A 57,671-nucleotide genomic window follows, 5' to 3' on the forward strand; every position below is an offset into this window, starting at 1 on the left:
GCAGCCCCTCGGCCACCGACAACACGGCGTTGGGGTCGTACCTGAGCCGGTCGCCGGGGAACGCCTCGGCCAGGGCCCGGTAGCACTCCAGCTCGTAGTCCGGCGGGAACACGCCGCCCTTGAGCTTGTGCACGGTGAACCCGTGCTCCTCCTTGAGCCGGGCGGCGTGCTCGACGAGCTGGCCGGGGGTGCGGATCTCCGGGTGGCCGTCGGCGGCGTACCGGAAGAACAGGTACGAGGCGAACGGGACGGCGTCCCGCAGCCGCCCGCCCAGCAGGTCGTGGGCGGGCACGCCGAGGTGCTGCCCGACCAGGTCGAGGCAGGCGAACTCGACGGCGGCGAGGAGCTGGGTGCGGTTGTTGTAGAGCGAGGCGGTCGGGTTGGCGATCTTGAAGCGCAACGCCTCCAGCTCGAACGGATTGTGGCCCTTCAGGTACGGGACGAGCGCGCGGAAGGCCGACTCCGCGCTCTCGCCCCCGCCGCCCATCTCCCCCAGGCCGATCAGCCCGTTGTCCGCCTCGACCTCGACGATCGTGCGGACGAACCGCCCCCAGTGGGCGCCGTTGCTGTGCCGCAGCGGCGCCTCCAGCGGGACGGCGACCGTCGTGGCCCGGATGTCGACGATCTTCACGCGCGCTTCCCCCCAACGACGGCGACGCCGCAGGCCGGCAGCCGTACCTCGACCGGTTCCCGCCCCGGGACCGTGACCGTCGCCGTCACCGGCTCGGCGGCCAGCGACTGGAGCCGTACCACCTGCTCCCCGTCCACCCGGCCGATCGAGGTGATCAACACGTCGGGGTGGTCCACCGAGGCGTAGGTCTCGGAGGCCGGCGGGCCGTCGGTGACCAGCGCGGCGACGAACGGCTCGGTCAGTCCCGAGGCCGCCGCAGCGCCCAGCCTGCTGCCCTTGACGCCCGCCGCCGACGTGACGGCGTAGCGGAAGGTCGTCTCGCCCTGCTGCTGAGCCGGGAAGTTGGTGTCCCAGATGTTGTTGAGCGCCCAGGAGTAGACCGTGCCGTCCTCCTGGTCGAGCGTGGGCGGGAACGGCGCGTACGGCATGTGGATGGTGCCGAGCTGCACCAGCGGCGCTTCCAGGGTGGCCCAGGCGACGGTCAGCTCGGGGTCCTCGAAGGCGATCCAGTGCCTGATCGGCAACATGTACTCGGCCGAGCCCGGCAAGCGCGGCACGTCCGGCCCGCCGACGCCGCCGGTCAGCTCCCAGCCCGTGGCCGGGCCCGTGGCGAACGGGAAGGCCAGGAACACCGCCTCCTTGGCCGGGGTGCCCTGCTTGGCGAGCTGGTAGGTCAGGTCGAGCCTGGGGACGCCCCTGTGCAGCTCGATCGTGGTGCGCAGCCAGTCGACGCCCTTGCCCTGGAGCTCGACCACCAGCTTCTCGCCGACCGCCGTGCGCTGGGCCTTGACGATCGTCGCGTTGCGGGCGACGGCCCGGTCGCCGAGCAGCGTCCGGTCGTGCGCGCCGACGTGTCCCGACAGGTGGTTGAAGTGCGGGGCGGTGGCGTAGCGGTCGTAGACGTACTGGCCGAAGCCGGCTGCGGCGTCGCCGTTGACCAGCTCGCGGCCGGCGGACTTGTCGAAGATCGAGCTGATGTAGCCCTCGCGCACGTCGTAGGCGACCCGGTAGAACTCGTTCTCGATCACGCCGCCCGTGTCCGGTTCGACCGGTTCGGGGGCCTGACTCCGCGCGGGGACGACGTCGAGCCGCGCGTAGCCGTAGCCGGGGACGTCGGCCACGACCGCCTGGATGTGCCGGCCGATCGGGCGGGTCGGCCAGTCGTCGGGGTCCACGATCTCCTCGTGGTGCGGCACGGTCTCGCCGGTCCGCGCGTCCACCAGCGCGATGGGCACGTCCATGGCCACCACGTCGCGTGGCAGGAACGCGCGTACCACGTCGGTCCGCGCCCGGGTGCCGGGGTTGAAGACGGCCTGGCCGGCCAGGGCGCCGCCCTCCACACCCGCCTCCGCGCCCGAGCCCGGCTGCGTGCCCGGCTCCGGTTCGGACAGGGCGGCGGCGAAGCGGCGGGTCGCGGCGTGCATCAGGTCGGAGGCGTCGTCCTGGGCCTGGTAGGCGCCCGAGGACTTGCGGGTCCACTGCAGGCCGCCGGAGTCGCCCGCCTCCTCGGCGTCCTCCCACGGGTTGGCCGCGCCCCACGTGTGCTCGTTGAACAGGGCGACCTTGTCGTACGCCTCGTCGATCTGGGCCGTGGCATCGGTGCCGGCGATCGTGTGCAGGGTCTCGGCGACGCGCAGGGCCGACTGCGCGCGGCGTACATAGCCGAGCGGGCGCGCGCCCGAGCCGAGCCCGTCGGCCCACCAGTCGGTCCAGTCGCCCTCGTGCACCGCCAGCCGGTCGTGGTAGCGCTCCTCGACGTGCTCGAAGAAGTCGCTGTTGACCGCCGAGCGCAGGCGCGGCCAGGCCCACGTCTCGTTCCACTTGCGGGCGATCGAGGCCGGCACGATCGACGGCCCGGCGTTGTCGGCGTGCGCGCCCTGCACGCGCAGGTGCAGCACGTCCAGCTCGTACGGCTCGCGCGGCGCGTCCGGCCCCTGCCAGCCGAACGTCCCCGGCCCGTACGGGTAACCGCGCGTGGCCAGCGCCGACAGGTAACGCGGCAGCAGGTCGTCGGCCAGCTCGTAGGAGTCGGTCAGCCCGACCGTGTTGCCCTCCATGTACGCCATCCCGTGCGGCGTGTCGGTGAACCACACCAGCAGCTCGTTCCCGCTCGGCGCCCGCCACCGGAACGGCCTGGTCAGCTTGTCGCCCCCATGCAGGTACGGCACCGACCGCCCGGCCCAGTTGTGCGCGGCGGCGAGGTAGCGCACGCCGGAGGCGTTCAGCGCGTCCACCAGGCCGACGACCGCGCCCGGCACGTCTGTGTGCATGGCCGACCTGGTGGCGAAGCCGTACCGGTCCTTGAGCTGGCCGGTGAAGCGGAGCTGGCGGTAGAGCTCCTCGGTCGAGCACGCCTCGGTGTGCAGCTGGAACGGCAGCGCGGTCACCTCGATCACGCCCGCCCTGGCCAGCGCGGCGAACGACTCGACCTGCTCGGCCGGCCGGGCGTCGAGCCACTTGAGCGCGGGCATCGAGGACTCGACCGTCCACCTGAACTTGGCGTCGTCGGGCCAGGAGGCGGTCTCCTCGGCCAGCCGCAGCGCCGCGTCGAGGTAGTCGAGGTGGTGGCGGAGCACCGTGCCCTGCGGGTCGGTGTAGCCGATGTCGAGGTGCGAGTGGTGCACGACGAACACGCTCCACTTGCGCTGCGGCGTGACCGTGACCTGTGCGCTGCCGACCACGCCCGCGTCGTCGCGGCACTCCAGGGTGAGCGTGCGCGGCGCGTCCACCTCGGGCACCAGCAGCGTCACGTCCGTGCCCGAGGCGCTGTCCACGCCCACCAGCACGTGGGTCAGGGGCTGCGTGCTCGACACCCTGACCGCCTGGCGGCCGTCGTGCGTGAACAGCGGCAACACCGCGACCCGCACCTCCAGCCCGCGCGCGCTGATCACCGGTGTCGAGGTGTCGTTGCGCAGCGCCTGCCTGATCCCGTCGTAGTCGGGGCTACCCAGGCTCCGCTGCAGCAACCGGCTCGTCATTCAAACACTCCCTAGGGACAGGCCCCGTGCGAAGAGGCGCTGGGTTGCCAGGAACAACACGACCGTCGGCAGCGAGACCACCAGGCCCGCCGCCAGGCCGACGGGGACCGGGGTGCCGGCGTAGACGTCGGTCATCAGCCCCGCCAGTGCGGTCATGACCGGCCGCACGCTCTCGGTCTGCGTCAGCGTCAGGCCGAAGATGAGGTCGTTCCAGATGAAGGTGAACTCAAGGATGAACACCGCCGTCAGCGCGCTGAGCGAGATCGGCAGGTAGACGCGCCAGAAGATGCGCCACGTGGACGCGCCGTCCATGCGGGCCGCCTCGAAGATCGAGAACGCGACGCCGGTGTAGAAGTTGCGCAACACGAACGCGGCCAGCGGCACGTTGATCCCGGTGTAGATGAGGATCATGCCGATCCTGGTGTCGTACAGGCCGGCGTCGCTGAAGCCGACGAAGAGCGGCACGAGCAACATCTGCGACGGGAACACGGTCCCGCCGAAGATCAGCAGGAACCACCAGAACCCGTGGCGCAGCCGCAGCACCACGATCGTGTAGCCGGCCAGCGCGCCGATGACCACGCCGAGCAGCGGCGAGACGACCGCGTACAGGGCGGTGCTGGCCAGGCTGTCGGTCAGGTTGGCGCTGTCCAGGGCGCGGGTGAAGTTCTCCAGCAGCGCGAAGTCGCCGGACGGCACCCAGGCGCTGCCCGGGTCGTACGAGGCGGCCGGCCTTGAGGCGTTGACGATGAGCAGGTACGTCGGCCCGAGCCAGATCAGCCCGAGCACGATCAGCACGATCCGCCGGATCATCGCACCTGCCTCCTCAGGTAGAGGTAGGAGGCCAGGCCGGTGACCACGGTCAGCATCACCGCGACCGCCGAGCCGTAACCGTAGTCACTGGCCACGAACGTGTCCCGGTACATGGTCACCGCCAGCGTCTCGGAGTTGCGCCCCGGGCCGCCCGCCGTCAGCACCCACACGATGTCGAACGTCTTCAGGCTCGCCACCAGCGCCAGCCCGACCACGACCGCCGTCAGCGGGCGCATCAGCGGCCAGATCACGTGCCGGAACAGCCGCCAGCCGGACGCGCCGTCCAGCCGGGCGGCCTCGATCGGCTCCTTGGGGATGGACTGCAGGCCCACGACGAACAGCAGCGTGTTCACGCCGAGCTGCTGCCAGGTCCACACCAGCAGCATGGCCAGCGTGTTGTGCGGCGCGACCTGGAGGAACGCGGTGTCCACGCCGAGCAGCCGGTTCGCGATCCCGTCGTGGGAGAGCACCGGGCTCCACACCATCGCGAGGCCCGCGCCGCTCAGCGCGTACGGCAACATGAACGGCACCCGGTACCAGGCGCCGCCCCTGATGTCGTAGGACAACACCGCGACCAGCAGTCCGAGGCCGACCGGCAACACCATCGTGCCGGCCACCCAGATGAGCGTGTTGCGGGTCGAGGTGAGCAGCGCGGGGTCGTCGAACAACTTGACGAAGTTGTGCACGCCGACCCACGCCGGCGACTCCAGGCCGTCGTACCGGGTGAGGCTCAGGTAGGCCGTCCACAGGAACGGCGCGTACAGCAGTCCCGCGACCAGCACGGCCGCGGGCGCCACATAGCCGTGCCTGAACCGCCCGAGCATCGGCGCCCGCGTGCTCATGACCTCACTCCGCGCGCCGGCTCTCCCCCGCTCACTGGTGGGTGCTCCAGTACTCGTCGGCGGCCTTCTGGATGCTGTCCAGCACTTCCTTGTACGTGCCGGGCTCGGTGACGAACTTGCCGAAGCCGTCGAGCGCGGCGGTCAGCACCGGCGGCGGCGTCGCCTCGAAGTACCGGTTGACCAGCCGGTACGTGCCGCTGCCCGCGTCCTTGGTGACGGCGCCGAGCGCTTCGTCGGCGATCTCGACCTTGGGGTTGGCGCTCACGTCACCCCTGGTGGAGGCCCACTTCTTCTGGGCGTCGGCGGTGGTCCACCACTTGAGGTACTTCATGCTGGAGTCGGGGTCGTCCGCCTTGGCGAGCGAGCACAGCGGGCCGCTCTCGAAGATCATCGACGTCTTCGGCAGCGACGGGTTGACGTTGGGGATGACGAAGAATCCGTAGTCGGTGCCGGACTTCAGGTCGCGCTGCGTCATGCTGGTGTTGAACCAGGTGCCGAAGGAGACCATCGCCGCCTTGCCGTTCTTCAGCACGTCGCCGGGGTCGGTCTTGTCACCCGGGTTGATGAAGTATCCGGCGTCGATGAGCGACTTCCACTTCTCCATCACCTGGACCACGCCGGGGTCGGTGTACTTGGCCTTGCCCGTGGACAGGCGGTCGTACAGGTCGGGGTCGGAGCCGGCCATGAGCTGCTCGAACCAGACGAAGGAGAACAGCACGCTGGTGTGGTAGAAGGCTTTGACGCCGTTCTTCTTCAGGGTCTCGGCGGCCTGCACCAGCTCGTCCCACGTCTGCGGGGGCTTGAGGCCGTACTTGTCGAAGATCTTCTTGTTGTAGAACATGCCCCAGTAGGCGACGTTCATCGGCACGCAGTACTGCTTGCCGCCGATCGTGTAATAAGAGGCGAGGTCCTGTGACAGGTCGCCCGCCTTGATCGCCTCCTGCCAGACGGCCGTGGTGTCGGCCACCTGCTTCTGTTTGACGATCTCCTCCAGCATCCCCCCGGTCTGCCAGGTGAACAGGTCGGGCTTCACGTTCGTGCGGAACGACGCCTTGATGAAGGCCTGGTACTGCGCGGAGTCGGTGTATCCCGTCGGCTTCATGCCCAGGCCGACCTGCTGCTTGGACAGGGCGCCCATCTCGTCGAAGTATTTGGTCCAGGCGCCCTTGTCGTTGTAGAGCGTCAGTTCGGTCTTCTTCTTCGGCGCCTCGGCGCTGTTTCCGCCGCAGGCGGTCAGGACCAGCGCCGCCACGCCGAGCGTGGCCACACGTGACCGGAACATGGCCGGCCTCCTTGCTCTTTCGGGGGGACTTGCTTTATCTGGGGGGCAACCTCTGCTCGATGACGGTCTTCACGTCGACCAGATGGGCCCGCATACGTGCCTGTGCCTCGGCGGCGTCGCGCGCTTCGATGGCCTCCAGGATGGCCAGGTGCTCCTCGTAGTCGCGGCGCCGGTCGTCGAAGATCTGCAGGATCTCCCGCTGCTCGGGCCCGTGGACGGTGAGCAGCGAGTCGACGACCTCGTCCAGCACGCTGTTGCCCGCCATCCGCGCGGTGGCCCGGTGGAAGGACATGTTGGCCTCGTGCAGCTCGGCGTCCTCGCCGCGCAGGTGACGGCCGGCCTCGTCGAGCACCCGCTTGAGCGCGGCCAGCTCCGGGCCCTCGGCGCGTTCGGCGGCCATGGCGGCCAGCGGCGGCTCGATCACGATCCGCGCGCCGAGCAGGTCGAGGAGCTGGGCGGCGTGCATCTCGCGCATGTTGGGGTTGGGCAGCACGAGCCGCTCGATGTCGGCGCCGACGTAGATGCCCGAGCCGTGCCGCAGCTCGATGGCCCCGGTGGCCTCCAGCCTGCGCAACGCTTCGCGCAGCGTCGGGGTGGTGACGGCGAAACGCTGGGAGAGCTCCCTGGTCGAGGGCAGCCTGTCGCCCGGCCGGTGCCCCCCGGTACGGATGAGCTCCAGCATGCGCTCGGTCAGAGCGTCGGAAAGCGTCGGCCGCGCAACCTCGGACATATCAAGTGATCTAATCACTTATTCCGACGCGCGTCTACGACGCCCGGCGATTTCTCCGCTCAGCGCTTGAGCAGGTCCTTCATCAGATCGATCTGCGCCTTCCTGGACGCCTGGACCTGCGCCGCCCACTCCTTGACCGCCGGATCGGCCCCGGCGCTGACCTCGGTGTCGGCCATCTTGATCGCGTCGCCCTGGTGCGCGATCAGCAGGGTCATCAGGTCATGTTCGAAGGACTTCGACTTCTTCAGCGCCCGGATCTGCTTGCGGTCGGTCTCGGGCATGCCGCCGTGGTGGTCGTGCGAGCCGGACGCGGCCGTGAGCGGCTGCTCCCAGGAGTACAACCAGCGCAGCATCATCTCGACCTCGTCCTGCTGCGTGCCGGCCACGGCGGCGACGAGGATCTTGAGCTGGTCATTGGTCGCCCGCTCGGCGCCCAGCTTGGCGATCTCGATGCCCTGCCGGTGGTGCTGCACCATCATCTGCACGAACATCACGTCCTGGGCGTTCACGGGAGGGGCCTGGGCCCCGGCCGTCCCGCAGGCGGCGGCCAACAGGAGGCCGAGGGCCACCAGGACGAGCTTCAGGGCGCTGGATCGGGGGGTTGCGGCCACTCTGCGCGCCTTCCATTAAAAAGGAAACCTTCCTAAGAGTTAGACGATTTCGCCATGGCGCGCAAGGGCCCCTGTCAAGCGTCCTGCGTCAGGTCGCCGCGCATGTTCTCGTGGAGGCGGCGGCCGTGGAGCGAGCCGCCGCTCACGCGGGCCTGGTCGTTGATGAAGGCGTGCACCTCCTCGTCCGGGGCGGTCCAGCCGATGTCCCCGTTCGGCGATTCCACGCAACCGTCGGGGGACATCAGCATCGAGTGGATGAGTCATCGTCGTTCGGGTCAGCGGTCCCGGGTGGCGTGGATCACCGGACGCCGGCGCGGTAGGTCAGGATCAGGCCGACGCCGGTGAGCGTCGCCCGGTCGCCCTCCACGGCGAGCGGCCACCCGGCGCCGCCCACCAGCAGGCCCGGTGTGGACAGGAGCTTGCCGTCGTTGAGCGCCAGCCGCCGGTCCCCGTTGAGCAGCAGCCGCGCCGACGTCCCCGGTGCGTACGCCGCGTAGACGCCCGTGATCTGCCGCCCGATCATGCCCGGGAACATCCCGGTCGTGAACGGCAACGTCAGGACGTCCTCGGCGCCCTCCGCGAAGGCCGTCCACTGGTCGGGGAACGCGGTGGCGACATCGAAGAACCGGGCCGCCGGGTACGGCTTGAGCATGCCCTTCACCGCGTTGGCGAACAGCTCGCCACCCTGCTCGGCGGCGTACTTGACGGTGATCACGACGTCCCTGAGGGCGGGCGCGCCGCCGGCGGGCAGCTCCAGCCGCCACCGGGACACCGCGCCCGTGCCCTCGAAGGGCAGGTAGCGGTCGTCGTCGAAGCGCAGCTCGAACAGGCCGTTGTTGTCCTTGTACTCCTCCAGGTCCGACAGCGCGATCTGCTGCCCGGCCCGCCAGTTGGCCCGCAGCGTGGACGGCATCGGCCCCTTCGGGTCGATCAGGTACTTGACCGCCTTGGGATCGGCACTGAGCACGATCTTGCTGTCGAGCTGCGTGAGCGTGGCGTTCAGCCCGATCGGCCCCTCCGGCCCCTCGAACGTGACCGACAACGTCCTGATCCGCCGCCGGTAGTGCCCGGGGAAGTCGCGGTCGAACAGCGGCTCGGTGAGCGCGAACTCGCACCGACCGGTGGTACGCAGGTTCAGCGCGGCCAGCGGGTCGAGGGCCAGCAGCGACACCTTCTTGGTGATCTCCAGGCCGCGCGCGTCGGTCTCGACGTACGCCTGGCCGAGCCGTTCCAGGTCGACCGACAGGCTCTCGCCCGCCAGCAGCCCGTTGCGCCGGCTCTCCCAGTACGTCGGCCGGATGTAGTCGGCCTCGCCCTCCGGGATGCCACGTTCGTACTGGAAGGCCCGTTGCGCGGCCCGTGCCATCTCGTACGCCAGGTTGTACGACTGGAAGTACATCCCGGACAACCGCCCCGACATCCACTGGTAGAGCTGGGCGTTGGCGAACTTGCTCGTCATGAACGCCCCGACCGCCTCCTGGTTGGCGATCTCCTGCCTGAGCACCTCCAGCTCCCGCTGGGCGACCTTGACCTGGAGCTCCGCACCCGCCACCTGGTGGCCGAGCTGCGCCACGTCGCTCCGGGAGATGGCGAGCTGGAAGGCCCAGTCCTGGGCCATGCGCTCCTGCTCGGACCGTACGCCGAACAGCTCGCCGAGCACGCTGAGCCCCTCGGCCGTGGTCGTCGCGATGTCGGCGCCGGTGTTGAGCGCGTCCGAGACCTGGATGCCGCCCTCCTCGGTGCCGATGATGAACGGGCCGATCAGGATCTGCGGCAGGGCGGCGGCGACCGCCGCGCCGACCTTGAGCCCGGCCCCCACGAAGTGGGCGACCGCGGCCCCCGTCATGACCTCGATCTGGGCCTGCTGGAGCGGGGACATCCCGGCGGCGATCAGCCCCTCGTAGTAGCGCACCCGTTCCTCGGCGCTCTTCCTGCTCACCTGGAGCTCCAGAAGGCCCTCGGTGGCGATCTGGACCTGCGCCTCCTTGATCGCGCGGTTGAGCCCGAGGATCGTGCCCTCCTGCCTGTTCTGCAGCAGCGCCAGTTCCTCGGCGTCGTGCCGCTCCAGCACGTTGAGCAGGTCGCCGGCGAACTGCCGCAGCTTGTCCACCAGCTCCTGCGCCTTGCGGAAGGTGAAGGCGAAGCGGTAGTGCGGCACCGGCACGGCGGCGGCCAGGGCGAGCTGGTCCGGCGAAGCGCCCCCGGCCACCCCTCTGACCAGCGCCATCACGTCGGCGGGCGGCTCGAACAGCGGCACCGGACGGCTGATGCCCATGATGTCGAGCGAGGCCCTGATCTTGCGCAGCCGGTCCTCGACCCGGGTCCAGTAGTCGAGGAACACGCTGTTGCCCGGGATGTGGAAGTAGGGGTTGTCGATGCTGCCGTGCACCTCGCCGGGCCCCTTCAGCAGCGCGCCGCCCGCGGTCAGCTCGGCGAGGGCGCCGTTCCTGGACGGCGCGGGCGCCCCGCCCGCGGTCAGCTGCTCGTAGCTGCGCGCCGGGGTCAGCGCCCGCGGCCCGAGGTTCTCCGGCCGCGGGCCGAGCAGGTCGTGGGCGAAGATGTAGAGCATCCTGGCCTCGTCCAGGCTCTCTCCCGTGTACTGGCGGAAGAGCATGTCGCCCCAGTCGAGCAGGTTGTCGACGTAGGCCATCACGACCGCGCGGCGGTGGGCCGACGGGCGCAGGTCCGCGATGGCGTGCGGGTCGAACGGATCGTCCATGTACGTCCGGATCATCGTGTCCCAGTCGCCCACCAGGTCGTACTGGCGGCGCAGCCGGCCGATCATGGCGACCTTCTCCCCCAGGCCGTCCAGCGCGCGGCGGGCCCGTGCCGGGACCACCGTGTCGGCGAGCGCGCCCTGGACCTCCTTCAGCCCGTCGGAGGCGAGCCCGGCCAGGTAGCCCTCCTCGTCCGTGGACAGGTCGTGGACCTGGTACGCCGAGGCCAGCGCCTCCAGCGCGCGCAGGATCGGGTTGAGCAGCCCGGCGACCTTGTCGGCCTCCGTACCGATCTCGCGCAGGTCGTCGCGGCAGCCGGTGACCAGCGCCTTGACGTCCACCGACAGGAACGGCAGGAAACGCCAGTACCTCGGCTGGGTGGGGTCGAAGACGTACTCGTACCAGGTACGGGCCTCGTCGAAACGCTGGGCGTTGTTGAGCGCCTGGGCGATGAGCACGGTGGCGTGGAAGAAGACCTCCCAGTAGTAGATGCCGTTGCCGCTCTGGAAGTCGAGGTGCGAGCTGGTCGGATAACCCTGCTTGACCACCTGCGGGCCCACCTTGATCGTGGTCGGCCCGGAGTCGGTCTCGCTGAAGGCGGGCAGCTCGTCGATCTCCTGCGTACGCGGCGCGAGCAGCTCGGCCACGCCGCCGGTCAGCAGCGCCTTGTTCAGCCGGTACGCCGTGCTCGACGTCAGCCGGATGATCTCGTGCGGCAGCGAGGCGACCTCGTAGGGGCGTTCTGGGGCGTACTTGACGTACTCGGCGCCGAGGAACAGGTAGAGGTTCTTGCTGTCCAGGACGCCGGTCAGCCGGGTCGCCCAGTCGTCGGGCAGCCCGCCCCAGTTGCCGGCGACCGGGGAGAAGACCAGGTGGCCGCCCAGCTCCTGCCCGTCCTCCAGGAGGGCGTAGTCGGTGCCGGAGAAGACGTACCGGCGGCCGGCGCGGGTGAACACGGCCCGGACGGTCTGGTCCATGGGCTTGGGGTAGCCGCGGTCGACCAGGTCGGGGATCGTGTCGCCGGTCAGCGTGTAGCGCACGTACTCCGTGCCCTTGGCGAGGTACAGCCGGCCGTCGGCGACGTAGGCCGCGTCCACGCCCTGCCGGGAGACCAGCGTCCCGGCCCTGCCCAGGTTCCTGGTCGGCGACGGGTCGCTCTGGACGTACTCCTTGCGGTCCTTCGAGGTGATGGAGACGTACGTCCTGGTCGTGTTGTCGAAGAAGTAGGCGCCGTCGCCGTACACGAAGGCGGCGCCGACCCGGCCGGACTGCGGCAGGCCGTCGGTGTTCTTGGCCAGGGGGCGCGGGTAGCCCTTGTCCAGGCCGCCGTCGAGGGAGAAGCGGAAGTACTGGTCGCCGGAGAAGACGAACGCCTTGTCCCGCAGCAGGATCGCGTCCACCTTGGCCCCGCCGGGCAGCGTCCAGGGGAGCTTGCGCGGCGCGTCGAGCGAGTCGGAGTCGACGTAGCCGAGCTCGCGGGAGAAGAAGTACTCCTTGTCGCCGGGCAGCGACCCGGCCGCGTCCACCTTGGGCCACTTGGGCAGGCGTTCCTCGTTGGTCGCGAGCTGCTTCGGGTAGCCCTCGTCGAGCAGCCCGAACGGCGAGCCCGAGTAGCGGTAGTACTCCGGACCGGCGAACAGGTACGTCTGCCCGCCGCGCACCAGCACCGCGTCCACGACGCCCGACTGGTACAGCGGGGTGGGCACGTGCCCCCACTGGCCGGCGATCGGCAGCCGGCTCAGGCGGCTGGCGTCGGGGCGGTCCGCGGCGAGCTCGACGTAGAAGCGGCCCGCGTTGTTGAAGAAGTACCGGGTGCCGCCGGGCAGCTCCACCGCGGCGTCGATCGGGTTCCAGCCGGTGGGCAGCCTGTCGGTGTTCGTACTGAGTGACAGGAGTTTGTCCTTGCCGCCGGGCGGGCTGACCGGACGGCACAGGAAGCTGCCGCCCTTGTGGTCCACGCTCAGCCACGCGCCGATCTCGAGCTCTTCGTGCGCCGGCATCGTGAACCGCACGACCCTGGACTCGTCGATCGGATCGTCGAAGATCTGATTCAGCCTGGTCGCGCGCAGCGGCTCGGGCACGCCCTCGGCGCGGACGGCGTACAGCTCGGGGGTGAGCGCGAAGGAGGAGTGGGCCTCCTCGCCGTCCACCTTGTAGAAGCAGGTGATCACGATCGAGTCGTGCGCGCCGGAGCCCTCGCCGGGCACGGTGGCCGACGCCTGGACGTACAGGCGCACGTCGCTGATCGGCGCGTCCCGCCGCTCCTCCACCGGGAGCACCTGCGCGGCCACCCACTCGTGGTTGAGGTTGCGGAAGGAGTAGGAGATCCGCACCCGGTGCGCCGGCGGCGGCGCGGTGACCTCCTGGGTGTCGCCGGTACGGGTGGCAGTGATCTTCGTCCCGGACGGGTCCTCCGGCGCGACCGTCTCGACGACCGGCCAGAACACGAACACCCGGCCGAACGCGTGCACCGGGTACACCCGCTCGGACTCGATCTGCACGTCCGCCTTGAGCCACGGCTCCCAGGTGGCCGACAACTTCGCGCCGTCCCTGAACTCGGCCTCGCGGCAGTAGTAGCGCCGCGGCTCGGTCCTGGTCCTGCCGAACATGACCAGCCGCCGCACACCCTCGTCCGCGCCGTCCTCGGCGTAGACGTAGCCGCCGGCGATGGCGAGCCTGGAGACCTCGGTGTACTCGTCGAGGTAACGCTTGTACGCCTGCTCGACCTTGTCCCTCGTGATCTCGCCCTGGAGCAGGTCGTCCTCCAGGGCCTCGAAGGCCGGGGTCTTCGCGGTCCGCAGCTCGGGGCGCAGGTAGTTCTCCGGGTAGAGGAAGACCTTCCTGTTGGCCTCCCAGACGCGGTAGTTCCGCATCCAGGCCCACCAGGTCTTCACCCGCTGCCTGAGCCCGTCCGGCTCGTCGCCGTCGTGGAGGGTGACCGGCTCCAGGTCGAGCAGGTAGCGGTGCAGGTAGAGCTGCGCCGCCGCGATGGCCTCGCGCACCCGCGAGGTACGGCCCTCGCCGCCCATCTCCACGTCGATCAGGAAACGGTCGTAGAGCTCCTGCGGGACGCCGGCGCCGACCGCAGCCGCGACCAGCGCGTCGCGCTTGAGCACGTTGATCTCGTCGTGGATCGTCGCCGACAGCGCCGTCCACTCCTCCGGGGCGTGCAGGCGCTCGATGAGGCCGTACAGGGCCGTGCAGGCCGCGTCGAGGTCGCCGCCGAACGCGTTCCGCCAGACGTCGGCGTACAGCGTGGACGGCGCGCCGCCCAGCCGGTCGGTGACGGCGAACAGGTCCACCAGCCGGAGCAGGAACTCGACCTCGAAACGGTCCTCCTCGGAGGTGACGGGCGTGAGCAGCGCCGCGTTGCGCCTGGCCCACCTGACCTCGTCGAGGTCCCAGCCGAACAGGTCGGCCAGGTACCGGTACGGGTCCTCGACCGAGGCCGGGCCGTCCAGCAGGAACGCAGCCAGCCCGTCGGGCCGCGCCCGGACGAGGTCGACGAACCTGGTGATCGTGTGCACGTCGCTCAGCCGGTACTCGGCCGTGTCGGACCAGCGGTGGGCGAAGCGCTGGGGGAAGGTGCGGTCCACGGCGTGGTAGCCGCCGGAGTAGCGCACGTACTCCGGGCCCTGGCACAGGTAGGTGCGGCCCTCGAAGACGAACGCGCCGTCGGGGCCGGTCTCGAAGCGGTCGGGCAGGTCGCCCCAGTCGTCCTTGACCGTACGCGGGTAGCCCTGCTCGACGTACTCCAGCTCGCCCGGACGGTAGCGCACGTACTGGCCGGACCTGAAGGCGTACAGCTCGCCGGTGGGCGCGGCGAAGGCGGCGTCCACGGCCGCGCCCTCGGTGAAGGCGTTGCGCACCTTGCCCCACTGGTCGGTGATCGGCCGGGCCGCCGACGTGCCGTCGGCGCGCAGGTACTGCGTGCCCTTGAACAGGTACGTCGTGCCGCCCGCCGTGCGGAAGGCCGCGTCGAGACCGTCCGCGAACGCCTCGGGCCAGGACTGGACACCCAGCTCGTACGGCGGCATGGCCTCGATCGTGCGCGGATGGCCGTCGTCGGCGAACTCGTACTCGGTGCCGGTGTAGCGCACGTACTGGTCGCCGGAGAACAGGTACGTGTGCGGGCCCTTGACCAGGGTCGCGTCCACCTTCTCCCGTTCTGTGATGGTGTTCCTGACCCGGCCGAGCGCGGCCAGGTCCACGACACCGGTCGCCGCGCGGGAGACGACGTGGCAGGAGCCGCCGGCGAGGACGTAGACCGTGCGGTCGTTGGCGACGACGGCGTCGATCATCCGCGACCCGGCCCGGTCCTGCATGGCGTCGTCGAACGACTCGGGCAGGTTGGCGAACGCCTCCTCGTGCCGCAGGTTGCCGATGATCTTCTTCGGGTAGCCCGGGTCGATGTAGCGGTACTCCGAGCCGGTGTAACGGACATAGTGGTCGCCCGAGAACAGGTACGTCGTCTCGCCCCTGTGCACGAAGGCGGCGTCCACGCGGGCGCCGGCGCCGTCGGCGACGAACGGGTTGGGCGACCTGCCCCACCGCTCACGGATGGCGGCAAGCGACCCGAAGGCCCGGTCGGCGAACCTGGCGTACTGCTCGGCGAAGAAGAAGTACGTGGACCCGTCCGGCGCGGTGAAGGCCGTGCGCAGGGTGTCGCCGGGCTCCAGGCCGCGCCCGAAACCGCGCCAGATCCGCTCCGACGGCCGCGGGTAGGACCATTCGCGGGTCGTCTCGTCGAACCGCACGCAGCGCTCGCCGAACAGCAGGAGCATGGTGTCGCCCTCGAACAGCACCGCGTCCGGCCTGGTGCGGCCGGGCACGCGGTAGGACTCGGGCACGTCCCAGAAGCTCTCGTCGGCCAGCCCGGCGTAGCCGTCGTCGGGCCGGGTATAGTCGGCGCCCGAGTAGACGACGTGACGCAGGTTGCCGTCGCCGTCCGGCCGTTCGAACAGGTAGGTCTTCCCGGCCCGTACGTAGGCGAGCACGACGTTGTCCAGGCCGCCCCAGTGGTCGGCGATCGGGCGCGGCTCGCCGTCGATGGTGGAGTCGACGTCGGTGTAGACGACGAACTGGTCGCCGCTGAACAGGTACGTCTTCCCGTCCCGCCCAACGAACGCCGCATCCACCGCGTTGTCCTGATAAATCGTGTTACGGGGGCGTCCCCACTCCTCCGTGAGCGGATAGTCCCTGTTCAGCCGCGTGTTGAAGCACGACGCCCCCTTGAACAGGTACGTGTTCCCGTCCGCGCCGCTCAGCACCGCGTCGAGCCCCGTCCTGAACTCCTCCGGCACCGCCCGCAACAACCGCGGCCTGACCCGCGCCGGGGCGGCCTGCGGCCCTTCGAGCGCCGGACGCCTGCTCCAGCCGCCGGCGTCCTGCGTGAGCACCGCGCCGTCCTCGACGAAGGCGCAGGTCACGCCGTCGATCGCCAGGTCGTCGTAACGGCGGTGGAGGGTGTCGGAGACGACGTGACAGCTCGTGCCGCGGAACAGGTAGACGTTGCGGCGGTCGGCGAAGGCCGCGTCCACGGCGTCCAGCCTGACGTCCAGGTGCGCCAGCCTCGGCTCCCGGGAGAGCGCGGACAGGGCCTGGGGGTAGCCGTCCTGGACGTGGGTGAGGTCGTCGCCCAGGTAGCGGACGTACTGGTCGCCGGAGAAGACGTACGTGCGGCCGTCCTTGCCGACGAAGGCCGCGTCCACCTGCCTGAACGGCAGGCTGTCCCAGTGCCCGGCGAGCGTACGGGGCTCCGACCACCAGCGGTGCCTGCTGTCGAACACGACGAACCGCTCACCGGAGAACAGGTACGTCTGCCCGTCCGCCCCGGTGAACACGGCGTCGATCACCGTGAAGTCCGGGTCGGCCACCAGCGTGGCCGGCAGGTTCCACCAGTTGTCGGAGACCGGCTTGGGATAGCCGGCGTCGGGCGTGGTGTAGTCCCTGGTGGCGTAGCGGACGTAGAAGTCGCCGCCGTCCGCGTGCACCTCGATCTGGAGCGGGTCGCTCCTGAGGGTGACCCCGACGCCCTGCTCGGTGCTCACGTGCCACTCCGGGGAGGCGCCGCGCACTCTGGCGCCCTCGGCGAAGGACAGGCCGTGCTCCAGGAACCGGCGGCGCAGCGCGGGCGACAACCGGCCCGCGTCCAGCTCGGGCGCCTGCGCCAGAGGCAGGTCGAACAGCCGCCCGCCGACCCCGAACAGGTACGTCTTGCCGTCCAGGACGAAGGAGGCGTTCACCCGGCGCAGCCCGCCCCAGTCGCCGGCGATGCGGCGCGGGTAGCCCAGGTCCACGACCGAGTAGTCGGCGCCGGAGTACCTGATGTACCGCTCGCCGCTGAACAGGTACGTGCGCCCGTCCAGCCCGGCCAGTGCCGCGTCCACCACCCCGCCGGGCAGCACCTCGGCGACCCGCCCCCAGCGGTCGGCGGTCGGCTCGGGCAGGCCCACGCCGGACTCGCCCGCGGCGATCGTCCGGCCGTCCTTGAACAGGTGGACGAGCCCGCCGGAGTCGGTGAAGGCCGCCTCGATCCCGGTCTCGAACTCGCCGGGCAGGCCGGGGAAACGGGACTCGATCCGCAGCGGGTAACCGTCGTCCACCCGTACGCCGTCGTTCTCCAGGCTGTCGGAGTAGGCGACCGTCTGGTTGCCGCGCAGCAGGTAGGCCCGGCCGTCCCGGGCGACGAACGCGCTGTCCAGGCGCTCGGCGCCGTCGAAGGTGTTGCGGATACGTCCCCAGCGGGCGGAGACCGGCGACTCGCCCCGGCCCACGTCCAGGTAACGTCCGCCGGTGAACAGATGCGTACGGCCGTCCACGTCCTGGAAGGCCGCGTCCAGCGAGGCGCCGAACGCCGGGGGCAGCGGCGCGTCGTGGCCCTCCGCCTGCCACCACTCGCCGACGCCGCGCGGGTAGCCCTCGTCCACGGCGGAGTAGTCGGAGCCCGAGTAGCGCACGTACTGGTCACCGCAGAACAGGTAGGTCCTGCCGTCCTCGTCCACGTACGCGCTGTCGATCCGCTTCGGGGCGTCGAAGTTGTTCCTGACCTTGCCCCACACCTGGTCGCGCGGGGCCCAGCGGATGCTGCCGGGCTCCTTGACGTACAGGTGCGAGGCGCCGTCGAGACCGCGGCCGACGATCCACTCGGCGCCGCCGGGGTGCGCGAACGCGGCGTCCACGCCGGTCAGCCCGGCGAACCTGGGCGACAGGTCGATCAGCGACTTCGGCCGCGGGTCGGCCAGCGCGTACGTGGCCCCCGAGTACACCCAGTAGCCGCCGGGGGCGAACAGGTAGATGTTCCCGTCACCGCTCCTGAGCACGGCGTCGACGGTCTCGACGTTCGGCGGCAGCGCCAGCGGCTCGGGGTACTTGCCGGTCAGGTCCTGGTCCTGGAACGCGACCGCGACCTCGGTGGGGTCCATGCCGAGCTTGCCGGCCAGCGCCGCGAAGCGCCGTACGCGCCGGTAGGCGGCCCGCAGGTGCGGGTCCGCGGGCACGGCGGTGATCTCGCCGCTCTCGTCCCCCGCCGCGAGGACGGGCGGGACCAGCACGTCCAGCGCCTCGGGCAGGCTGCCCGCCACCCCGGCGCAGATGGCCGCGACCGTCGCCTGCGGCACGCCGAACCCGTCGGCGAGCACCGAGGTCAGCGCCGTCTCCTGCGCCCGCGCGCCGCTCTCCAGCGCGCCGGTGATCTCGCCGACCGCCTCCGCGATCCGCACCGCCACCGGGTGCAGCAGGAAGAAGACGTCCTTGGCGAAGTCCTCCAGGCCGGGCAGGGCGAACTCCAGCGCGTTCCCGACGTTGCGGAAGTAGTCGAGGGCCTCGCGGCGCACCGCGAGCGCGCCGTCGAGGTGCCCGGCCGCGACGAGCATCGCGGCCACCCGCGTCCGCTCGTCCTCGTCGAACCCGAGCTCCCCGAGCGCCTCCATGTCCAGCCGGTACGGCTGCTCGTCCCGTACGCACTCGGCGATCCGGCCCGCCACCACGGACGTCTCCGCCGCGGTGAACCCGTCGCCCAGCGTCAGGTCGTCCAGATCGGCCACCACCCGGCCGCCGCTCAGGTGGACGCCGTCGAGCGCGTCCATCACCCGCTGCGCGACCGCCTCGTCGGCGACCGTCGTGAAGTCGTCGGCGGTGAAGGTGTGCAGCTCCTCCTCCAGCACGGCGATCTGCTGCTTCATCGCGTCGAGGATGAAGCGCCGGTGCGGGTAGAACTCCATCGCGAGCGCGAAGTCGCCGACCGTGAGCGCGGACAGCGCCACCTTGTCCAGGTAGTTCCCGTTCGCGTCGAGGTAGCCGTTGAAACGCAGGCTCTCGGCCAGCCTGGGGGCGTTCAGCCGGCGCTCGGCGAAGATCTCCGGGTCGAGCGCGAGCGGCTCCCGCCGGAACTGCTCGATCCGGGCGCGCAGCTCGTCCAGGACGGCCGGGGCGACGTCGGTCAGGCCGGCGTTCACCAGGAGGCGGCCCACGTTCTCCTCGTCGGCGAAGAAGCCGGGCGAGGTGACCGCGCCGTCGGTGTCGACGTAGCCGTGGTAGATCAGGTTGTCGTACAGCTCGGCCTGCTGCTCCTCGGTCAGGCCGCCGAGCGTGGCCAGGTCCGACGGGTAGAACGACGACGTGCCGTTCGACACGCTGTTGATCAGCTTGAACAGCGGCTCCCTGAACGACTCGAAGTCCCGCTCCAGCCGCAGCCCGTGGTCGCTCACCGGCATGCCCTCGGTGACGAGCCGGCCGTCGGCCCGCAGCCGCCCGCAGAAGACGAGCTGGGCGTAGATCTTCCCGGCCATGCGCTCGCCGAGCCCGAGCCCGGCGAAGTCGTCGGCGACGATCATCCCGAGCCCGGTCACCGCGTCGTACGCCGCCGCGGCGGCCTGCGCCGGGTCGAGCCGGAGCAGCCGGTCGTCCCGCGCCGAGACGACACCGTGCTCGTGGCTGCCCACGATGTCGTGCACGACCTGGGCGGCCCGCTCCCCGAACCGCTCACCGGCGAACATGCCGGGCGCGCGGGCGACCGTCTCGAAACGCTGGTTGAGGCTCTCCAGCACGGCGACCTGGTCCGCGTCGTCGCGGGTGGCCGACCGGCCGCCCAGGATCTCGACCAGCTCCCGGGTGTCGAACCCGGCGGCCTGCGTCCAGCTCGCCACCGCCCGCAACGTCTGCGCCAGCCACAGGCTGGAGCCCGGGTCCGCCCCCTCCAGGATCCGGTAGCAGTCCCCGGTGCCCGCCTCGACCCCGCCCAGGACGGAGAACGTGGAGTACCGCGACACCGACGGATCGCTCTCCAGGATCTCCATCAGGTCGAACAGCTCACCGACGGAGATCCCGAGCGTCGAGACGAACCGGCCCGCGCGCTGGAGCAGCGCGATCGCGGGCAACCCGATCTCCCCCCGGTCGAACGGGCTCGGCTCAAGAGCGTTGTAACGTTCCCGGTAGCGGCGGACGACCTCGACGATGTCGCTCTCGGCCGTCTCGATGGAGCGTGCCAGCCTGCGCCTGTACTCCTTGTTGTGGGCGGCCAGGAGGTCGCCGGAGACCGGCGGCAGGTCCTCGAAGTCGGCCGGCCTGATGGGCACGACCAGCCCGCACACGCCGTCCACGGTCAGGTCGTAGCCGCGGGTCAGGTGGACGACCACCGCGAGGGTCCGCAGCGCGGCCGCGTTCAGGGTGCCGCCGCAGCAGACGGTCAGCACGCGGTCGAGGTCGGTGGTGCTCAACCCGGTCCGGCGGGCCAGCCGTACGAGCCTGCTGACGCGGTCGAACCAGTACGGCGGGACCGGCCCCGGCTTGCCGCCGGCCATGGTCCCCAGCGTGACGCCGTCCTCGGACATCGTCACCGGGTCGCCGCCGAGGTTGACGAAGAACTTCGCCGGCGGCCGGTCCGGATCCTCCGCCTGCACGAGCAGTTCGCGCAGCTCCAGCGCGGTCACCCCGGCGGCCCGCCGGAACCGCTCGACGTTCTCCAGCACGTTCAGCCGTTCCCGCTCGGCCAGCCCGTACAGGCCCTTGATCTGCGTCTCGCTGGTCGCGGCCGTCGTGGCGTTCGTGACGTCCTCGCGCGACAGGCCGAGGTACAGCCGGGCCACCGTGCCGGCGTCGGCGTCCGGGGCGAAGAGCCGGTAGAGCTCGTCCGGGCCCAGTCTCAGCCGGCCCAGGTGGTTCCTGAACCGCTCCTCGCCCAGCGAGAACGGCATCGAGAACGGGAAGGTCAGCCCGAGCATCAGCTCGTACGGATCCTGCCCGACGAGCTTCTCCAGCACCTCGACGACGACGTCGAGATACGGCGATTCCGTGAACGTGTTCTCGGCGTCGAGCAGGATCTTCTTCAGATCGGGCCGGCGGTCCTGGGCGAGCAGGGACGGTTGCTGGAAGACGCTCTCCATGAGCCCCAGCAGATCCGTGAGATAGGCGCCCGGCGAGTACACCGTCCGGGCCTCGTCCTCTTGCTTGTAGTCCAGCTCGACGTCGAACAGCTTCTCGTAATCCGGTAGGTATTCGCCCCTGGCCACGTGTCCCCCTCAAAGGAGCTCTGGTGCTGCCGCCGCCCGCCGATCCTCCGACTCAGAGGCACTCGACCCTCCAGGAATACGCCTGGTGCCAGAGAGGTCCAGCCCCGTGTCCGCAACCGGACAATCGATCATCGGAGTGCCGGGGCGGCCCGCTGCCGCCTACCGGCCGCGGCCGTCGCCGAACACCGCCTTGACCAGGTCCTGCGTGACCTTCTGGAACGCCTCCGCCTGGGACATCGCGGCGTCGTCCACGTACGTCAGCGAGGCGGTCAGGGTGGTGGTGCCGTCGGGGGTGCCGTACAGCAGCGCCGCGGAGCCCGAGATGCCGCCGTTGTGGGTGATGATCGTGCCGAGCTCGGGGTCGGCGTCCTGCACGAACACGCCCAGGCCGTAGCCGACCTTGGGGTGCGCGTCGAGCATCTCGGCCAGCAGCGGGGCCGGCAGGAGCCGGCCGCCGAGCAGCGCGGAGAGGAACGTGTGGAGGTCCCGGGTCGAGGAGATCATGTCGCCGCCGGTGGAGATCCAGGACGGGTTCTGGCGGGTGACGTCGACCGTCCGCTCCTGGCCGGCCTCCTCGTAGCGGTAGTAGGCGTGGGCGTGCGGCCCGGCGATGTCGGTCGAGGTGCCCGGCACGACGGTGTCCGACAACCCGAGCGGCCCGAGGACGCGGCGCTGCATCTCGTCGGCCAGCGAATGGCCGGTGACCTTCTCGATCAGCAGCTTGACCAGCACGTAGTTGGTGTTGGAGTAGCTCCAGTCCGTACCGGGCTCGAAGCGGGCGGGCTTGGAGAGCGCGAGCCGTACCAGCTCCTCCGGCAGGTAGGTCCTGAACCGGTTGTCCACCCACTCCTTGCCCGACCAGGCGATGCCCGGCACGACCGTACCGTCCTCGAAGTACTCGCCGGTGAAGTTGAACACGCCACTGGTGTGCTGGAGCAGCATGCGCACGGTGATCCGCGGGTCCAGGCCGAACTCGGTCAGGCTGTCGGCCACCACGTCGTCCAGCCCGATCACGCCGTCGGCCACGAGCCGCAGGGCGAGGGCCGCGGTGAAGGTCTTGGTGACGCTGCCCACCCTGAACCGCCCGTCCGTCGGCGGCTCGTCGCTCCCGCCCAGCTCACGCACCCCGGCGCTGCCGACCCACTCGCCGCGCTCGTCGTTCACCCGCAACTGCGCCCCGACGAAACCGGAGTGCACGATCTCCTGGATGATCTTCTGCAGCTCCGGACGGTCCTGCTCGGCGACGGCCTTGTTGTCCACGGAAACGCTGTCGTTCGTCATGATTCAAATGCCTTTCAGGGCCTTGCGGGCTTTCGGTCCGCAAGGAGCGGAACCGGTGATGTGACCAACCATCGCCGACCGCCCTGACGCCGGACCGCCACCGTCCTGACGTGGCCGCTGACACCTATCGGTGGCTGCGGTGCGCGGTCTCCGGCCCGACCACCCGCAGCAACTCCAGCGCCTCGAACGTCTTCGACCCCGGCGGCGGCGTGAAGATCAGCAGCCGCTGGTCCTCGGCCGGCGCGAGCAGCGCCTCGTAGTCGAACTCCATGGCGCCGATGGCCGGGTGCAGCACGCGCATGCGGCTGCTGCGGCGTACCGCGACCTCGTGGCGTTCCCACAGCGCGGCGAACTCGGGGCTGGCCCGCCGCCGCCCCCGGACGAGCGCGCGGGCCGGCTCGTCGTCGCCGCGGCGGGCCACCGCCGCGCGCAGGTCGGCCACGTGCACGCGGGCGTGCTCGGCTTGCTCCTCCTCCGGGTACGCCGCCCGCCTGAACGGGTCGGTGAACCAGCGCCAGACGATGTTGCGGTCGGGCTCCTCGACCGTGCAGTGGCAGCCGAACAGCGCCTCGGCCATCGCGTTCTGCGCCAGTACGTCGCCCAGGTCGCTCAGCAGTTGCGCGGGCGTGCCGTCCAGGCGGTCGAGCAGGTAGAGCAGGCCCGGCTTGACGTACTCGCCCGCACGCGGCCCGGCCGGGGGCCGGTGCCCGGCGAGCAGGTGGAGGTGGTCGCGTTCGTCGCGGGTCAGCCGCAGCGCCCGTGCCAGCGCGCCCAGCAGTTGTGTGGACGGCTGCGGGCTGCGTGCCTGCTCCAGCCGCATCAGGTAGTCGGCCGACATGCCCGCGAGCAGGGCGACCTCCTCCCGCCGCAGTCCAGGAGTACGGCGGCGCGGCCCGGAGGGCAGCCCCACTTCGCCGGGCAGCAGCCGCTCCCGGGAGCGGCGCAGGAAATCGGCGAGCTCCTCACGATTCATGGCCCCCATACTGCAATATCCCGAAATATCGCAGTCTAGGACTGCTTGTCCTAGGGAATCCGGTCCGCTCCTCATCAGCCGCCCGGCCTGGCACGGTGACGCTCATGACACGACACCTCACCGTCTCCGGAACCCGCGTCGCCTACCGAACCGCCGGCGACGGCCCCGGCCTGGTGCTCGTGCACGGCACCGGACCGGGATCCACGACCTGGGACGACACGACCGGGCACTTCACCGGCCGCAACACCGTGATCCTGCCCGACCTCGGCGGCAGCGACCTGGCCGAGGACGACGGCGGCCCGCTGACCATCGAGGACCTGACCCGGCAGCTCGCGGCCGTCATCGAGGACTCCGGGAAGGCGCCGGTGGACCTGGTGGGCTTCTCGCTGGGCGCGGTGGTCGTGTTGTCGCTCGCCGCCACCCGCCCCGAACTGGTCCGCCGCCTGATCCCCATCTCAGGCTGGGCCGACGGCGAGGACGCCTACCTGCGCACCGCCCTGGACGTCTGGCTGAGCCTGGCGCAGACCCCGGACGCGTTCGCCCGCTTCGCCATGCTGACCGGCTTCAGCCGCCGCCACCTCAACTCCCTCACCCCGGACGAGCTTGAGCAACTCGGCACGTACTTCCAGCCGAATCCCAACCGCCTGCGCCAGATCGACCTCGACCGCCGCGTGGACATCCGCCACCTGCTGCCCCGCGTCGAGGCCCCCACGCTGGTCGTCGGCGCCACCCGCGACGCGCTCGTCCCGGTGGAGAACGCCCGCGCGATCCACGCCGCCATCCCGGGCAGCACGTACGTCGAGCTGGACACCGGCCACGTCTCCGGCTCCGAACGCCCGGCCGACTTCATCAAGCTGATCCACGACTTCACCCCCTGACCCACCCCACCGGACCTGGGGCCTGGAGACACGAACGGGGGCCGGGCCCGACACCTCGGACCCGGCCCCCGTCACCGACCCTCTTTGCTCAGACCAGAGTGTCCTTGATCTTGATCTGCCCAGCGTCGATCACGAACTTCTGGTTGTTGTTACCGCCCTGGCACTCCCACTGATAGATCTTGACCCCGTTGCCTCGATTGTTCGTGACGTCCACACACATCGGCCGTGCCGACCCCAGCGTGTCCTTGATCTTGATCTGACCCGCGTCGATCACGAACACCTGGTTGTTGTTGTTGCTCTGGCATTCCCACTGATAGATCCTGACGCCGTTGCCCCGATCGTTCGTGACGTCCACACACATCGGCCGCGCCGACCCCAGCGTGTCCTTGATCTTGATCTGACCCGCGTCGATCACGAACACCTGGTTGTTGTTGTTGCTCTGGCACTCCCACTGATAGAGGTCGATGCCGTTGCCGCGGTTGTTGGTGACGTCGAGGCACATCGGCCGCGGTGCGGAGGCCGCGGCAGGCAGCGCGAGCCCCGCGCTGACGGTGGCGACGAGGACGGCTCCGGACAGAAGGCGGTGAACAAGCAGCATGGGACCCTCCGGGTGAGATGATCGGGGCTAGAGCACCATGTCGCAACTCACCGTGGCCGATCAATCACCTTCCGTATACAGTCGCCTACCCCTCGGAAAAGCACTCCCGTACGCCATGGCAGCCGACCGGGATGCGGGTGTGGGCGTACGTGCCCATGTTCTGATCGCGCCGCCGCCGCCGACCGACGATCCGCACATGCTCGGTGACCTTTTCGTCCTCACATCGAAGAGTGCGAATGCGGCGCACATGTTAGCATTTTGAATTGATCAGTGGCCCTAGTGTCATGGCGGCAGCATGGCGAACTCGGATGCCCCGGCAGTCCCATCACTGCCTTGGCGATTCAGCACTCGCACCCTCGACCCTGACGAGGCCAGCGAGCAGGGCACCCAGACGTACTATCCGCTTCGCATGGATATTCTTGGCGGAGCCGATCAATTCAGGATGTCGATAGACGCCATGCAGCTCGGGCCGATCCTGATCGGAGACTGCCGGTTCGACGCGGACATCAAGATGGACTTCGCCGAGCTTCGGGATTTCTATCACATCAACATTCCGCTGTCGGGTTACCTGGACTCCCGGAATTTGGGAAATGAGATCACGGCAACCCCCAACCGTGCCGTCTTGTACGGGCCGACCGGGGATGTGCAACTGAGCCGCTGGAGCGCACGCAGCCGCATCCTGTGCATCAAGATCAGACGTGCCGCACTGGAGGCGGAACTGGAACGCCTCCTGCAAAGGCCCATTCGCTCACCGATCGATCTCGCCCCCTCGATGGACCTGACCCACGGCTACGGGCGAGTTCTGCGGGACCTGGCGTCCATGCTCGCCGGGCAGATCGGGCACAAGGATCCCCTGACGAGGCAGGAGATCATCAGCGCCCCGCTCTGGCACAGCATGCTCACCCACTTGCTGGCATCGGCAGATCACCGCTACCGGGAGGAACTGCTCAGCCCCCGATCGCCGTGCCGGCCTCCGGCGCTCAAACGGGCCATCGAAGCGATGCGGGCCTCACCGGAGACTCCGTTCACCGCCGCGGGGCTCGCCGAAATCGCAGGCGTCAGTATCCGTACGCTCCAAGCGGCATTCCACACGCACGTCGACGTGTCACCGATGGCCTACCTGCGAGACCTGCGCCTGGAGCGCGTACACGCGGATCTTGTCGCGTCAGACCCGCCCCGCACCAGCGTCACCGAAGTAGCGCATCGCTGGGGTTTCACCCATATGGGGAGATTCGCCACCGCCTACAGCAAGAAGTACGGAGTCCACCCCGTCAAAACTCTGCGGTCGGCCGGATAACCGGCACATAGGCGCCCAACTGCTTGCGCGAATCGGCCACCCGCTGCGCAATGGGGATCGCGCACGGCATGATGTCGGCCTTATCGTTCGTGACGAACGCCCCGAACCATGCCGAGCAAAGACCATAATGCGACTGCACGAAGACCATTTCGAAAGCAGCCGAATGTGTACCTGTAGGGGGCCATATGACAGGGACGAAATCACCGGTTGACGCCCAGCAGCGAACCGTCCGATTGATGCGCCTTTTGAGGACGTGGGCCGGATTCGATCGTGCTGCCGGCGACCCGGATCCGCCGCGCGCCGGAGAGGGGCAGAATCAGGCGACCGGCAGGTTCACGTCGTTGAACATGGCCTTGATCCTGGTGTGCACCATCATCAGCGCGGGTTCCGCCATATGGTCAGCCAATGAGGCCCGCATGGCCAACGAACGGGAAGACCGGAACATCAGTACGGCGGCCATCACCCAACCGCTGATCAAGGACGGCGCCTGCGCCACAGTGAAGAAGGGCAAGGAGTTCGCCTTCTCGGGAACCGCGAAGATGGCCTACGGTTCGGTTCTCTGGGAGATCACCCAGCCCTCCGACAACAGCCTGTACGCCGGCTCAGTGGCGAATCCCCAGAGCCCGAACGGCAACTGGACCATCAAGATCCCGTCCATAGGTGCGGCGGGAGACGCCCACAAGGTGTTCCAGATCCTTGTGGTCAGCGCGACGCCGAACGCCGCGAAGTCACTCCGCGCCGCCGCGACGGCCATCCCCTACAAGGCGCTCAAGCAGATCCCCGACGGCGTCGACATCCTGGACCAGATCTGCGTCGAGCGCTCGAACTGACCCTGGCAGCACGCTCGGGCGACGCGGTCGCTGGACGAACAGTACGCGGCCTGTTTCGGCGCTTCGAAGGGCCTGAGGCTTCAGGAATGTTCTTCGGCCTTGCCCGTCCAGGAGACGAATCTGGTGCGGGCCTTCACAGTGTCCAAGTGCTCGGGGCCCAACACGCGGTTCAGCACGGGAAGCAACACCGCGAGCTGGTCCCGTGCCGCGCCGCAATCCCCCGCCACCCCTGTCCAGTGGGCGAGATCGCTGCGAACGGTCAGGGTGGCGGGGTGCTCCACGCCGGAGACCCGCTCACGCACCGGCAGCAGCACCGCGAGCTGATCTCGTGCGGCGACCGCGTCCCCCGCCTCTCCTGTGAAGTCGGCGAGGAAACCCCGGTAGATCAACGTGTACGGGTGCTCAGGCCCTCGTACCCGGTCCAGCACGGGGAGCAGGGTCGTGAGTTGCTCCCTTGCCGCGGTCGCATCCCCTGCTTCCCCGGTCCAGTAGGCGAGGTCGCCGTGATCGGCCACGGTGGCGGGGTGCTCCGGGCCCAAGACCCGCTCGCGTACCGACGCCAGCACGGCGAACTGGTCTCGCGCCGCGGCCGCGTCCCCCGCCGTCCCCGTCCAGTGGGCGAGGTTGGCACGAGCCCTCAACGTGTCCGGGTGCTCCGGGCCCAGCGTTCGCTCCATCACCGGCACCAGCGCTGTGATCTGGTCCCGTGCCGTGACCGTGTCTCCCGCCCTCCCCGTCCAGCGAGCGAGGTCATCGCGGGTTTTCAACGTGTCCGGGTGCTCCGGGCCCAGCGCTTGTTCCATCACCGGCAGCAGCGCTGTGATCTGGTCTCGCGCCGCGGCCGGTTCACCTCCCCATGCGGTGAAAAAGGCGAGCCTGGTGCGGGCGGTCAAGGTGTCCAGGTGTTCGAGGCCCAGCGTGTCCTGCAAAGCGGTCACGCGCTGCTGTTGCACGATCCGGGCGGTGTGCCAGTCGCCGTTGACGGTCAGGTAGGCGATGACGGTGGCCATGGCGGGTGACTCGGGGGCCAGGACGGCGCGGGCATGTGGCAGCAGGCGAGCGTAGAGCGGCCAGGAGGAGATGGCCTCCGGATCGGCGGGCAACGCCGACTCCAGCAGCCCGGCTGCGGTGGCGCGAACCCTGGCGCGCTCGTCGTCGGACAGCTCGGCCCAGGTGACGGCTTGGACCAGCCGGTGGATGCTCAGCTCCTGCCCGTCCACCGATCGGCTGATCATGCTGTACGAGGCCAGCACCCCCAGCGCCTCGGCGACGGCCACCTCGTCGGTGTCCGCCAATCCGTACAGCACCTGGCAGGGCAGGCGGTCAGGCGCGTAGCAGGCCAGCAGCCACAGCAGACGCATCGCCGGCGGATCGGTCTCTGCGATCCGGGCAGTGGTCACGGCCCATGTGCGGGCGACGACCTGGTCGGCGTCCCGCCGCCGACCGGAATCGGCGGCGAGGACCCGCTGGGGGGTGGTGTGCAGCAGGCGCAGGTAACGGGCCAGGTCCATGCCGGGGCTCGCGACGATGTAGGCACCGGCCTGCTTGAGCGCCAGTGGCAGATCCCCCAGCTCCTCGGCCAGTTCCGCGGCGAGCCTCTCATCCTCCGCAGCCGGACCGCCGATCATCTCCAACAACAGCCTGACCGCCTCGGCCCGCGGCAGAACGCCCAAAGTCAGCACGGTCGCCACCTCCTGCCAGCCGACGTCGCGCCGACTCGTGATCAGGACATGCCCGGTGTGCAGCCGGCCCAAATATGGCTGTACATCTTCGATGTCTTCGACGTTGTCCCACACCACCAGCCAGTCAGAGTGCGCGCCCAGCCACGCCAGTGCCCAGGCGACGGCCTCCTCGGTGGGGACTTGGGCGGCGGCGGTCGCCGCAGTCGCCGCGCACAGGGCCCGGCACAACCCGGCCAGCCCCGCCTGGATGTTGTCCGGTCCTTCGGCGTCGATCCACCACACCAGCCGGTATGCGTCGCGGTGACGGGTGGCATAGTGCAGGGCCAGCTCGCTTTTGCCGATGCCGCCCAGTCCTATCACCGCCCGGGTGACCACCCCGGGTCTGTCCTTCAACCCCTGCCCCAGCGCCTCCAACTCCTCGCCGCGGCCGACGAACACCATCGATTGCCGGCGAGGCAGGCCGATGACGCCATCGGCAGGCACGTCGGTCACCGATGGCAGGGCCTGCCGGGCGGATTGCCCCGCGACCGCCGGCACCCCTACGAGACCGGTCGCTCGGGCGTCGAGCGGGGGCTGCGTCCCGGCCGTTTCGTCCAAAGGGGTCGGAGGCAGAAGGGGCAAGGTGGGAGCCGGGGGACGTAGCTGAGCCAGCAGGGCCGCTCCGGCAACGAGCAGGCCGGCGATGCCGACGAACATGCTGATCACGCTGGCCCGCTTGTCCAACGCGTCCAGCACGTCTGCGGACGCCCACAACAGGTCGGCGAAGAACCCGACCAGCCCGGCGGCCAACATCGTGACCGAGACGGCCACCGCCATCACCGTCACCACTCGACGTCTGCGGAGACGACCATGCGGAGGAGAGGGGCGAGGAGATGAGGAAGAGGGAGTCGTCACCCCTTCAAGGTTGCCGACAAACGGCTACGGCGCGCCCTCAACCGGATATCGGTCGCCCGGATCACCCCAAGCGGCTCGTCCACCTGTTCATCGATGTCCTTGGTCAACGGTTCGATCCTGGTGGAAGGGGAAGAGTCGCGCCTGCAGTTCCCCCTCCGAAGCCGCGCGTGAGGTGACCGGCGGCCAGGTCAACGGGTGGGTGCCCGACGAGTGGACTCAGGTCCGTTCGACTTGCCGTCCGTCAGAGTCCGTGGACGTCCATGATCGAACGTCTTCGTTGTCACCCACTTCGTCACCCAGCCGGATCGGCAAGACCTTCGAGCGCCAGACACAAAGGTGCAGCTCAGCGCGGCTTTGCCGACCCTACCCTTCCCAGGCCGCGTGCCTGGTGGGCCAGGCTTGTGGCCGGGTGGCGACGCACAGCGTCGCCACTCCTTGATGCCCTATGAGTGGACCCCGTTGGGGCTCATTCCTTTAGTTCAGTATTGGCGGCGAACAGAGTTCCCCGTTCCGTGCCACGCCCCCGGCGGATGTTCAGCCCCTCCGCGCGGAAGCTGATCCGCATCCGGAACGTGCCGCTTGCAGCGCACTGCGGAAGAACACCCCCTAGACCCAAACGTCAGCATTGAGCGTGACAAGGACATTAAAGGACGCCATAACAGGGCGATTTGGCAACATCCTCACCGTCTTGACACGCGTTCAGACCACCGTGCGTCACTACGCCACGACGAGCAGCAAGCCCTCTGTGGCGCGACGTCTCCTCCCGATACACGCGGTCAAACCGTCCTCTATTGGCGAGAACAGGATCGAGGTTGCCCCGACGTGGTGGACCTCTGCTCAGTCCCGCGCGGCAAGGAGGGCCGACCGTCCAACGCGCTCACGCCGGCTCAGGCAGAAGCCGTGCTCAAGGCCCCCGAAGGAACCCGCATGCATGGGTATTTGGTGCTGGCCCTGCTCACCGGCGCACGCACAGAGGAGCTTCGGGCGCTGACATGGGACCACGTGGACCTGGAGGGCGCCCCCGACGCTGACCTGGCCGTGCCGCCGTACGTGGCCGCGTGGCGGTCCGTCCGAACTGGCGGGGACACCAAGACCCGAAAGTCCCGGCGCACTCTGGCGCTCCCACAGCACTGCGTGGAAGCGCTCAAGGCGCAGAGGGCTCAGCAGGGGCGATGGACAAGGAAGCGGCGGGCAAGCGGTGGATGGAACACGGGCTCGTGTTCGCCTCGACCGTGGGCCCACCTCTCGATTCCCATGACGTGCGGCGCGCTTTCCGCGCGGTCATCGCCAAGACCGACCCCGACAAGTGGACGCCCCGAGAGCTGCGGCACAGCTTCGTGTCCCTGCTCTCAGACCAAGGCACCCCCTTGGAGGAGATCTCCCGGCTGGTCGGCCACAGCAGCACGGCGGTAACCGAGCTGGTCTACCGCAAGCAGATCCGCCCCGTACTCCAGGAGGGCGCGGTGGCCATGGATCGGATCTTCAAGACATGAGATCGGGAGGCTTGGTCACCCACTTAGACACCCAGAAGCCCCCCGCGATCACGCGGGGGGCTTCTGCGCTGGAGCCGCCTTCGGGATTCGAACCCGAGACCCCTTCATTACGAGTGAAGTGCTCTGGCCGACTGAGCTAAGGCGGCGTGCCGTACGGCTTCATGGAGTCTACAGGAGATCGAGGGGTTCTTGCTCCTCCCGATCACCGGATGCCCGGACAGATCACGCCATCTCTCGGCACCACCCCCTCCACGAGGTATCGGTCCACCGCGTCGTCCACGCACGGTGAGCCGCCCGCGTACGCGGTGTGCCCGTCGCCGTCGTAGCCGAGCAGCACGCCGGACCGCAGTTCCCCGGCCAGCGCCCGGGCCCACCCGTACGGTGTCGCCGGGTCGCGTCTCGTACCGACGACCAGGATCGGCGGAGCACCGGCGGCGGCGAGGGGACGCGGCGAGAGAGTCGGCCGAACCGGCCAGAAGGCACACGGAAGGGACGACCACATGATGTACGGCCCGAACCTGGGCGCCTTCCTGGACGCCGCCGCCGCCTCCGCCGCGAAGGCGGACGCGCTCGCCGGGTACGGACCGTCGACGCAGTTGACGGCCAGGTTGGCCGCCAGCTGGTTGGAGTACGTGCCGTCGTCCAGCCGGCCCGCTAGCTGGTCGGCGTTGCGGAGGAGGAGCGAGCCGTCGCCGTTCAGGGCCCGGCGCAGCGCCTCGGTGAGTTCGGGCCAGGAGGCGCGGTCGTAGAGAGGCGTCAGCATTCCCAGCGTGGCCAGCGCCTCGGTGAGCGGCCGTCCGCCGCCGCCCAAGGGCCGGGTGTCCGCGCCGCGGAGCAGGGTCGCCAGCTCGTCCAGCGCCCCGTCGGCGTCGCGGCTGGTGAACGGGCATTCCCGGCTTCCCAGGCAGTCCTCGGCGTACGCGCGCAGCGTTTCCTCGAACGCCGCCGCCTGCTCCACGTTGCCCCGCACCCGCGAGATGGCCGGATCGAGGGCGCCGTCCAGCACGAGGGCACGTACCTTGCCGGGGAACAGGTCTGCGTAGACGGCCCCGAGGAAGGTGCCGTACGACTTGCCGAGGTAGGTCAGCTTCGGGTCGCCCAGGGCTTGGCGCAGCAGGTCGAGGTCGCGGGCCACGTCGGCGGTCCCCATGTGGGGCAGCAGCCGTCCGGCGTGCTTCTGGCAGCCCGCCGCGAACTCCCGTGCCGCGGACTCCAGCTCTGCCCGCTCCGCGGCGGTGTCGGGCGTGGTGTCCATGGCCACGAACGCGTCCAGCCGCGCGTCGTCGAGGCATCTGACCGGCGCCGATTGTCCCACTCCGCGCGGATCGAACCCCACGACGTCGAACCGCTCCCGTACCCTCTCGCTCACGACGAGCCGGGCGGCTCTGGCGTACTCGACCCCGGACACCCCGGGCCCGCCGGGGTTCAGCACCAGCGAGCCGATGCGCTGCCCGCTCGCGGGCAGCCGGACGACCGCGAGCTCAAGCTGCTCACCGTCGGGCTCCCCGTGGTCGAGCGGCACCCGCAACCTCGCGCACTCGAACCCGTCACCGCACTCGGACCACCCGAGCCCCGGCGCCGCCCGCTCCTCCCGCGCCACCCTCTCCCCCTGGCCGCACCCGCCGGCGAGGAGCAGCGCCGCCACCGTCATCCCGGCGACGACGCCACGCGACCACGGCCGGACGCCCCCGGACCCGCCAGGCACCGCCACCCGCCGCCGCCGAGGCGCACGCCTCGAACCCGGCATCAGCCGCCTAATGGCGGCCCCCCACGAGCGGTAGTCACGCACCGCACCAGCCAACCACGAGAGGCGCGGTCGTCACCCCAGATGACGTCGCACTATGCCAGGAGTTAGCCTGAAAAGACTGCTCCGTCCCCTCGGTGACGGCCACTCGGCCGGCCTACCGGAGGCAGTCGCTCGGCATGTCCGGCGAACAACGGAGGAATCGATGAACGGCTACCCGCAGATCGCGGACCACGGCATGATCGGAGACCTGCAGACCGCCGCGCTCGTCTCCGGCAACGGCACCATCGACTGGTGGTGCACGCCCCGGTTCGACTCCCCGAGCCTCTTCGCCTCCATCCTCGACAGCCGGCGCGGAGGGCACTGCCGGTTGGCCGCCGACGTGGACCGGATCGAGGGGGCGGTCGTCCGCCAGCTCTACCTGCCGGACACCGCCATCCTCGTCACCCGTTTCATGGCTCCCGGCGGGGTGGGTGAGGTCGCCGACTTCATGGAACCGGACACCTCCGCCACGCCGTCCGGCCGCCACCGCCTCGTGCGGCTCGCCCGGGTCGTACGCGGGAGCCTGCCCTTCGTCTTCACCTGCCGTCCGCGCTTCGACTACGGACGGGCACCGCACACGCTCGTCCTCCACGACGACGGGACGGCGGTCTTCCAGGGCCCCGGCACGGACCTCCACCTTCAGGCCGTCGGCCCGCTCGACCTGCGCCCGGACGGCGAGGACCTCGTCGCCGACTTCACCCTCCAGGCCGGCGAGATTGCCGCGGTCGTCCTGACCAGCGACAGCGACGGCGGCCTGCCGACGCCGCGTCTGACCCCCGACGAGGTACGCGACAGCTTCGAAGCCTGCCGCGCCTTCTGGCACGGTTGGCTGCGTACGTCCCGATACCGCGGCCGTTGGAACGACATGGTGAACCGTTCGGCGATCACCCTCAAGCTCCTCACGTACGCACCCACCGGCGCCCCGATCGCCGCCGCCACCATGGGACTGCCGGAGCAGATCGGCGGCGAGCGCAACTGGGACTACCGCTACACCTGGGTCCGCGACGCCTCGCTGTCCGTCCGGGCGCTGATCGACCTCGGCTTCGTCGAGGAGGCCCAAGCCTTCCGTACGTGGCTGCGTGAACGTCTCAGCGCGAGCCGCGCCTCGGGTGAGCCGCTGCAGATCATGTACCGGATCGACGGAGACCCGCACCTGAGCGAGGAGATCCTCGACCACCTGGAGGGTTACCAGGGCTCCCGGCCGGTACGTGCCGGCAACGCCGCCGCCGACCAGCTCCAGCTCGACATCTACGGTGAAGCGGCCGACGCCTTGGCCCAGGCCCAGGAGATCGGCGGCATCCGCGGCTGGCGGTCCTTCGCCGAGCTGCTGGACTGGCTGGCCGACACCTGGGACCGTCCCGACGAAGGCATCTGGGAGACCCGGGGCGGACGCCAGGACTTCACCTACAGCCGCCTGATGACCTGGGTCGCCTTCGACCGTGGCATCCGGATGGCCACCGCCTACTCCCGTCCCGCCGACCTCGTCCGGTGGATGGGAGCACGCGACGCCGTCTTCAACCAGATCATCGACCGCGGCTGGAGCGCCCAGCGGCAGGCGTTCGTCCAGCACTACAGCACCGACGTGCTGGACGCCTCGCTGCTGCTCATGCCCCGCGTCGGGTTCATCTCCCCGCGCGACCCGGCCTGGCTGAGCACCCTGGACGCCATCGACAAGGAGCTGGTCAGCGACAGCCTCGTCTACCGGTACGACCCCGCGGCCTCCCCCGACGGGCTGCGCGGGTCGGAGGGAACGTTCAACCTGTGCAGTTTCCTCTACGTCGAGGCCCTGGCCCGCGCCGGACGGTTGCAGCAGGCCCGATACGCCTTCGACAAGATGCTCACGTACGCCAACCACGTCGGCCTGTTCGCCGAGGAGATCGGCCCGTCGGGCGAGCAGCTCGGCAACTTCCCGCAGGCGTTCACGCACCTGGCGCTCATCGCCGCGGCCATCGCCCTCGACGAGCAACTCGACCGCGCCGAGACGAACACGCGGTAGCTCTCACCTTTCGTCCCGGTCCGGGGTGGCGGGGAGCCGTACGGCGGCGGCCAGGCCCACCAGGGCGAATATCGCGAGGGCGATCATGGCGAGGGCGTACGCCCGGTTTCCCTCGGCCAGTCCGGAGATCAGGATCGTGCCCGCGATCGCCGTGCCGAACGACGAGCCGAGATTGGAGATGCTGCGCGACAACCCGGATATCTCGCCCTGTTGTTCCTCGGGGAAGCTGGACTGTACGACGTTGACCGACGGGGTCAGCATCACGCCCACACCCAGGCCGATCAGCAGCAGCCCCGGCGCGAAGGCGACGACCCTCGACGACGCCTTGACCAGGGTGAGCAGGACGCCGATCCCCGCCGCGGTCATGATGAACCCCGCGGAGATCAGGCTTCTCTGGGAGTGCCTGCCGGTGAGCCGCTCGGCCGCCAGCGACGCCACCAGGATTCCCGCGGTCGCCGCGGTGAAGATGACCCCCGTCTCGATCGCGTTGTACCCGCGGACCTTCTGGAGGAAGACCGCGACGACGAAGGACGTCCCCATGAGGATCAGCCACTGCATGTTCTGTGTGATGAGCCCCAGATTGGAGGTGCGGTTCCGGAACAGCGCCATCGTGAGCAGCGGCTCCTTCCCTGCGCGTTCCCGGGCGCGGATGTGCAGGAAGAACCAGGTCAGGAAGCCGGCTCCGGCAACGAGGAACGCCGTCATCAGTACGGCGTCGCTGCCGGCCTGGAGAATCCCGAACACCACGAAGAACATGCCGACCGCCGACAGGACCGCCCCGGCGCCGTCGAACGGACGGGTCGGATCCGGCGCCACCGGGTCGTCGATCCGGCGGCTGAGAAAGACGATCACCATGACGACCACCGCCTGGAAGACGAACGCGGCCCGCCAGTCGATCGCCGTCGCGATGAATCCGCCGATCAGCGGGCCCGCCGCCGCTCCGACACCACCCAGTCCGCTGATCACGCCGAAGGCCCGCGCACGCGCCTGGAAGTCGTCGAACGCCATCGTCGCGAGAATGTAGACGGGCGGGATCAGCAAGGCGGTCCCGACCCCCTCGAAGATCGAGTTGCCCAGGATCAGCACGGCCAGGCTCGGCGAGAGCGCGCTGGTCAGGGCGCCGATCGCGTACAGGGTGAGCCCTGCGAGGAAACACCTCTTACGGCCCCAGCGGTCAGTCAGCTTGCTGCAAGGGATCATGAGCACAGCCATGATCAACAGGAACAACGTGATCGTGCTCTGCACGCCCTCCACCGTGGTGTCCAGGTCCTCACCGATGTCGTTGATCATCACGTTCATGTTCGAGCCGGCGAAGCTGCAGATGAACTGGGCGAGGGCCAACGGGGTCAGAGGGCTCTTCGAAAGGGAGCGGGTCACGGCTCACCCCGCCGTCGCGTTCCTGAGGCTCGATCCCCAGCACGCCGACGAAGGCCACCCGTCCCGCCGCCGGTCCCGTCAAGGACGACACCTCCGCGGTACGTCACCCACCCGCACATGGCCACCTCGATCAGAAACCGGCTCGGCCGCGAAACGGAAGTGCGCCTACAGCCCCACCAGCGACGTGGCTGCCCAGCCGTCTCGACGCTCACAGCGGCCGTCTCGACGCTCACAGCAGCCCTCCAGGACTCGCAGCGGCCCTCCCGGCGAAGGCGAATGATTCCGTCAGATTCCGTCAATGCTGGAACGCGGCCTTCAGCACCACGATGACCAGCCCGAGCAGCAGGTTGACCAGGCTCGTGACCAGGACCACCCGCAGGGAGGCGCCGATCTCCACAGCCGCCGCGGCCGCCCAACCGACCTGCCCCACCACCGCGACCGCGAGCGCCAGCCAAAGGGTGCCATGCGGGTCGAGACCCAGCAGCGGGCCGACGGCCACGGCGATGGCCGGCGGGACGGCCGCCGTGACGATCGGCCATTCCTCCGCGCAGGCCTTGCGCACCTCGGCCACGCTCGTGACCTTGAAGACCGTACGGGCGCCGAACAGGCGGGCGTGCACGTGAGCTGCCCAGAACACGACACTGGTCCCCAGCAGCAAAATGATCATTTCCAGCCGCGGGAACCTGCCGAGCGTCGCGGCACCGGCCACCACGGAGGCGGCCAGCAGAGATCCGTAGACGGCACCGGCGTAGTCCCTGTGCTCGCCGTCGGCCGACGGCCGGGAACCATCGGCCGGTGACCGGGGACCGTCGGTCGGCGGCCGAGGACCGTCGGTCGGGTCGGGCACCTTTCCCATAACGGCCTCTCTTGGTGGTGGCCAGACGGGGCATGGATGGAAGGTCCTCAGAAGTCACCCTCGCGGCAGGACGGGCGCGCGCCGCCGAGCCGTGACCGCATCAGAACGCATCCCGTTCAACGGGCGCCGGCCCCCTCCAACAACTCACGCAGTTGTGCCTCCTCCTCGCGGCTGAGCGAGGTCTGGATGACATGCCCGCCGTAAGACTGGATCTCCGGAACGACCTTGTCCGAAATGCTCCGCACGACCAGGACGAACAGCGCGGCGGTGCCGGGTTCCAGCGTGCCGGCGAGTTCACTCATGAACGCGTCGTTGACACCGGCGTCGGTCATCGCTCCGCCGTCCGCCTCCATGCCGGTCGTACCGCTGCTCTGGTGCAGCGTGATCGTGCCGTCGGACCGGCGTTCGACGACGGCCACGTCCTCCATCGTGATCAGATTCTCCCGTTGCAGGTCGGAAAGACGATCCCGTACGGCGACGGCGGTGGCGACGTCCGGATAGGAGATCGCGATGAGGTTGCTCATTCGGCTTTCTTTCTTCTGGCGACGTGGCCTGCGACGCACCCGGGTGCGGGCCGTCGCTCCGAACGCGCACGCCGACGGCGATCGATCGGCGCCAGGCCGTCCTTCATGCTCCTGGTGATCCCCCCTTCCCGATCGGGCGGCCACCGCGAGGAGGCAAAAGATTTCCATTTCATACAGGCACAGACCCCCGGCACATCGAGGGGTTTTCCATGCCAATTATTAAGGGTGAGCAACCATGACCGCGGGGATCATCCAAATCGCCCATTTTCCGGCGAGACGCGATGGGGAGATACGAAAAGCCATGCCATGTTTGTTCGCTATTTTTGCCGGACTTTTTCCGAGACTCGCCGTCTTCATTATCTGGGTGGCCCGCCCGGCCCTGGTCAGCGCGGCTTTCGAGACCTGGATCTGGCCCCTGCTCGGCCTGATCTTCCTGCCGTTCACCACCCTGATGTACGTGATCCTCTACGTACCCGGCGTCGGGCTGAGAGGAGGGGACTGGTTCTGGATCGGCCTGGCGGTCCTGCTGGACATTTTCCACTGGGTCGGAACCGCGACCCAGCGTCGCCAGATCCCCGGCTATCCCCGAGCCTGACCGAGCCGATTCTCGCCACGCCAGGGTTCACGTCATTTGGACGGCGGCGGCTCATCCCCGCCCTTCGGAGGCGCTACCCCAGGTTTGCCCTTCGGCGGCGCCGGTTCGGCGGCAGCCGCGGCCTCCTGCAACTCCTGACGTGTCGCGAACGTGTCGACCAGCGAAAGCAACATGGCCATCACGGGGACAGCCAGCAGCGCGCCCATCGCGCCGAACAGTGACGCCCCGAGGATCACGGCGGCGAAGGACACCCCGGGATGGATGTCCACCGCCCGCGAGCTGATCTTCGGCTCCAGCGTCAGATTCTCCACCTGCTGGTACAGAACACCCCAGGCCAGCGCGACCACGCCGATCCAGGGACGTGACGAGACCAGTCCCACCACCACCGGCAGGGCGATGGAGATGTAGGTGCCGATGGTGGGCACGAGCTGGGCGACCAGCCCCGTCCACGCTCCGAGCGCGAGCCAGGAGGGCATGTCCAGCACCAGGAACACCAGGGCCGAGGCGGTGCCGCTGATGGCGGCCAGGATGAGCCGGGAGGAGACGTAGCCACCGGTCTTGATCGTGGACACGTCCCAGACGCTGATGAAGACCTGCTGGAACCGGCCGGGCAGCAACTGCGCGATCCACCGGCGCAACCTCGGCCCGTCGGCCGAGAAGTAGAACGACAACAACCCCAGGGTGAACAGGTTGAACACCGTTCCGGTCACCGTCCCCAGCAGGCCCAGTATCCCGCCGAGCGCGCCCTGCGCGTAGTCGGCCGCCTGCTGCGGGGTCAGGTTGATGGATTTGAGGATGTCGGAGATCTGATAGCGGGTGCCGAGACGGGCGTTGACCCAGTCGACGACGCCGGCGACGATTTCGGGCAGCGCCTTCAGCAACACCGCGACCTGCTGCACGAACAGGCTGCCGAACAGCCCGATGAAGATGACGAAACCCAGGATGGACAGCGTCATCACCAGCAGTGTGGCCCTGCCTCGGGGCATGTGCCGCGAAAGGCGGCGCACGGCGGGTTCCATGGCCAGTGAGAGGAACCACGCCATCACCAGCATGGCGATCAGCGGCCCGCCATCGACGAGCACGAATCGGACGAAGAACACCACGGCGACGACGGCCGCGATGGCGATCCCGGCACGCCAGACGTTGGCAGGTGAGAGCAGCACCTGTACTGCGGGCACGCCGTCGCTCGGCTCCACCGGCTTCTTCATGGCTCTCCAGGGATCTAGGTCTCACCCCCTGTGGCCGCTCGGGGCGACGAGTCCGTACGGGCCGCGGTCCGGGCACGCGCACATCGGCCTTCCGCGCGTCCGGCGTCGAGCCTGTGGCCTGGGCCGCGTCGTACGCGGAAGTGACGCACCCAACGTACGACGCCCGGCCGCTCCAGCCGGGGATCTACCTGCTGATCGGCTTGTCTCCCGGAACCGCGCGGGCACCCACGCGTAATCAGCTCTCCACCGGCCGGCGATGAACTACTAGATCTTCTCCTCGTCGGAAGGCTCCTGGGCAGCCGACTCCCGCCGGTCGCCGCCGTACATCGTGTCGTGCTGGATGCGAGGCGAGCACACCGACGCGGAAGGGCACGCACAGCGCCTCCCACCGTCGTCCAGGCGCACCGTCACCGTGTCCGCGGGCACGTTGTGCCCCGTCACGGTCCCGTCGCCCTGGGGCGTGCTCACCCGGCTTCCCGTGCGAGGCATTCTGTACCGGCTCTCGACGTACAACGGGTGCTCGTACTTCAGGCAGCACATGAGCCGCCCGCACGCCCCCGCGATGCGCAACGGGTTGACCGGAAGGTCCTGGTCCTTGGCCATGCGCACGGACACCGGCTCGAAGTCCTTCAGGAACGTGGCGCAGCACAGGTCACGGCCGCAGGGACCGATGCCGCCCTGGAGCCGCGCCTCGTCCCTGGGGCCGATCTGCCGCAGCTCGACCCTGGCCCGCAGATTACGGGCCAGGTCGCGGACCAGGGCCCGGAAGTCGACCCGGTGAGGGGCCGAGAAGTAGACGGTGTAGACGTTGTCGGCGTCGAGATAGTCGATGCCGACGACCTTCATCGGCAGCGTGTGCCGTTTGATCAGTTTCTTGGAGACGCTGCGGGCCTCGGCCCTGCGGCGTTTGTTGGACTCGTCGCGCGAGAGGTGTTCCTCGCCCGCCAAGCCTTCGCACACCGGCAGCCCGTCGATGTCCTCACTCGTGTACTGCGGCGCCCACACACACTCCGCCACCTCGGGGCCCGAATCGGTCGGCACCAGCACCTTGTCGCCGACCTTGGGGGTGTGCCCGCCCGGATCGAGGTAGTAGAGCCTCCCGTAGCGTGTGAAGCTCACGGCCATGATCATTCCCATGGGCTAGAGCTCGCCTCCCTGACGGCCTCGGGGGTTGTTACGGCCTTCGTTGCCACACTACGTGTGTCCACCCGCTGAACGTGAGGGGCACCGAGCCTGATCTTGAATCAGCCGCCGCTCAGCCACACACCTTGCTCTCCGGCACCGTGACCCGGTAGCGGGTCAAGGCGAAGACCTCGCCGACGCACTGCCGCACAAGGACGGAGGCGACACCCCGCTGCTGTCTCAGGGCCTTGAGCAGCCCGCTCCAGTCGTCACTCTCCGACCTCATCCGCAGCCGGTACGACTCCGGAAGGTCCTCGACCCTGGTGGCGGCGACCAGCGACTTGTTGTCGCCATAGCTGCGCTTGAAGTTCTCGTACGCCGTCTTCCGGTCCTCGAAGACGAAGGACTCCACCTGCTTGGATGCGCGCAGGAGCGCGACGATCTCGTTCCTCTGCGGCGTCGTGGCTGCTTTGCCCGCCTTCGTGACCTTCCTGCTGCCCGGCGCGCGTTCGGCACCGCATACGGGCTGCTCCGAGCCGTCGTCGCAGAGGAAGACGCTGACCTCGGGGCCGGACGACAGATCGGGAACGGCAATGTACGCCAGGTCGACGTCCTCGACCCCGGGGAGCTTGACGAGCGCCTGCTTCACCGCCGTCGGATCCGTGCCGCGCTCAAGCCCCAGCTGGAACGAGTCATGCAGGTCATCGACCGCTACCGCGCCGAGTATCTTCCGGTTGTGCGCGAAATCGCGCCGGAACCCGTCGAAGGCCTTGGTTTTGTCCACGTAGGAGATCGACTTGACGCCGGGCAGCTCCTTCGCCGCCTTCTCGATCGCTTTCGTCTGCTCAGCCGTGACGTCCTGCCCCTTGCAGTGCGGTGCCTTCCCGCTGGCCGACTTCGAGCAGAGGAAGACCACCAGCTCCCGCCCCTCGGACTGACCGCCGGTCGGGCCGGCCAGCACCGCGCCGTGCTCATCTCCTTGCCCGCCCAGCCATACGGCGGTCGTGGCCCCCGCGAGCACCACCACCACGGCCGCGCTCACCAGCCGGAGGTCCACCCAGCTCCGGCGCCGCTCAGGCGCCCGCAGCGGCTTCAACGTGGCGGTGTCGACGGCCGCACCCGCCTCGGTGAGGGCGTCACGGAGTCGGTCTTCCATCGGGCTGTTCATGATTCCTCCCCAAGCGCCCTGCCGAGGGCGGCGAGCCCCCGCGCGATCGTGGACCTGGCCGTGCTCGCGTTGACGCCCATCGTCTCGGCGATCTCGTGGTCGGACAGGTCGAAGTAGTAGCGCAGCGTCAGCGCCTCACGTTGCCTGCGCGGCAGCTCACGCAGGGCGAGCAGGACCTCGCGCCGCTCCTCGCCCAGCAGCGCGGCGCTCTCGGCCGACCAGACCGGCGGCTCGTAGGGCACCGGCCGCCGGAACACCGTCGCCCGTCTGCGCAGCACGGACCGGCACCCGTTGAGCACGGCGGAACGCACATAGGCCAGCGCCTTGTCCGCGTCACGCAGCCGGGACCGGCCCGCGTGCGTACGCGCGAACGCCTCCTGCACGACGTCTTCGGCGGTCGCCTGATCACCGACCATGATCAGGGCGAGCCGCACGAGGCCCACGTGATGCTCGGCGAAGATCGACGCGATGTCGACCTGTTGCCGCGCCAGGGCCTGTTGTTGGGAGAGCAGTTCGACTTCCACGCTACAGAGACGCTTCGCAGGCTCACCTGCTGCTCCGGTCACCCGGATATCTTCCAGCCACCCCACCCGACGGCGACCGTGATCAGCGCAAACCGCCACCCGACGGCAACGGCCGCGATCAGCTCAAGCTCTCGCCCGACCGCAACGCCCGTGATCAGCTCATTCCGCCGCCGACGACGGCGACCGCGATCGGCTCAGGCCGCCGCGCGCAGCGACAACATCATCGCCTCCACCGCCATCTGCGGGTTGACGTTCGCCCCCAGCCGCTCCCGGCACCGCATGATCGCGTCTATCCGCCGCAGCGTCTCCTCCGGCGTGGACGACCTGGCGAGCTGGTCGAGGTCGAACCGGATGTCGTCGTTGGCCAGCTCCACCCCCGCCCCGAACTGCATGGCCAGCACATCCCGGTAGAACGACACCAGCTCCAGCAGCGCCGCGTCGAGCGAGTCGCGCTTGATGCGGGTGGCGCGCGACTTCTGCCGGTCCTCCAGCTCCTTCAGGGCCCCCGCCCCGCCGCGCACCAGCCCCCGGTTGAGCCCCTTGCCCGTGGACCCCTCGCCGTAGATCCTGCGCAGCTCGGCCGTCTCGTTCTCGTTGAGCGCCGCCGTCGCCGCCGCGGCTTCTTCCTCGGCCGTCTTGACCAGGCGTTCGGCGGCCGACACGCACTCGCCCACCCCGGTCAGCGAGCGCGGGATGCCCAGCACGGCCTCCCGCCGGTGACGGGTGCCCTCGTCGAGGGCCAGCGACCGCGCCCTGCTGATGTGTCCCTGCGCGGCCCGCGCGGCGAACGTGGCGGTCTCCCACGGCACGCTGTCACGTGTGGCCAGTACGTGCGCCACGGCCTCGGTGGACGGCGTGGTCAGCGTGACCTGGCGGCAGCGCGACCTGATGGTGATCATGAGGTCGTCGGGAGCCGGCGCGCACAGCAGCCAGACCGTGCGCGGCGGCGGCTCCTCGATGGCCTTGAGCAGGGCGTTGGCCGCGGACTCCGTGGCGCGGTCGGCGTCCTCGAACAGGATGACCCGCCAGCGGCCCTGGGTGGGGGCTCCGGCGGCCCGCAGGATGAGCTCGCGCGTCTGCTTGACGCTGTAGGACAGGCCCTCCGGACGTACGGACTCCAGGTCGGGGTGGGAGCCGATCAGCACCTGGTGGCACTGGTCGCAGTGGCCGCAGCCGCCGTCGGAGCACAGCAGCGCGGCGGCGAACGCCCGCGCGGCCTCCTCCCGGCCCGAGCCCGGCGGGCCGGTGAACAGCCAGGCGTGCGTCATGCCCGTGCCGCGACCGCCCCTGACGGCCTCGCCGGGCGCCGCAGCGGCCCGCGACAACACGGAGATCGCCTGGTCCTGCCCAACGAGGTCATCGAAAACCGTCACGGGGTAAGGCTAGTCGCGGATGGCGGGCATCGTGCCCGTGATGTCCTCGGACTCCCGGGGCACCGGATCGGGCAGGATCTCGCGGATGCGGTCCTGGATCTGGCGGGTCAGCACCTCGGGCGCCATCGTGCCGTCGACCACGAGGTAGCGGTCGGGATGGGCGGCGGCCAGCGCGCGGAACTCCTTGCGCACCCGCTGGTGGAACTCCAGCGGCTCGGACTCGATCCGGTCGGCCGCCCCGCCCAGCCTGGTCAGCCCCACCTCGGGCGGCGTGTCGATGAGTACGGTCAGATGCGGCACGAGCCCGCCCGACGCGCAGGCGTTGATCTTGGACACGTCCGCGGGGTCGAGCGCCCGGCCGGCCCCCTGGTACGCCAGCGACGAGTCGACGTAACGGTCGGTGATCACCAGCGAGCCCCGGTAGAGCGCGGGACGGATCACCTTCTCGACGTGCTCGGCCCGGTCGGCGGCGTAGAGCAGGGCCTCCGAGCGGGCCGACAGGCCGCGCTCGGCCGCGTCGAGCAGGATGGCCCGCAACCGCATGCCGATCTTGGTCGAGCCGGGCTCCCGCGTCTGGACCACGTCGTAACCCTGGTCGCGCAGCCAGATGGCGATCAGCCGCGACTGGGTCGTCTTGCCCGAACCCTCGCCGCCCTCGAACGCCACGAACAGCCCCGGGACGTGCTCGGCCGCCTCGGCGGGGTAACGCTCACCGCGCACCGCCGCGATCAGGTCGGCCGAGAGCGAGACGCCCTTCCTGTCGTCCATGTGGCGCAGCGCCAGGATCCCGACGACCACGGCCAGCACTCCGCCGATGACCAGCACCAGGTTGGAGCCGTCGAACTGGTAGGCGAGCGTGCCCAGGCCGAACTGGTGGGCGCCGAAGAGCGCCGCCAGCGGGTTGGCCACCGCCACCACGAGCAGCAGGGTCACCCGGGCCGTGGACTGCAGGAACGAGAACGTGCGCCCGCGCAGCGTGTCCTCGACCTCCAGCCCGATCAGGGTGTAGCCGATGATCCACGCGATGCCCGCGCACGCCCCGAGCAGCACGGTCAGCATGACCACGATCGGCAGGTTGTGGATCAGCGCGATGGCGACCAGCACCACCCCGGCCGTCGTGATGGCCAGCCCGAACAGCCGCCGCCGCGACAGCCCCTGCAGCAGCCTGAGGCCCACGAACATGCCCAGCGCCATGCCGACGAAGACCGCGCCGAACACGACGCCGTACGCCGCGTCGCCGCCGCCCAGGGCCACCACGTAGATCTTGGCCACGCCGACGACGGCACCGCCCGCGGCGAACGCGCCCAGCATGCCGATGATCAGGCCGCGCACCAGGCGGTTGCCGCCCACGAACCGCCAGCCCTCGACGACCTGCTTGAGCACCGAAGGCGCCGAGATCGCGCCGTCGCGCTTGGGGATGCCGCGCAACGTGAAGATCAGGAAGGCCGACACGAGGTAGGCCAGGGAGTTGACGAACAGCGCCGGCGCGGTGGGGTCCATCCCGGACAGGAACGGCAGGACGCTCCGGCCCATGTCGCCGACCAGGGACAGAGCGGCGAACAGCAGGGCCGCGATCGGCGCGCTGCCGTACGTGACCAGCAGGTTGAGCCGGTTGGCGGACTCGAGCTGGTCCTTCGGCACCAGGTTGGGGACCGTGGCGTCCTTGGCCGGGACCCAGAACAGGTTGACGCACTCGACCAGGACGGTCGCGACGATCACCCACTGGTAGGTGCCGATGAGGGGGATCGACAACACGACGGCGAACCTGGCCAGGTCGGCCGTGAACATGGTCAGCCGCCGGTCGAACCGGTCGGCGAACACCCCCGCCAGCGGCCCGAGCAGCACCGCGGGCAACATCTTGGCGATGAACACACCGCCCACGGCCAGCGACTGCATGCGGTAGTCGCCCTGGTTGAGGTTTCCGGCGAGGGCGGTCAGGGCCAGGATGTTGAGCCAGTCGCCCAGACTGCACACCGACATGGCCGTCCAGAGCCGGCGGAACGGCGCATGGGCCAGCACATTGGCAGCGCGCCTTGGGGCAGTCATGATTTCAGCGTATCCAGGTGTCGACCGGACATGGGGAAGCCAGAAGACAAGCCGGTATCGCCCGCTTGTCCGTGGCTGAGGGTATTACGTTCACGGGGCGGCGCGCAGGCCACACCGCTGGAACGGCTCACCGAAAACATCATCGGCGCATCACTCCCGTCTCTTGCCTGATCTCCTCCACCAGCGGTGACCAGGCGGCACGGACGGCGGCCGGCAGGGCCAGCTCGTCCCAGAGCTCGACGAGCAGCGCGCCGTCGATGTGATCGAGCAGGTGTGCTGGGCCGCCCTCGGACAGCAGCGCCGAGTAGGCCGCCCGGCGCTGGCCGCGGTCGGCCAGGTCGTAGGCCAGGCCGCCGAAGCGCAGCACGCCCAGGGCCGCGGCGACCGGCAGGCGCCGCAGCCGGCTCGGCACGTGGAACCTGTGGCCGCCGGCCGTCTCCACGGTGAACTCGACCTTGGGCTCCAGGGCCAGCCGGAACCCGGCCGCGTCGAGGATGCGCCCGGCCGTCTCCAGCGTGGGCGACTTCCTGCCGTGCTCGTAGGCCGACAGCGTGGTGCGCGAGGTGCCGCTTCTGCTGGCCAGAGCCTTCTGGTTGAGGCTCGCCGCGTGACGCGCCTGCTTGAACAGCAAGCCGCCACGCCTGGCCCAGAAGGCGACGTCGGGCACGAGCGAGGCCGCCTGGCGAACCGCCCCTTCGGCCGGAGAGGAAACCATGCTCACCTCCTGCGAGTATCCGGTTGGATACTACGCCAAGATGACCTCATGTGACCACCACGTAGCGCAAAGTCAGGAGCGCAGCTCCAGCATAGTGATCTCCGGCGGTGCTCCGACACGTACGGGCGGCCCCCAGAATCCCGCGCCCCTGGTGACGTAGACCTGCACGCCGTCGACCGTCGCGAGCCCCGACACCACGGGCTGCTGCAGGCCCACCACCAGGTTGAACGGCGCGATCTGGCCCCCGTGCGTGTGCCCCGAGAGCTGGAGGTCGACGCCGTAGCCGGCCGCCTGCTCCACCTGTAGGGGCTGGTGCGCCAGCAACACCGTGGACCGTCCGGGCGTCCGCCCGCCGAGTGCCTTGCCGAAGTCGGGGCCGTCGCCCGTGGCCTCGCCGTTGAGGTCGTTCACCCCGGCCAGGTCGAGGACGGCGCCCTGGTGCGTGATCTCCACGCGCTCGTTCCGCAGCGAGCGCACGCCGAGTTGGTCGAGCTCCTCGATCCACTCCTGCGGGCCGTTCGCCGTGTAGTACTCGTGGTTACCGGTCACGAAATATGCCCCGTAGCGGGACTCAAGGCTCTTGAGGGGTTTGGCCAGGGCGCCCAGCTCGGCGACGGACCCGTCCACCAGGTCGCCGACGATGGCCACCACGTCGGCGCGCAGTCCGTTGATCATCCTGACGATGCGCTCGGTGTGCCCGATGCCCGTCAGCGGGCCCAGGTGGATGTCGCTCACCACGGCGAACCGCAGGCCGTTCAGCCTCGGGTCGAGCTTCGGCAGCCTGACCCGCACCGGCGTCAGCACGGGATCGCCCAGGGCGCTGGTCATGCCGTAGCCGACCGTGCCCAGCGCGCTCACCCCGGCCACGGCCGCGGTCGTACGTCCGAGGAACAGCCGCCTGCTCATGGGCGGCGCCGCGGCCGGCTCGGCCGCGGCCGGCGCGGAGGCGCCCGCCATGACGGGAACCGGCTCCTTCGCCGCCGCCGCGCTGCGCTCGCTCCTGCGGATGAGCACCGACGCCACGGCCCGCGGCACTTCCAGCACGATCAGGAAGACCACGAGGTAGAACATCAACGCCACCCACAGGTAGCCCGGCCAGGCCAGCCAGCGGCCCAGCTCCAGGCGCGTCCCCACGAAGGTGGCCACCACGAGCAGGACCAACCCCACCAGGCCCCAGGTCAGCGCCTTGCGGGCGCGCCCGGGGCGGGTCGTGGAGCGCACCGTCCGATGCCACAGGTAGAGGTGCGCCGCCAGGACCAGGGCGACGAAGACCAGCACGATCACACGTCGATGCTACTTACGATTTGGCCGCCGGCTTCTTCGCGGTCGTCTTTTTCGCCGGGGCCTTGCGCGTGGTCTTCTTCGGCGCGGGCGCCCGCTCGCGGCGCTCGGCCAGCAGCTCGGCGGCCCGCTCGATGGTGATGTCCTCGACCGTGTCGCCCTTGCGCAGGGAGGCGTTCGTCTCGCCGTCGGTCACGTACGGGCCGAACCGCCCTTCCTTGACCACCACCGGCTTCTTCGACGTGGGGTCGTCGCCCAGCTCCCGCAGCGGCGCCGCCGCCGCGGCCCGCCGCCCGCGCTGCTTGGGCTGCGCGAACAGCTCCTTGGCCTGCTCGATCGTGACCGTCAGCAGGTCCTCTTCCGAGGTGAGCGACCGCGAGTCGGTCCCCTTCTTGATGTACGGCCCGAACTTCCCGTTGTGCGCCACGACCTCCTCGCCGTCGAGCTCGCCCACCACCCGCGGGATCGCCAGCAGCTTGAGCGCGTCGTCGAGAGTGATCGTGTCCAGCGACATCGTCTTGAACAGGGAACTGGTGCGCGGCTTGGGGGCGTCCGCCTTCTTCGTACGCTTCTTCGGCGTCTCGTCCTCGGCCGGCTCGGGCAGGATCTCCGTCACGTACGGCCCGTAACGACCGTCCTTGGCCACGATCGTGTGCCCGCTCACGGGGTCGCGTCCCAGCTCCCGGTCACCGGTCGGCCGCGAGAACAGCTCCTCGGCCTTCTCCGCCGTCAGCTCGTCGGGCGTGGTGTCCTCGGGCACGTTGACCCGCGCGCCGTCCCTGTCCAGGTAGGGCCCGTAACGCCCGACCCGCAGGACGATGTCCGTGCCCTTGATCGGGAACGAACTGATCTCCTTGGCGTCGATGTCACCGAGGTCGGTGACCATCTCCTTCAGGCCCTCGTCCCCGTCGCCCGCGCCGTAGTAGAAGCGCTGCAGCTCGGGCACCCGCTCGGCGCGGTCGTTGGCGATGTCGTCGAGGACCTTCTCCATCTCGGCCGTGAAGTCGTAGTCGACCAGGTTGCCGAAATGCTGCTCAAGCAGGTTGACCACGGCGAACGCCAGGAACGACGGCACCAGCGCCGTGCCCTTCTTGAACACGTAGCCGCGGTCGAGGATCGTGCCGATGATCGACGCGTACGTCGAGGGCCGCCCGATCTCGCGGTCCTCCAGCTCCTTGACCAGCGTGGCCTCGGTGTAGCGGGCCGGCGGCTTGGTCGAGTGGGCCGCCACGTCGAGCCGCGACACGGTCAGCGCGTCGCCCTCGGCCAGGTTGGGCAGCCGCTTCTCGGAGTCGTCGCGGTCGGTCGAGGGGTCGTCGGCCCCCTCCACGTACGCCTTGAGGAAGCCGTAGAACGTGATCGTCCGGCCCGAGGCGCTGAACTCGACGTTCTCGCCGGTGGCCGAACTGCCGATCACCTTGACGCTGATCGACTCGCCGACCGCGTCCTTCATCTGCGAGGAGACGGTGCGCTGCCAGATCAGCTCGTAGAGGCGGAACATGTCGCCGGGCAACCCGGTCTCGCCCGGCGTGCGGAACTCCTCGCCGGAGGGCCGGATCGCCTCGTGGGCCTCCTGCGCGCTCTTGACCTTGCTGCTGTAGACACGCGGCTTGTCGGGCACGTACGCGGCGCCGTACAGCTTGATGGCCTGCGAGCGGGCGGCGGCGATGGCGGTCTCCGACAGCGTGATGCTGTCGGTACGCATGTAGGTGATGAAACCCTGCTCGTACAGCCGCTGGGCGACCTGCATCGTGTACTTGGCGGAGAAGCCCAGCTTCCGGCTGGCCTCCTGCTGCAACGTGGTCGTCCGGAACGGCGCGTACGGCTTGCGCGTGTACGGCTTGCGCTCGACGGACTTGACCGAGAACGACGTGCTCTGAAGCCTGCCGGCCAGCTCACCGGCGGCGGCCTCGGACAGGTGGAGCACGTCGGCCGTCTTGAGCTGCCCGGTGCTGGCGAAGTCGCGCCCCTGGGCCACCCTCTTGCCGTCGACCGAGGTCAGCGTCGCGGTGAAGTCACGCGGCCGCTCCTCGAGCTTGCCCGAGTCGAACAGCGCCTGCAGGTCCCAGTAGTGGGCCGAGGTGAACGCCATGCGCTCCCGCTCGCGCTCCACCACCAGCCGCGTCGCCACCGACTGCACCCGGCCGGCCGACAGCCGCGGCTTGACCTTCTTCCACAGGACGGGGCTGACCTCGTAGCCGTAGAGGCGGTCGAGGATGCGGCGGGTCTCCTGGGCGTCCACCAGGCGGAGGTTGAGGTCGCGCGGGTTCGCGACGGCGTCGCGGATCGCCTGCGGCGTGATCTCGTGGAACACCATGCGATGGACGGGCACGGTCGGCTTGAGCACCTCGCGCAGGTGCCAGGCGATGGCCTCGCCCTCACGGTCCTCGTCAGTGGCCAGGTAGAGTTCGTCAGCGTCCTTCAACATCTGGCGCAGCTTGCTGACCTGCGCCTTCTTGTCGGGGTTGACGACGTACAGCGGCTCGAACTCGTGCTCGACGTTCACGCCGAGACGCGCCCAGGGCTCCTTCTTGAACGCCTCGGGAATGTCGTCGGCCCGCTCCGGCAGGTCACGGATGTGACCGATGCTGGACTCGACCATGTAGCCGGCACCGAGGTATTCCTTGATCGTCTTCGCCTTGGCGGGCGACTCGACGATCACCAGGCGTGTTCCGCCGGTGCTGCCGTTCTTGGCTGGCACGCTGCTTCCTACCTCACTGTTCGCTTGCAATCCCCCTACCGGGAGTCGGCATAGATCTGAAAGGTAACCCGACTCGCGGAAATTTCCTTCCCCCGGGCTACCCACTAGCTTCCGGGTCCACCCACAAGCACGCAGAATAAGGCCCATCGAGCGGCATGGCGCCCTGACTCACCCTGGAGACTAATCGTTGTGCTCGACTACTCCTACATGGATATCTTCATTCCGCGCGACCTCACCCGCGAAGCCGCACGTCAACTGCTGACCGAACACGCGGAGTACGGCCAGTGGGAGCTCGCCCGGGTGCGGGTGCACCCCGACGGCAGCCGGCACGTACGACTGCGCCGCAAGGTCATCCGTGTCCGTAGCACGCTCTGAACTTGGACATGGCTTTGCCCGCCCCGGGCCGCGCCCCCGGAACGGGCAAAGCATCTATCGCCTACTGCTCACAGGCGGTTGAGCGGTAGCGGTACGTGCGATTGCCGAGCTATGTCGTATATCTACTTACGGCCCGGCCGGAACCGGCGCGCGGTGGCGAACAGCATGGCCGAGGCGGCGAACATCGAGCCGACCAGCAGCGCGAGCAGCGAGCTGGAGTTCATGCCGGTGAGGCCGGCGGGCTGAGCGGCGCTCATCAGGCCCAGGTTGCCGACGGGCAGGCCACTGGTGGCGGACGTCACCGCGCCGCCGACCGGGGTGGAACCGAGCAGGTCGGTGGCCGGGGACAGCGGCGAGGAGGGGCGGCCCGGACCCTTGCGCACGGCGTCGGTCCTGTCGGCCTGGTGGTCCTTGCCGTGCTTACCACCCTTGCCACCCTTACCACCCTTGCCGCCCTTGTCACCCTTGCCGCCCTTGTCGGCAGGGCCCTTCTTGCCGGGCTCGGGCTTGGCGGGCGTCTGCACCTGGCCGGGCAGCGGGCGTACCGGGGCCTGCGCCTGTCCGGGGAGGCCGGGCAGCTCGGGGAGAGCGGGCAGGCCGAGGGTCCTGGAGGCGTCGTCCACGAGGGGGAGCGACGACAGGCCGCCGTTGACCGGCAGGGCGGGCAGGCCCGCGCCCTGGAGCTGCTGCGTCAGGTTGCCCGGCACCGGCAGGCCGCCGACGTTGGGCGAGCCGGCGGCGTTCGGCGAGGCGCCCGTGTCGGGCACACCGGCGACGTTCGGCAGGCCGCCGACGTTCGGCAGGCCGGCGTCGCCGCCGGCGCCGTTTACGCTGTTGAACGCCGGGACGGCCGGCACGGCGGGCAGCAGCCCGCTCTTGGCCGCGGCCGTGTGGTTCGTGGAACGCAGGAACTGGTTGTAGCCGCCACCGCCGCCCGGGTAACCCGGCTTGCCGACGTGCGCGCCGCCGAGGCAGCCCGCGGCAGCGTCGCCCAGCACGGCCACGGCGTTGCCGCAGACGTTGACCGGGGCCGTGATCGGCGCGATCACCTGGTTGCCGCTCAGCACGCCGGAACGCCCGGAGGTGTGGTTGCCGCCGCCGCCCACGCCGTCGTGCGGCCAGACGGCCGCGCCGCCCTTGCAGTGGGCGGTGGAGGCGCCGAGCACCGCGGCGGCGTTGCCGCAGACGTTGAGCGGCGCGGTGATCGGGGCCACGACCTGGTTGCCCGCCCCGACGCCCGACTGCCCGGAGGTGTGGTTGCCGCCGGCGCCCCGGCCGCCGTTCTTGACGGACACGACGCCCTTGCACCCGGCGAACGCCTTGCCGAACGCGGCCACCGCGTTCCCGCAGACGTTGATCGGGGCCGTGATCGGCGCGATCACCTGGTTGCCGCTCAGCACCCCGGAACGCCCGGACGTGGTGTTGCCGCCCGCCCCGGAACCGGCGCGGGTGTTCAGCACCGTCGCGCCGCCCTTGCAGTTGGCCGGCGCGTTGCCGACGGCGTTGCCGCAGGCCGTGATGGGCAGGGAGATCGGGCTGATCACCTGGTTGCCGCTGCCCGCGCCGTAGCGCCCGTCGGTGTCGTTGCCCGTGGAGCCCGGCGCGGCCATGTGGTGCTGCCAGCCCCCGCCGCCGCCCGAGTTCGTGACGCCGGCGCCGCCCTGGCAGCCCGCGAACGCCCGTCCGAACACCGCCACCGCGTTCCCGCAGATGTTGACCGGCCCGCTGATCGGCGCGATCACCTGGTTGCCGCCGAGCGCGGAGGAGCGGCCCGATGTACGGTTGCCGCCCGCGCCCACGCCGCTGTTGTGCACGGCCGCGCCGCCCTTGCAGCCCGCGGTCGCGTCGCCGAAGATGGCCAGCGCGTTGCCGCAGGCGTTCAGCGGGGCTGTGATCGGCGCGGTGATCTGGTTGCCGCCGAGCAGGCTGGAGTCGCCCGAGGTCTGGTTGCCGCCGGCGCCGCCCCCGCCCTTGTTGTGGACGGTCGCGCCACCGCGGCAGCCCGCGTCGGACCTGCCGAACAGGGAGATCGCGTTGCCGCAGGCGTTCAGCGGCGCGGAGATCGGCGCGTTGACCTGGTTGCCGCCGAGCACGCTGGAGTTGCCCGAGGTGCGGTTGGGGATGTCGCTGCGGCCGACGTTCTCGACGGAGGCGCCGCCCTGGGAGCCGGCGCTCGACTGGCCTGCCGCGCCGACGGAGTTGCCGCTGATGTCGATGGGCAGGTTGATCGGCAGGTTGACCTGGTTGCCGCCGCCGACCGAGGAGTCTCCGGAGGTGTCGGCGAGGGCGGTGCCGCTGCCGAACGACATGACCGCGACCGCCAGAAGGGCCGCAGGGGTTGATGCTTTAGCCCACGTACGCATGCTGAATGCTCCTAGTGGTTCTTGGGGGGATACCTGAACGGTTCGCGGGCAGCCGAGGCCGTGCGAGGTCGCGCACAGCGGTGACCTCGGGTTCGCGAACAGACTGACTGACGTCTCACCCGCCGGCGGAGGGGATATGACCACGCTCCGCCGCCGCTCTCCGGACGGATCGTCCGGGGCGTGTTGAAATGGCGGGATCAGTCAGGTGAGAAGGAAGGGTCGTCCGCCGCTGTGCGGACGACGGGGGGCAGCACGCGCGCCGCGATGGCGAGCTGGTACTGCAGCCGCGGGTCGACACCGGACCGCGCGACATCCCCCAAACCGGGCCCGAACGGGCCGCTGCCACCACCGTTGGGCACCAGTCCATTGGTGTCCAAGATCTTTCCGGCGGAGGATGGTGGTGGCAGACCAGGATCCTGTTGGCTGTTGAGCCCGTCCACGGTGCGCCCCGCCATCGCCTCGGCGTTGTCCGACGCCGAGAGAGAAGCGGGGGCGGAAAGAGGAGCCGGGGCCGCGTCGGCGGCTCCTGTGGTGGCCGCGGTGGCATCCGCGGCCGCCGGAGCGGCGGACATCATTCCGAACACGACAGCGAGCAGCCAACCTGCCGCCACGAGGGCGCCCATCGTGACTGCCCGCACGACAACTCCACGAGCGCCGGCCGCGAACCGCGCCATCCGGTCGGCCCGCTCGGCGGTCGTGTCCCGCCCCGGGAACGTCGTGGGCACGCGGCGCACAGCGAGGGACATAGCCCTCGTCTGTCCGACCGTCGTGCGTGCCACGTGACCTCCCAGCTTCCCGAACCGGCTTCACGTCGTGAGGCCGGTCCGTGGACTCACCCCTCAACGGTCCGTAACCGTAGCAGCACCCAACGTTGTCGCAAGGGCTTTTCAGCAGAGACCCCGAAAAGGGCCAAGGACACGCGGATCCGCTTCACGGATGACACCCAGGAGGGTCATCGGGGTGGCCCGGCGAGGGCACGGAAGAGGTGGCTCCGGCCGTTGTGCCGATACTCGGTATGACGCACCCCTCAGAGTTTGCTAACCTTACGGAGCCGACGCGAGATGACGGTCCCGCGTGCAGGCACCAAGTCCGGGTGGCGGAATAGGCAGACGCGCTAGCTTGAGGTGCTAGTGCCCAGTGATGGGCATGGGGGTTCAAGTCCCCCCTCGGACACACACCGCTCGCACATGTGGGGGTTCCGGTTCGATCCGGGCCTCCACATATTGCTTTTCTGGGTAGTACGTGAGCTTCAGCCCGAGCTGGGTGTAGAGCTCGGCCTTGTCGTCGGGATCAGCCTGTCCGACGAGCCGCACCAAGTCGCCGACCTCCTCGATCATCGATCTGATCTCCGCGACGCTGATGGGCTGGGCGCCCGGAACCGCCTTCAGTTCGCCCTCCAAGCGCGCGCGTTCGCTCTTCGTCTCGTTGATCCACAAGGAGATCTCAGTAGGGTCGCCTCCCGCGTCGAGCGCGGAGCGGTACTGGCTGAGCTTGCGGTCGCACTGCGACAGGCGTTTGCGCAGGTCGATCAGGGCCGCCTCATTCGGATCGATTACCTGCTCGGCCATCGCCGCGATCGTCTGTTCCAGCCTGTTGGGCCCGAATGCCGTCCCGAGCCAGTCGTCGACCTCATCCAGGATTTCCGACTCCCGCAGGTAGACGACCTTAGGGTGGTCGAGGTCGTTGACGATGGCGTACTGAGCGGGGAAGCGGCACCGGTAGTAGGCCTGCCGGTTGTTCCAGTTGCCCTGCATACGGCGCTCGCAGTACCCGCAGAACAGCACTCCCCGGAAGGCGTAGGGACGCCGTGTGGGGTGGGGTCGCTGGCTGAACCTGCCCCTGGCACGCGTGGCGAGAACCTCCTGAACGCGTTGATACTCCTCAACACTCACGATCGCGTCATGGACAGCGTGTTCCGACCAGATCCACTTGTCCTTGGTGTTCCACCGCTGTTTTGTGGTCGTCCCCAGCGCGACGTTCTCCACATCCAGGAGAATCTCGTCCTTGCGCTGCTTGTTCCACACCTGGTGGCCGGTGTAGCGCGGATTGGTGAGGATCACTCGGATGGCGTACTTCGACCATGCCCGCTGATCCCGATGCTTGTTCCGCTCCGGGTCACTAGCGGAGGGCGACAAGATGCCCTGCAGAGTCAGATCCTCTGCGATGTCCAGATAACCGCGCCCCTTGAGGAACTCGCTGTAGATCCACCGCACCACGCGCGAGGTGACCGGATCGGGCACCAGCCGCCGCAGCCTCCGCCCATCGGCCGCCTTACTGGGGTTCGGGTGCGGACCAGCATCCTGGAGGGTGTACCCGTACGGCGGACGCCCACCCAGAAACCTGCCCTCCGTGGCCGTGATCGCCGCCATCGCGGCCCGTACTCGAATCTTGATCCGGTTCCGCTCACCCTTCGACAACCCACCGAAGACACCCATGATCATGTCGTGGGCCTCGTTCGCCGGATCGATCGGCCCGCCGACCTCGGGCACCCACAGCGGTACCCCAAAGTGCTCGAACAACGGAAGCGTGAGGCTGTACTGGTTGCCGTAGAACGCCCGCTGCGGCTCCCCGATCACCACCGCGTCGAAGCCTCGACGCGGGTCCTTCAACTCCTCGATCAGCGCCGCTGCGTGCGGCCGGAGCTGCCAGGGGATCGAACGGGACTTGTCGACGTCGAAGAACTCGGCGACGATCTCGCCGCCCCGCGACTCGATCAGCGCCCGTGCCCGATGCAGCTGCCAGGCCCGCGACGCCTCCGGGTCCTGGTTGTCCTCTGTCGACACCCGGCCGTAGAAGCCGAACCTGATCGTCATTTCTCCTGCTCCTTCACGGTGTGCGGCTGCTTCACGCGGGCGACGGCCTTGAGCAGGATCCGGAGCAATACGCCCGCCGCGCCGGGGGTGAGCCTGAGCTCCTCCCCCGGCACGACCAACCGCAGCCCGCTACCCGCGCCGTTCACGCCCCGCCCCGGCTCGGAACGAGTCCCCGCGTCCACCGGCGACCGATTTGGACCCTACGGGCCCGACCACCCCGGCGGCCCTACATGACCGCTCGCCTCGACGACCAATGTCAATCACCGCCTGGACACGAACCCCCGCCCCTCGAGTTGCTGACGGCCATACACAACCTGTGGACAACGAGTCCAGGCATCGCTCGCCGCAGTCCCTGCCGCCGTAGAAGGTCGCCCTCATCCCCGACCATCCCTCATACGGAGAATGAGGAGATCTTCGTGGGCCACCGCACACACCGGCCGCCCCTTCTCCTGACTCCGCCACGCCTCCAGCATCTGGAAGAACGACGCCCGGTTGATCAGCTGGCCATCCCGGAGCCCACACAGCAACGCCGCCAGGCGGTGCGTGAGCACTAGGCCGGCCGCCTCTGCGGTCTCGATGACCTGCCCAGGAAGATCAACGAGGTGTCCGTTCACCCGAATCGGCCGAACCGTGATCGCGACGACTCCGTCGGGCCGCAGCAGCCCCCCGCACCGAGCGAGGATCTGCCCGAAGCCCTCCATCAGCTGGGGCAACCGCTGGTGGGCGAGATTGCGCTTATCTGTGGAGTACCGGTGATTCGACTTCTGCACCGGCCCGCCGCCTTCCCGGCTTCCGCACCGGACATGACCGTGCGTCCGCACTCCGTAGGGCGGAGAGGTCAGCACCAGCGCCGCCATGCCCTGAAGGTCCCCGAACACCGTTGCGATGTTCCTCGCATCCCCACAGGCCACCCGAGCGAATCCCGAGGCGCCTTGAGAGCGGGCGTGCTGAACGTTGGCGGCAGTGAGGCCGGCGAAGTCAGCCTCGTACTCCATCCCCGCGGCGTGCCGCCCCAGATGCACCGCCTCGACCAAGGTGGTCCCGATTCCGCACATCGGATCCACCACCAGGTCCCCTGGTTCGGTAAACGCGGAGATGACCTGTGAGGCGATCGACGGGAGCATCTTGCCCGGATGCCTCATCGAATCGGCGACATATCGGCCGCGCCGCTGCACCCGCGACTGCAGCTGCCCTGTAGCAACTACCGACGGCAGCACGCTCTCGCTCATCGAGCACCTCCGCCGGGACGAGCGAACAGACACACGTCCGCATGCACCGACACCACCGGCGGCAACTCCGCGGACTGAGCCCGGCGAAGCTGCGCCAGCTCCGCCGGGCCGGCCTGAACAACTAGCGTGTCGCCCTCAACGGGCACACGTACTGCGATGACGTGCTGTACGTAGGCAAGCCCCGCGGCGGCCGCGCGCCGGATGATCCCCGGAGCCAAATCTATGAGCCTGCCCCGCTCGTGGCGCGCTGTCGTGATCACTGCCAGGTGTCCGCCCGGGGTGAGAGCACGCCGTGCATCCTCCAGGAACCGACCGAGCTGTGGCATCGCCAGCGTAGGCTGCTCCGTCCTGCACGAAGGACATGACGTCGACCTTGAGCCGACTGCCCATCCGACCTCGGGATGGAGCGGAAGAGCTGCGATCAGCAGGTCGACCTTGCCCTCGAAGCCGGACAGCGCCTCCCGCATCTCATGCGGCCCGTGTGGACGCAGCCTCACCGCTGCCCGCTGCTCCGCAGTGAGTTCCTGCCGAAAGCGACCGACCAGGTGCTGAGCGACCGGGAGACGCGGAACGAAACCGATCCC

At 69.5% G+C, this 57,671-nt stretch carries 40 protein-coding genes and 2 tRNA genes (2 of these 42 running past the window's edge); 8 read left to right on the forward strand and 34 right to left on the reverse strand.

The annotated features are described in order from the left end of the window. From DMB42_RS35095 to DMB42_RS35140, 11 genes are all read right to left on the reverse strand, one after another. On the reverse strand, positions 1 to 631 hold the 5' portion of the coding sequence (locus DMB42_RS35095) for an enolase C-terminal domain-like protein (RefSeq protein WP_125641784.1). The gene continues 602 nt to the left of window position 1, outside the view; the window shows 631 of its 1,233 coding nt (coding positions 1-631); the start codon lies at positions 629 to 631; its stop codon lies off the left edge, out of view. Next, positions 628 to 3,609 carry a glycoside hydrolase family 38 C-terminal domain-containing protein gene (locus DMB42_RS35100; protein WP_125641787.1) on the reverse strand — a complete coding sequence of 994 codons (2,982 nt, stop codon included), beginning with the start codon at positions 3,607 to 3,609 and terminating at the stop codon, positions 628 to 630. Before DMB42_RS35100 ends, DMB42_RS35095 begins: the two co-directional genes overlap by 4 nt. Continuing rightward, positions 3,610 to 4,419, reverse strand: coding sequence for a carbohydrate ABC transporter permease (locus DMB42_RS35105; protein WP_125641790.1), 810 nt, complete (start codon positions 4,417 to 4,419; stop codon positions 3,610 to 3,612). Next, positions 4,416 to 5,261 carry a carbohydrate ABC transporter permease gene (locus tag DMB42_RS35110; RefSeq protein ID WP_260478134.1) on the reverse strand — a complete coding sequence of 282 codons (846 nt, stop codon included), beginning with the start codon at positions 5,259 to 5,261 and terminating at the stop codon, positions 4,416 to 4,418. The genes DMB42_RS35105 and DMB42_RS35110 overlap by 4 nt, the downstream gene beginning before the upstream one ends. Positions 5,262 to 5,292: 31 nt before the next feature. Continuing rightward, entirely contained in the window at positions 5,293 to 6,543 is a 1,251-nt protein-coding gene (locus DMB42_RS35115; RefSeq protein WP_125641793.1) for an ABC transporter substrate-binding protein, read from the reverse strand. Positions 6,544 to 6,577: 34 nt separating this feature from the next. Then, positions 6,578 to 7,273 carry a FadR/GntR family transcriptional regulator gene (locus DMB42_RS35120; RefSeq protein WP_125641796.1) on the reverse strand — a complete coding sequence of 232 codons (696 nt, stop codon included), beginning with the start codon at positions 7,271 to 7,273 and terminating at the stop codon, positions 6,578 to 6,580. 59 nt (positions 7,274 to 7,332) lie between these two features. Then, on the reverse strand, positions 7,333 to 7,884 hold the full coding sequence (locus tag DMB42_RS35125; RefSeq protein ID WP_125641800.1) for a DUF305 domain-containing protein: 552 nt from the start codon (positions 7,882 to 7,884) through the stop codon (positions 7,333 to 7,335). Between the two features lie 74 nt (positions 7,885 to 7,958). Then, positions 7,959 to 8,126, reverse strand: coding sequence for a hypothetical protein (locus DMB42_RS53585; protein ID WP_185845018.1), 168 nt, complete (start codon positions 8,124 to 8,126; stop codon positions 7,959 to 7,961). 56 nt (positions 8,127 to 8,182) lie between these two features. After that, complete coding sequence (locus tag DMB42_RS35130) at positions 8,183 to 21,109, reverse strand: hemopexin repeat-containing protein (RefSeq protein ID WP_125641803.1); 12,927 nt, start codon at positions 21,107 to 21,109, stop codon at positions 8,183 to 8,185. 159 nt (positions 21,110 to 21,268) lie between these two features. Next, the gene (locus DMB42_RS35135) at positions 21,269 to 22,390 is read right to left on the reverse strand and encodes a serine hydrolase (RefSeq protein WP_125641806.1); all 1,122 of its coding nucleotides are present in this window, start codon (positions 22,388 to 22,390) and stop codon (positions 21,269 to 21,271) included. A gap of 124 nt (positions 22,391 to 22,514) precedes the next feature. Continuing rightward, entirely contained in the window at positions 22,515 to 23,363 is an 849-nt protein-coding gene (locus DMB42_RS35140; RefSeq protein ID WP_221762494.1) for a helix-turn-helix transcriptional regulator, read from the reverse strand. Between the two features lie 104 nt (positions 23,364 to 23,467). Between DMB42_RS35140 and DMB42_RS35145 the strand changes: the two genes are divergently transcribed. After that, complete coding sequence (locus DMB42_RS35145) at positions 23,468 to 24,241, forward strand: alpha/beta fold hydrolase (RefSeq protein ID WP_125641812.1); 774 nt, start codon at positions 23,468 to 23,470, stop codon at positions 24,239 to 24,241. Between the two features lie 88 nt (positions 24,242 to 24,329). On the opposite strand, the gene DMB42_RS35150 is transcribed toward DMB42_RS35145, so the two are convergent. Next, entirely contained in the window at positions 24,330 to 24,839 is a 510-nt protein-coding gene (locus tag DMB42_RS35150) for an RICIN domain-containing protein (protein WP_125641815.1), read from the reverse strand. Between the two features lie 295 nt (positions 24,840 to 25,134). Between DMB42_RS35150 and DMB42_RS35155 the strand changes: the two genes are divergently transcribed. Continuing rightward, complete coding sequence (locus tag DMB42_RS35155) at positions 25,135 to 26,136, forward strand: AraC family transcriptional regulator (protein ID WP_125641818.1); 1,002 nt, start codon at positions 25,135 to 25,137, stop codon at positions 26,134 to 26,136. Here the strand turns inward: DMB42_RS35155 and DMB42_RS53590 are convergent. After that, complete coding sequence (locus DMB42_RS53590) at positions 26,111 to 26,284, reverse strand: hypothetical protein (protein WP_185845020.1); 174 nt, start codon at positions 26,282 to 26,284, stop codon at positions 26,111 to 26,113. The genes DMB42_RS35155 and DMB42_RS53590 overlap by 26 nt on opposite strands. A gap of 88 nt (positions 26,285 to 26,372) precedes the next feature. On the opposite strand from DMB42_RS53590, the gene DMB42_RS35160 reads away from it, so the two are divergent. Continuing rightward, positions 26,373 to 26,966 (forward strand): hypothetical protein, encoded by a 594-nt coding sequence (locus tag DMB42_RS35160; RefSeq protein ID WP_125641821.1) that lies wholly within the window; start codon positions 26,373 to 26,375, stop codon positions 26,964 to 26,966. Between the two features lie 80 nt (positions 26,967 to 27,046). Here the strand turns inward: DMB42_RS35160 and DMB42_RS35165 are convergent, their stop codons facing one another. Next, positions 27,047 to 29,464 carry a tetratricopeptide repeat protein gene (locus DMB42_RS35165; RefSeq protein WP_125641824.1) on the reverse strand — a complete coding sequence of 806 codons (2,418 nt, stop codon included), beginning with the start codon at positions 29,462 to 29,464 and terminating at the stop codon, positions 27,047 to 27,049. A gap of 1,250 nt (positions 29,465 to 30,714) precedes the next feature. Between DMB42_RS35165 and DMB42_RS54420 the strand changes: the two genes are divergently transcribed. Further along, the gene (locus tag DMB42_RS54420) at positions 30,715 to 31,035 is read left to right on the forward strand and encodes a tyrosine-type recombinase/integrase (RefSeq protein ID WP_260478135.1); all 321 of its coding nucleotides are present in this window, start codon (positions 30,715 to 30,717) and stop codon (positions 31,033 to 31,035) included. A gap of 69 nt (positions 31,036 to 31,104) precedes the next feature. Here the strand turns inward: DMB42_RS54420 and DMB42_RS35175 are convergent. Continuing rightward, positions 31,105 to 31,181, reverse strand: a tRNA-Thr gene (locus tag DMB42_RS35175). 56 nt (positions 31,182 to 31,237) lie between these two features. Continuing rightward, entirely contained in the window at positions 31,238 to 32,686 is a 1,449-nt protein-coding gene (locus DMB42_RS35180; protein WP_125642035.1) for an alpha/beta hydrolase, read from the reverse strand. 298 nt (positions 32,687 to 32,984) lie between these two features. Between DMB42_RS35180 and DMB42_RS35185 the strand changes: the two genes are divergently transcribed. After that, positions 32,985 to 34,817, forward strand: a complete 1,833-nt coding sequence (locus DMB42_RS35185; protein WP_125641827.1) for a glycoside hydrolase family 15 protein — start codon at positions 32,985 to 32,987, stop codon at positions 34,815 to 34,817. Positions 34,818 to 34,820: 3 nt separating this feature from the next. Here DMB42_RS35185 and DMB42_RS35190 read toward each other — a convergent pair whose 3' ends face one another. The 3 genes from DMB42_RS35190 to DMB42_RS35200 all read right to left on the reverse strand — a co-directional run bounded on the left by DMB42_RS35190 (position 34,821) and on the right by DMB42_RS35200 (position 37,574). Beyond that, a complete protein-coding gene (locus DMB42_RS35190) occupies positions 34,821 to 36,194 on the reverse strand; it encodes an MFS transporter (protein WP_221762495.1) in 1,374 nt (457 codons plus the stop codon). Between the two features lie 295 nt (positions 36,195 to 36,489). Continuing rightward, positions 36,490 to 37,050 carry a hypothetical protein gene (locus DMB42_RS35195; RefSeq protein WP_125641830.1) on the reverse strand — a complete coding sequence of 187 codons (561 nt, stop codon included), beginning with the start codon at positions 37,048 to 37,050 and terminating at the stop codon, positions 36,490 to 36,492. A 116-nt stretch (positions 37,051 to 37,166) separates the two neighbouring features. Then, positions 37,167 to 37,574 (reverse strand): DUF1269 domain-containing protein, encoded by a 408-nt coding sequence (locus DMB42_RS35200; protein ID WP_125641833.1) that lies wholly within the window; start codon positions 37,572 to 37,574, stop codon positions 37,167 to 37,169. 235 nt (positions 37,575 to 37,809) lie between these two features. Between DMB42_RS35200 and DMB42_RS35205 the strand changes: the two genes are divergently transcribed. After that, the gene (locus DMB42_RS35205; protein WP_221762496.1) at positions 37,810 to 38,169 is read left to right on the forward strand and encodes a hypothetical protein; all 360 of its coding nucleotides are present in this window, start codon (positions 37,810 to 37,812) and stop codon (positions 38,167 to 38,169) included. A gap of 32 nt (positions 38,170 to 38,201) precedes the next feature. On the opposite strand, the gene DMB42_RS35210 is transcribed toward DMB42_RS35205, so the two are convergent. The 9 genes from DMB42_RS35210 to topA form a co-directional block, all read right to left on the reverse strand. Further along, a complete protein-coding gene (locus DMB42_RS35210) occupies positions 38,202 to 39,377 on the reverse strand; it encodes an AI-2E family transporter (protein ID WP_125641836.1) in 1,176 nt (391 codons plus the stop codon). Between the two features lie 264 nt (positions 39,378 to 39,641). After that, complete coding sequence (locus DMB42_RS35215; protein WP_396984593.1) at positions 39,642 to 40,502, reverse strand: stage 0 sporulation family protein; 861 nt, start codon at positions 40,500 to 40,502, stop codon at positions 39,642 to 39,644. Positions 40,503 to 40,632: 130 nt separating this feature from the next. Beyond that, positions 40,633 to 41,655, reverse strand: coding sequence for a permease-like cell division protein FtsX (locus tag DMB42_RS35220; protein ID WP_125641839.1), 1,023 nt, complete (start codon positions 41,653 to 41,655; stop codon positions 40,633 to 40,635). Positions 41,656 to 41,663: 8 nt separating this feature from the next. Next, complete coding sequence (locus tag DMB42_RS35225) at positions 41,664 to 42,191, reverse strand: SigE family RNA polymerase sigma factor (protein WP_260478136.1); 528 nt, start codon at positions 42,189 to 42,191, stop codon at positions 41,664 to 41,666. Between the two features lie 194 nt (positions 42,192 to 42,385). After that, a complete protein-coding gene (locus DMB42_RS35230) occupies positions 42,386 to 43,564 on the reverse strand; it encodes a DNA polymerase III subunit delta' (protein ID WP_125641842.1) in 1,179 nt (392 codons plus the stop codon). 9 nt (positions 43,565 to 43,573) lie between these two features. Continuing rightward, entirely contained in the window at positions 43,574 to 45,610 is a 2,037-nt protein-coding gene (gene tmk, locus DMB42_RS35235) for a dTMP kinase (protein WP_185845021.1), read from the reverse strand. Positions 45,611 to 45,749: 139 nt separating this feature from the next. Next, complete coding sequence (locus tag DMB42_RS35240; protein WP_125641845.1) at positions 45,750 to 46,325, reverse strand: helix-turn-helix transcriptional regulator; 576 nt, start codon at positions 46,323 to 46,325, stop codon at positions 45,750 to 45,752. Positions 46,326 to 46,397: 72 nt separating this feature from the next. Then, on the reverse strand, positions 46,398 to 47,609 hold the full coding sequence (locus tag DMB42_RS35245) for a metallophosphoesterase (protein WP_125641848.1): 1,212 nt from the start codon (positions 47,607 to 47,609) through the stop codon (positions 46,398 to 46,400). Between the two features lie 13 nt (positions 47,610 to 47,622). Next, a complete protein-coding gene (gene topA / locus DMB42_RS35250; protein WP_125641851.1) occupies positions 47,623 to 50,307 on the reverse strand; it encodes a type I DNA topoisomerase in 2,685 nt (894 codons plus the stop codon). 207 nt (positions 50,308 to 50,514) lie between these two features. On the opposite strand from topA, the gene DMB42_RS35255 reads away from it, so the two are divergent. After that, positions 50,515 to 50,682 (forward strand): DUF5703 family protein, encoded by a 168-nt coding sequence (locus DMB42_RS35255; RefSeq protein ID WP_379478577.1) that lies wholly within the window; start codon positions 50,515 to 50,517, stop codon positions 50,680 to 50,682. A 122-nt stretch (positions 50,683 to 50,804) separates the two neighbouring features. Here DMB42_RS35255 and DMB42_RS35260 read toward each other — a convergent pair whose 3' ends face one another. Together DMB42_RS35260 and DMB42_RS35265 are read right to left on the reverse strand one after the other, a co-directional pair. Next, positions 50,805 to 53,045, reverse strand: a complete 2,241-nt coding sequence (locus DMB42_RS35260) for a chaplin family protein (RefSeq protein ID WP_125641857.1) — start codon at positions 53,043 to 53,045, stop codon at positions 50,805 to 50,807. A 197-nt stretch (positions 53,046 to 53,242) separates the two neighbouring features. Then, positions 53,243 to 53,683, reverse strand: coding sequence for a hypothetical protein (locus DMB42_RS35265; protein WP_260478137.1), 441 nt, complete (start codon positions 53,681 to 53,683; stop codon positions 53,243 to 53,245). Positions 53,684 to 54,132: 449 nt separating this feature from the next. On the opposite strand from DMB42_RS35265, the gene DMB42_RS35270 reads away from it, so the two are divergent. Continuing rightward, positions 54,133 to 54,218: transfer RNA gene (locus DMB42_RS35270), tRNA-Leu, on the forward strand. Here the strand turns inward: DMB42_RS35270 and DMB42_RS35275 are convergent. From DMB42_RS35275 to DMB42_RS35285, 4 genes are all read right to left on the reverse strand, one after another. Then, positions 54,200 to 55,858, reverse strand: a complete 1,659-nt coding sequence (locus tag DMB42_RS35275) for a recombinase family protein (protein WP_125641860.1) — start codon at positions 55,856 to 55,858, stop codon at positions 54,200 to 54,202. The two genes, DMB42_RS35270 and DMB42_RS35275, sit on opposite strands and share 19 nt — an antisense overlap. Further along, the gene (locus tag DMB42_RS53600; RefSeq protein ID WP_170246478.1) at positions 55,855 to 56,004 is read right to left on the reverse strand and encodes a hypothetical protein; all 150 of its coding nucleotides are present in this window, start codon (positions 56,002 to 56,004) and stop codon (positions 55,855 to 55,857) included. The genes DMB42_RS35275 and DMB42_RS53600 overlap by 4 nt, the downstream gene beginning before the upstream one ends. Before the next feature lie 228 nt (positions 56,005 to 56,232). Beyond that, entirely contained in the window at positions 56,233 to 57,087 is an 855-nt protein-coding gene (locus DMB42_RS35280) for a TRM11 family methyltransferase (RefSeq protein ID WP_125641863.1), read from the reverse strand. Next, on the reverse strand, positions 57,084 to 57,671 hold the 3' portion of the coding sequence (locus DMB42_RS35285; protein WP_125641866.1) for a DNA methyltransferase. 282 nt of this gene lie beyond the right edge of the window; 588 of the gene's 870 nt are visible here — the last part of the coding sequence; the start codon falls outside the window, past its right edge; the stop codon is at positions 57,084 to 57,086. Before DMB42_RS35285 ends, DMB42_RS35280 begins: the two co-directional genes overlap by 4 nt.

Source organism: Nonomuraea sp. WAC 01424 (assembly GCF_003947315.1).
In the GTDB taxonomy this organism is placed as follows: Bacteria; Actinomycetota; Actinomycetes; order Streptosporangiales; family Streptosporangiaceae; genus Nonomuraea; species Nonomuraea spiralis.

Coding starts and splice junctions, on each gene's coding strand:
- DMB42_RS35115 (WP_125641793.1), bottom strand. CDS start 6,543: ATGTTCCGGTCACGTGTGGCCACGCTCGGCGTGGCGGCGCTGGTCCTG.
- DMB42_RS53585 (WP_185845018.1), bottom strand. CDS start 8,126: ATGTCCCCCGACGGTTGCGTGGAATCGCCGAACGGGGACATCGGCTGG.
- DMB42_RS35205 (WP_221762496.1), top strand. CDS start 37,810: ATGACCGCGGGGATCATCCAAATCGCCCATTTTCCGGCGAGACGCGAT.
- DMB42_RS35195 (WP_125641830.1), bottom strand. CDS start 37,050: ATGGGAAAGGTGCCCGACCCGACCGACGGTCCTCGGCCGCCGACCGAC.
- DMB42_RS35140 (WP_221762494.1), bottom strand. CDS start 23,363: ATGAATCGTGAGGAGCTCGCCGATTTCCTGCGCCGCTCCCGGGAGCGG.
- DMB42_RS35180 (WP_125642035.1), bottom strand. CDS start 32,686: ATGACGGTGGCGGCGCTGCTCCTCGCCGGCGGGTGCGGCCAGGGGGAG.
- DMB42_RS35165 (WP_125641824.1), bottom strand. CDS start 29,464: ATGGCGGTGGCCGTCTCGGTCACGATGTTGGCCGCCGGGCTGGTCGGG.
- DMB42_RS35160 (WP_125641821.1), top strand. CDS start 26,373: ATGCGCCTTTTGAGGACGTGGGCCGGATTCGATCGTGCTGCCGGCGAC.
- DMB42_RS35210 (WP_125641836.1), bottom strand. CDS start 39,377: ATGAAGAAGCCGGTGGAGCCGAGCGACGGCGTGCCCGCAGTACAGGTG.
- DMB42_RS35280 (WP_125641863.1), bottom strand. CDS start 57,087: ATGAGCGAGAGCGTGCTGCCGTCGGTAGTTGCTACAGGGCAGCTGCAG.
- DMB42_RS53590 (WP_185845020.1), bottom strand. CDS start 26,284: ATGGTCTTCGTGCAGTCGCATTATGGTCTTTGCTCGGCATGGTTCGGG.
- DMB42_RS35100 (WP_125641787.1), bottom strand. CDS start 3,609: ATGACGAGCCGGTTGCTGCAGCGGAGCCTGGGTAGCCCCGACTACGAC.
- DMB42_RS35185 (WP_125641827.1), top strand. CDS start 32,985: ATGAACGGCTACCCGCAGATCGCGGACCACGGCATGATCGGAGACCTG.
- DMB42_RS35105 (WP_125641790.1), bottom strand. CDS start 4,419: ATGATCCGGCGGATCGTGCTGATCGTGCTCGGGCTGATCTGGCTCGGG.
- DMB42_RS35110 (WP_260478134.1), bottom strand. CDS start 5,261: ATGAGCACGCGGGCGCCGATGCTCGGGCGGTTCAGGCACGGCTATGTG.
- DMB42_RS35255 (WP_379478577.1), top strand. CDS start 50,515: ATGGATATCTTCATTCCGCGCGACCTCACCCGCGAAGCCGCACGTCAA.
- DMB42_RS35260 (WP_125641857.1), bottom strand. CDS start 53,045: ATGCGTACGTGGGCTAAAGCATCAACCCCTGCGGCCCTTCTGGCGGTC.
- DMB42_RS35135 (WP_125641806.1), bottom strand. CDS start 22,390: ATGACGAACGACAGCGTTTCCGTGGACAACAAGGCCGTCGCCGAGCAG.
- DMB42_RS35155 (WP_125641818.1), top strand. CDS start 25,135: ATGGCGAACTCGGATGCCCCGGCAGTCCCATCACTGCCTTGGCGATTC.
- DMB42_RS35275 (WP_125641860.1), bottom strand. CDS start 55,858: ATGACGATCAGGTTCGGCTTCTACGGCCGGGTGTCGACAGAGGACAAC.
- DMB42_RS35220 (WP_125641839.1), bottom strand. CDS start 41,655: ATGGAAGACCGACTCCGTGACGCCCTCACCGAGGCGGGTGCGGCCGTC.
- DMB42_RS35240 (WP_125641845.1), bottom strand. CDS start 46,325: ATGGTTTCCTCTCCGGCCGAAGGGGCGGTTCGCCAGGCGGCCTCGCTC.
- DMB42_RS54420 (WP_260478135.1), top strand. CDS start 30,715: ATGGACAAGGAAGCGGCGGGCAAGCGGTGGATGGAACACGGGCTCGTG.
- DMB42_RS35215 (WP_396984593.1), bottom strand. CDS start 40,502: ATGGCCGTGAGCTTCACACGCTACGGGAGGCTCTACTACCTCGATCCG.
- DMB42_RS35200 (WP_125641833.1), bottom strand. CDS start 37,574: ATGAGCAACCTCATCGCGATCTCCTATCCGGACGTCGCCACCGCCGTC.
- tmk (WP_185845021.1), bottom strand. CDS start 45,610: ATGACTGCCCCAAGGCGCGCTGCCAATGTGCTGGCCCATGCGCCGTTC.
- DMB42_RS35120 (WP_125641796.1), bottom strand. CDS start 7,273: ATGTCCGAGGTTGCGCGGCCGACGCTTTCCGACGCTCTGACCGAGCGC.
- DMB42_RS35145 (WP_125641812.1), top strand. CDS start 23,468: ATGACACGACACCTCACCGTCTCCGGAACCCGCGTCGCCTACCGAACC.
- DMB42_RS35150 (WP_125641815.1), bottom strand. CDS start 24,839: ATGCTGCTTGTTCACCGCCTTCTGTCCGGAGCCGTCCTCGTCGCCACC.